Origin of the sequence: Pseudomonas sp. Q12-87 (assembly GCF_001269755.1) — a bacterium.
Classification (GTDB): Bacteria; Pseudomonadota; Gammaproteobacteria; order Pseudomonadales; family Pseudomonadaceae; genus Aquipseudomonas; species Aquipseudomonas fluorescens_S.
In genome coordinates this window covers 170,586-221,008 of sequence record NZ_LHVI01000024.1, presented here as the reverse complement: position 1 = coordinate 221,008, position 50,423 = coordinate 170,586, and the positions used below count along the sequence as shown (strand labels likewise).

The 50,423-nt window shown below is 60.2% G+C and carries 50 protein-coding genes (1 of these 50 only partly in view); 48 read left to right on the top strand and 2 right to left on the bottom strand.

The features are described 5' to 3' along the window. The first annotated feature begins 204 nt into the window (after nt 1–204). The 42 genes from AD663_RS29390 to AD663_RS19130 all read left to right on the top strand — a co-directional run bounded on the left by AD663_RS29390 (nt 205) and on the right by AD663_RS19130 (nt 45,287). Entirely contained in the window at nt 205–5,058 is a 4,854-nt protein-coding gene (locus AD663_RS29390; RefSeq protein ID WP_305728866.1) for a calcium-binding protein, read from the top strand. Between the two features lie 328 nt (nt 5,059–5,386). Further along, a complete protein-coding gene (locus AD663_RS19330) occupies nt 5,387–6,316 on the top strand; it encodes a ketoacyl-ACP synthase III (RefSeq protein ID WP_003184062.1) in 930 nt (309 codons plus the stop codon). A gap of 249 nt (nt 6,317–6,565) precedes the next feature. Then, a complete protein-coding gene (locus tag AD663_RS19325; protein ID WP_003184060.1) occupies nt 6,566–8,011 on the top strand; it encodes a flagellin in 1,446 nt (481 codons plus the stop codon). A gap of 74 nt (nt 8,012–8,085) precedes the next feature. Beyond that, nucleotides 8,086–8,436 (top strand): flagellar protein FlaG, encoded by a 351-nt coding sequence (locus AD663_RS19320; protein ID WP_053214363.1) that lies wholly within the window; start codon nt 8,086–8,088, stop codon nt 8,434–8,436. Between the two features lie 81 nt (nt 8,437–8,517). Then, nucleotides 8,518–9,906 carry a flagellar filament capping protein FliD gene (gene fliD / locus AD663_RS19315; RefSeq protein ID WP_053214362.1) on the top strand — a complete coding sequence of 463 codons (1,389 nt, stop codon included), beginning with the start codon at nt 8,518–8,520 and terminating at the stop codon, nt 9,904–9,906. A 153-nt stretch (nt 9,907–10,059) separates the two neighbouring features. Further along, the gene (fliS, locus tag AD663_RS19310; RefSeq protein ID WP_003184053.1) at nt 10,060–10,464 is read left to right on the top strand and encodes a flagellar export chaperone FliS; all 405 of its coding nucleotides are present in this window, start codon (nt 10,060–10,062) and stop codon (nt 10,462–10,464) included. Nucleotides 10,465–10,488: 24 nt separating this feature from the next. Continuing rightward, entirely contained in the window at nt 10,489–10,785 is a 297-nt protein-coding gene (locus AD663_RS19305; protein ID WP_003184051.1) for a hypothetical protein, read from the top strand. 169 nt (nt 10,786–10,954) lie between these two features. Next, the gene (locus AD663_RS19300; RefSeq protein ID WP_003184049.1) at nt 10,955–12,430 is read left to right on the top strand and encodes a sigma-54 dependent transcriptional regulator; all 1,476 of its coding nucleotides are present in this window, start codon (nt 10,955–10,957) and stop codon (nt 12,428–12,430) included. Nucleotides 12,431–12,540: 110 nt separating this feature from the next. Further along, entirely contained in the window at nt 12,541–13,749 is a 1,209-nt protein-coding gene (locus AD663_RS19295) for an ATP-binding protein (RefSeq protein ID WP_053214361.1), read from the top strand. 5 nt (nt 13,750–13,754) lie between these two features. After that, nucleotides 13,755–15,146, top strand: coding sequence for a sigma-54 dependent transcriptional regulator (locus tag AD663_RS19290; protein ID WP_053214360.1), 1,392 nt, complete (start codon nt 13,755–13,757; stop codon nt 15,144–15,146). Nucleotides 15,147–15,359: 213 nt separating this feature from the next. Continuing rightward, on the top strand, nt 15,360–15,686 hold the full coding sequence (fliE, locus tag AD663_RS19285; protein WP_003184044.1) for a flagellar hook-basal body complex protein FliE: 327 nt from the start codon (nt 15,360–15,362) through the stop codon (nt 15,684–15,686). A gap of 15 nt (nt 15,687–15,701) precedes the next feature. Then, nucleotides 15,702–17,486: a flagellar basal-body MS-ring/collar protein FliF gene (gene fliF, locus AD663_RS19280; protein WP_003184043.1), complete on the top strand. Its 1,785-nt coding sequence runs from the start codon at nt 15,702–15,704 to the stop codon at nt 17,484–17,486. Beyond that, a complete protein-coding gene (fliG, locus tag AD663_RS19275) occupies nt 17,479–18,498 on the top strand; it encodes a flagellar motor switch protein FliG (RefSeq protein WP_003184041.1) in 1,020 nt (339 codons plus the stop codon). The genes fliF and fliG overlap by 8 nt, the downstream gene beginning before the upstream one ends. Nucleotides 18,499–18,505: 7 nt before the next feature. Next, nucleotides 18,506–19,336, top strand: a complete 831-nt coding sequence (fliH, locus tag AD663_RS19270; RefSeq protein ID WP_003184038.1) for a flagellar assembly protein FliH — start codon at nt 18,506–18,508, stop codon at nt 19,334–19,336. Continuing rightward, the gene (gene fliI / locus AD663_RS19265) at nt 19,326–20,684 is read left to right on the top strand and encodes a flagellar protein export ATPase FliI (protein WP_003184036.1); all 1,359 of its coding nucleotides are present in this window, start codon (nt 19,326–19,328) and stop codon (nt 20,682–20,684) included. The genes fliH and fliI overlap by 11 nt, the downstream gene beginning before the upstream one ends. A gap of 6 nt (nt 20,685–20,690) precedes the next feature. Continuing rightward, nucleotides 20,691–21,140, top strand: coding sequence for a flagellar export protein FliJ (gene fliJ / locus AD663_RS19260; protein WP_003184033.1), 450 nt, complete (start codon nt 20,691–20,693; stop codon nt 21,138–21,140). Between the two features lie 103 nt (nt 21,141–21,243). After that, the gene (locus AD663_RS19255; RefSeq protein WP_003184031.1) at nt 21,244–21,549 is read left to right on the top strand and encodes an STAS domain-containing protein; all 306 of its coding nucleotides are present in this window, start codon (nt 21,244–21,246) and stop codon (nt 21,547–21,549) included. A 5-nt stretch (nt 21,550–21,554) separates the two neighbouring features. Next, nucleotides 21,555–23,261, top strand: coding sequence for a fused response regulator/phosphatase (locus AD663_RS19250; RefSeq protein WP_053214367.1), 1,707 nt, complete (start codon nt 21,555–21,557; stop codon nt 23,259–23,261). Between the two features lie 31 nt (nt 23,262–23,292). Continuing rightward, nucleotides 23,293–23,637 carry an Hpt domain-containing protein gene (locus tag AD663_RS19245; protein ID WP_003184026.1) on the top strand — a complete coding sequence of 115 codons (345 nt, stop codon included), beginning with the start codon at nt 23,293–23,295 and terminating at the stop codon, nt 23,635–23,637. Nucleotides 23,638–23,725: 88 nt separating this feature from the next. Then, nucleotides 23,726–25,099 (top strand): flagellar hook-length control protein FliK, encoded by a 1,374-nt coding sequence (locus AD663_RS19240; RefSeq protein ID WP_053214359.1) that lies wholly within the window; start codon nt 23,726–23,728, stop codon nt 25,097–25,099. Between the two features lie 230 nt (nt 25,100–25,329). Beyond that, on the top strand, nt 25,330–25,833 hold the full coding sequence (gene fliL, locus AD663_RS19235) for a flagellar basal body-associated protein FliL (RefSeq protein ID WP_053214358.1): 504 nt from the start codon (nt 25,330–25,332) through the stop codon (nt 25,831–25,833). Between the two features lie 9 nt (nt 25,834–25,842). Beyond that, nucleotides 25,843–26,811, top strand: coding sequence for a flagellar motor switch protein FliM (fliM, locus tag AD663_RS19230; protein ID WP_003184019.1), 969 nt, complete (start codon nt 25,843–25,845; stop codon nt 26,809–26,811). Between the two features lie 68 nt (nt 26,812–26,879). Continuing rightward, nucleotides 26,880–27,338, top strand: coding sequence for a flagellar motor switch protein FliN (gene fliN, locus AD663_RS19225; protein WP_003184016.1), 459 nt, complete (start codon nt 26,880–26,882; stop codon nt 27,336–27,338). A gap of 27 nt (nt 27,339–27,365) precedes the next feature. Beyond that, nucleotides 27,366–27,776 carry a flagellar biosynthetic protein FliO gene (gene fliO / locus AD663_RS19220; RefSeq protein WP_172680619.1) on the top strand — a complete coding sequence of 137 codons (411 nt, stop codon included), beginning with the start codon at nt 27,366–27,368 and terminating at the stop codon, nt 27,774–27,776. Further along, nucleotides 27,776–28,525 (top strand): flagellar type III secretion system pore protein FliP, encoded by a 750-nt coding sequence (fliP, locus tag AD663_RS19215; RefSeq protein WP_003184011.1) that lies wholly within the window; start codon nt 27,776–27,778, stop codon nt 28,523–28,525. The genes fliO and fliP overlap by 1 nt, the downstream gene beginning before the upstream one ends. Nucleotides 28,526–28,548: 23 nt before the next feature. Further along, nucleotides 28,549–28,818 (top strand): flagellar biosynthesis protein FliQ, encoded by a 270-nt coding sequence (gene fliQ / locus AD663_RS19210; protein WP_003184009.1) that lies wholly within the window; start codon nt 28,549–28,551, stop codon nt 28,816–28,818. A 4-nt stretch (nt 28,819–28,822) separates the two neighbouring features. Continuing rightward, nucleotides 28,823–29,605: a flagellar biosynthetic protein FliR gene (gene fliR / locus AD663_RS19205; protein WP_003184006.1), complete on the top strand. Its 783-nt coding sequence runs from the start codon at nt 28,823–28,825 to the stop codon at nt 29,603–29,605. Between the two features lie 3 nt (nt 29,606–29,608). Beyond that, on the top strand, nt 29,609–30,745 hold the full coding sequence (gene flhB, locus AD663_RS19200; protein WP_003184004.1) for a flagellar biosynthesis protein FlhB: 1,137 nt from the start codon (nt 29,609–29,611) through the stop codon (nt 30,743–30,745). 148 nt (nt 30,746–30,893) lie between these two features. Continuing rightward, the gene (gene flhA, locus AD663_RS19195; protein WP_053214366.1) at nt 30,894–33,023 is read left to right on the top strand and encodes a flagellar biosynthesis protein FlhA; all 2,130 of its coding nucleotides are present in this window, start codon (nt 30,894–30,896) and stop codon (nt 33,021–33,023) included. A gap of 11 nt (nt 33,024–33,034) precedes the next feature. Then, a complete protein-coding gene (gene flhF, locus AD663_RS19190; protein WP_003184002.1) occupies nt 33,035–34,381 on the top strand; it encodes a flagellar biosynthesis protein FlhF in 1,347 nt (448 codons plus the stop codon). Between the two features lie 116 nt (nt 34,382–34,497). After that, a complete protein-coding gene (gene fleN / locus AD663_RS19185; protein ID WP_003184001.1) occupies nt 34,498–35,328 on the top strand; it encodes a flagellar synthesis regulator FleN in 831 nt (276 codons plus the stop codon). Next, nucleotides 35,325–36,068 carry an RNA polymerase sigma factor FliA gene (gene fliA / locus AD663_RS19180; RefSeq protein ID WP_003184000.1) on the top strand — a complete coding sequence of 248 codons (744 nt, stop codon included), beginning with the start codon at nt 35,325–35,327 and terminating at the stop codon, nt 36,066–36,068. The genes fleN and fliA overlap by 4 nt, the downstream gene beginning before the upstream one ends. Before the next feature lie 163 nt (nt 36,069–36,231). Next, nucleotides 36,232–36,603: a chemotaxis response regulator CheY gene (locus AD663_RS19175; RefSeq protein ID WP_003183998.1), complete on the top strand. Its 372-nt coding sequence runs from the start codon at nt 36,232–36,234 to the stop codon at nt 36,601–36,603. A gap of 18 nt (nt 36,604–36,621) precedes the next feature. Then, complete coding sequence (locus AD663_RS19170; RefSeq protein ID WP_003183983.1) at nt 36,622–37,407, top strand: protein phosphatase CheZ; 786 nt, start codon at nt 36,622–36,624, stop codon at nt 37,405–37,407. Between the two features lie 30 nt (nt 37,408–37,437). Next, nucleotides 37,438–39,696, top strand: coding sequence for a chemotaxis protein CheA (locus tag AD663_RS19165; protein WP_003183981.1), 2,259 nt, complete (start codon nt 37,438–37,440; stop codon nt 39,694–39,696). Nucleotides 39,697–39,744: 48 nt separating this feature from the next. Continuing rightward, nucleotides 39,745–40,884 (top strand): chemotaxis response regulator protein-glutamate methylesterase, encoded by a 1,140-nt coding sequence (locus AD663_RS19160; protein ID WP_053214357.1) that lies wholly within the window; start codon nt 39,745–39,747, stop codon nt 40,882–40,884. Continuing rightward, nucleotides 40,884–41,624 (top strand): flagellar motor protein, encoded by a 741-nt coding sequence (locus tag AD663_RS19155; protein WP_003183977.1) that lies wholly within the window; start codon nt 40,884–40,886, stop codon nt 41,622–41,624. Before AD663_RS19160 ends, AD663_RS19155 begins: the two co-directional genes overlap by 1 nt. A gap of 15 nt (nt 41,625–41,639) precedes the next feature. Then, a complete protein-coding gene (gene motD, locus AD663_RS19150) occupies nt 41,640–42,524 on the top strand; it encodes a flagellar motor protein MotD (RefSeq protein ID WP_053214356.1) in 885 nt (294 codons plus the stop codon). 49 nt (nt 42,525–42,573) lie between these two features. After that, nucleotides 42,574–43,365, top strand: a complete 792-nt coding sequence (locus AD663_RS19145) for a ParA family protein (RefSeq protein ID WP_003183972.1) — start codon at nt 42,574–42,576, stop codon at nt 43,363–43,365. A gap of 96 nt (nt 43,366–43,461) precedes the next feature. Next, a complete protein-coding gene (locus tag AD663_RS19140) occupies nt 43,462–44,334 on the top strand; it encodes a CheW domain-containing protein (protein ID WP_003183970.1) in 873 nt (290 codons plus the stop codon). Nucleotides 44,335–44,404: 70 nt separating this feature from the next. Further along, on the top strand, nt 44,405–44,890 hold the full coding sequence (locus AD663_RS19135; protein WP_003183968.1) for a chemotaxis protein CheW: 486 nt from the start codon (nt 44,405–44,407) through the stop codon (nt 44,888–44,890). 1 nt (nt 44,891) lies between these two features. Then, on the top strand, nt 44,892–45,287 hold the full coding sequence (locus AD663_RS19130) for a DUF2802 domain-containing protein (protein WP_003183966.1): 396 nt from the start codon (nt 44,892–44,894) through the stop codon (nt 45,285–45,287). Between the two features lie 114 nt (nt 45,288–45,401). Here the strand turns inward: AD663_RS19130 and AD663_RS19125 are convergent, their stop codons facing one another. Together AD663_RS19125 and AD663_RS19120 are read right to left on the bottom strand one after the other, a co-directional pair. Continuing rightward, nucleotides 45,402–45,731, bottom strand: a complete 330-nt coding sequence (locus tag AD663_RS19125) for an EscU/YscU/HrcU family type III secretion system export apparatus switch protein (RefSeq protein ID WP_003183963.1) — start codon at nt 45,729–45,731, stop codon at nt 45,402–45,404. Further along, nucleotides 45,728–47,302 carry a flagellar hook-length control protein FliK gene (locus AD663_RS19120; RefSeq protein ID WP_003183961.1) on the bottom strand — a complete coding sequence of 525 codons (1,575 nt, stop codon included), beginning with the start codon at nt 47,300–47,302 and terminating at the stop codon, nt 45,728–45,730. Before AD663_RS19120 ends, AD663_RS19125 begins: the two co-directional genes overlap by 4 nt. A 197-nt stretch (nt 47,303–47,499) precedes the next feature. On the opposite strand from AD663_RS19120, the gene ccmA reads away from it, so the two are divergent. From ccmA to AD663_RS19090, 6 genes are all read left to right on the top strand, one after another. Then, nucleotides 47,500–48,135, top strand: a complete 636-nt coding sequence (gene ccmA / locus AD663_RS19115; RefSeq protein WP_053214355.1) for a cytochrome c biogenesis heme-transporting ATPase CcmA — start codon at nt 47,500–47,502, stop codon at nt 48,133–48,135. Next, nucleotides 48,132–48,800 (top strand): heme exporter protein CcmB, encoded by a 669-nt coding sequence (gene ccmB / locus AD663_RS19110; RefSeq protein WP_003183957.1) that lies wholly within the window; start codon nt 48,132–48,134, stop codon nt 48,798–48,800. Before ccmA ends, ccmB begins: the two co-directional genes overlap by 4 nt. A gap of 95 nt (nt 48,801–48,895) precedes the next feature. Then, complete coding sequence (locus AD663_RS19105; RefSeq protein ID WP_003183956.1) at nt 48,896–49,651, top strand: heme ABC transporter permease; 756 nt, start codon at nt 48,896–48,898, stop codon at nt 49,649–49,651. Continuing rightward, nucleotides 49,648–49,824: a heme exporter protein CcmD gene (ccmD, locus tag AD663_RS19100; RefSeq protein WP_003183954.1), complete on the top strand. Its 177-nt coding sequence runs from the start codon at nt 49,648–49,650 to the stop codon at nt 49,822–49,824. Before AD663_RS19105 ends, ccmD begins: the two co-directional genes overlap by 4 nt. Continuing rightward, a complete protein-coding gene (ccmE, locus tag AD663_RS19095; protein ID WP_003183952.1) occupies nt 49,821–50,276 on the top strand; it encodes a cytochrome c maturation protein CcmE in 456 nt (151 codons plus the stop codon). The genes ccmD and ccmE overlap by 4 nt, the downstream gene beginning before the upstream one ends. Before the next feature lie 3 nt (nt 50,277–50,279). Next, nucleotides 50,280–50,423: the beginning of a heme lyase CcmF/NrfE family subunit gene (locus tag AD663_RS19090; protein WP_053214354.1), read on the top strand. Its footprint extends 1,845 nt past the window's final position; only the first 144 of its 1,989 coding nucleotides appear in the window; it begins with the start codon at nt 50,280–50,282; its stop codon lies beyond the right edge, outside the window.

The window sequence follows — 50,423 nt, the reverse complement described above, 5'->3', positions numbered from 1 at the left end:
CCAAAGTGAGTTGGCAAAACTCCAAGGGCTTGCCCTGGTGCCGGGGATGCCCGTGGAGTCGATGATCCAGACCGGCTCCAGGAACGTCATGTCTTATTTGCTTAAACCGATCAGCGATCATGCTCAGCGGGCCTTCCGGGAAGGATGAGGCTCTGCTGAATCAGCAGCGCGCAACCGAATCATCAACAGGGCAAGGAAGAAAAAATGGCAGTGATTAATGGGACATCGGGTACGGACACTCTGGTTGGTACTACGAGTGCGGATCAGCTATATGGGTTGGAAGGAAACGACTCGCTGAGCGGTGGAGACGGCAACGATTGGCTAGAGGGCGGGGCGGGGGCTGACGTGCTGAATGGCGGAACCGGCACCGATACGGCGTCCTATTCGAATTCAGCCCTAGGAGTCACTGTAAACCTGATTACCGGGGTTGGCCTGGATGGGGATGCGCAGGGCGATACATTGGCCGGCATCGAAGTCGTGGTGGGCTCGTCTTTCAACGACACGCTGATCTCCCAGACCAATGGACATTCCCTACAGGGGGGGAGCGGTGACGACGTATACCTCGTCAGTGGGATAGGCGTGACTGTCTACGAGATAGCTGGCGGGGGAAACGATGAAGTACGTACGACGCTCGGGGACCTGACGTTGGCGGCCAACGTTGAGCGCCTGACCTACACCGGCACGGGCAACTTCATCGGTCGGGGCAACGCTGCGGACAACGTCATCAGCGGCGGTGCGGGTAACGACCTCCTGATCGGTGGCAATGGTGCGGACCAGTTGAATGGCGGCGCTGGGATTGACATCGTCAGTTACGAAGATTCGGCCGGCGTGACCCTGAACCTGAAAACCGGCGTACACACCGGTTTCGCAGCGGGCGATACATTCAGCGGCGTCGAAACCTTTCGGGGATCGACCGCTGGCGACACGTTCTATGCCAGTGCTGCTGCCGACAACCTGGATGGTTATACGGGGACCGATATTCTTTCCTACGTGCAGTCGGACCAGGGCATCAATATCACGATAACTTCCGCAGCAGTGGGGACCGGTCAGGGGGGAGATGCGCAAGGCGACACGTTCAATAGCTTTGAGAGAATTATCGGTTCGAACTATGACGATGTATTCAATAGCGCAGTAGGCAGTACCGATTTCTGGGGCGGTGGCGGTAATGACCTATACATTATCAACGGCACTGCTAGTCAGTTTGTGCGGGAGTTTGCTGGTGGCGGTGACGATGAAGTGCGAACTAACCAAGCTAACGTGACACTGGCGGCGGAGGTCGAACGCATGACCTATACCGGCGCGAGCAGTTTCACTGGTCGCGGCAACGCTTCGGATAACGTCATCACCGGGGGGGCGGGTAACGATCTTTTGTTCGGTGGTGATGGTGCGGACCAATTGATTGGCGGTGCCGGCGCTGACATCGTCAGCTATGAGGACGCAGGCAGCGTGACCCTAAACCTGAAAACCGGCGTACACACAGGTTTTGCGAAGGGGGATACGTTTACCGGTATTGAAACGTTTAGAGGCTCTACATCTGACGATACTTTTTACGCCAGCGCCGCTGCTGACAACCTGGATGGTTATACGGGTACCGACATGCTCTCCTACACGCAATCGGAACAGGGCGTGAGCATCGCCTTGACCTCTGCTACGACAGGGATCGGGTCTGGGGGCGATGCCCAAGGCGACACGTTCAGTGGCTTCGAGAGAATTACCGGTTCGAACTATGATGATGTATTCAGTACCACGCTTGGCGTTACTGAGTTTTATGGTGGTGGCGGCGACGACGTTTATATCTTCAATGGCGCTGCTAACCACACTGTGCGGGAGTTTGCCGGTGGCGGTGACGATGAGGTACGTAGCAATCAGGCCAACGTGACCCTGACCTCGGAAGTCGAGCGCTTGACCTTTACTGGAACGGGTAATTTTCGTGGAACTGGCAACGCCTCGGATAACATCATCAACGGCGGCACCGGTAACGATACCCTGAACGGTGGTAACGGTGCGGACCAACTGATTGGCGGTGCTGGCGTTGACACCGTCAGTTACGAAGACTCGGGTGGCGTGACGCTGAATCTGAAAACCGGCGTACACACCGGGTTTGCGAAAGGCGACACCTTCAGTGGTATCGAGACTTTTCGAGGCTCGACCATCGACGACACGTTTTATGCTAGTGCCGCGGCTGACACCCTGGACGGTTATTCCGGTACTGACATGCTGTCTTATTCGCAGTCGGAACAGGGCGTGAGCATCACCATGACCTCTGCGACGTCGGGGACTGGGTTGGGTGGCGACGCTCAGGGTGATACGTTCAGTGGCTTTGAAAAAATTACCGGCTCCAGCTATGACGATGTATTCAGCACCACGTTTAACGCGACTGAATTTTATGGCGGTGGCGGTAATGACGTTTACATCATCAATGCTCCCAGCCAAATCGTGCGCGAGTTTGCCGGTGGCGGTGACGATGAGGTGCGCACCAATTATGCCACCGTGGCCTTGGCTACAGAGGTAGAGCGCCTCACCTATACCGGCGCAAGCAACTTTACCGGCCGCGGCAATGCCTCGGACAACATCATCACCGGTGGCGCGGGCAACGACCTTCTGATCGGTGGTAATGGTGCGGACCAACTGATTGGCGGTGCCGGCGTTGACATCGTCAGTTACGAAGACTCGGGTGGCGTGACCCTGAACTTGAAAACCGGCGTACATACCGGGTTTGCGAAAGGCGACACCTTCAGTGGTATCGAGACGTTTCGAGGCTCGACGATCGACGACACGTTTTATGCCAGTGCCGCGGCTGACAACCTGGACGGCTACTCCGGTACAGACATGCTGTCTTATTCGCAGTCGGAACAGGGCGTGAACATCACCATGACCTCTGCTACAGCGGGGGTTGGATTGGGGGGCGATGCTCAGGGCGACACGTTCAATGGCTTTGAGAGGATTACTGGTTCCAACTATGACGATGTATTCAGCACCACTTTTAATACGACTGAGTTTTATGGCGGTGGTGGTAACGATGTTTATGTCATCAATGCTCCCAGTCAACTTGTGCGAGAGTTGGCCGGTGGCGGTGACGATGAGGTGCGCACCAATTATGCCACCGTGGCCCTGGCGACAGAGGTGGAGCGTCTCACCTATACCGGCGCAAGCAACTTTACGGGTCGCGGCAACGCCTCGGACAACGTCATTACCGGTGGTGCGGGTAACGATCTGCTGATTGGTGGTAACGGAGCGGATCAATTGATTGGCGGCGCGGGTATTGACATCGCGAGTTACGAAGATTCAGGTGGCGTAACGCTGAATCTAAAAAACGGCGTACACACCGGGTTTGCAAAGGGCGATACCTTCAGCGGTATCGAAACGTTTCGAGGCTCAACCATCGACGACACGTTTTATGCCAGCGCCGCAGCTGACACCCTGGACGGTTATTCCGGTACTGACATGCTCTCTTACACGCAGTCGGAACAGGGGGTGAGCATCACCATGACCTCTGCTACGGCGGGGACGGGGTCGGGTGGCGATGCCCAAGGCGACACGTTCAGTAGCTTCGAAAGAATTACCGGCTCGAACTATGACGATGTCTTCAGCACCACACTGGGTACGAACGAATTTTACGGTGGTGGCGGTAACGATCTTTACATCATCAATGGCACAGCCAGCCAGTTCGTTCGGGAATCTGCCGGTGGCGGTGACGATGAAGTGCGTACCAACCAGACCAACGTGACTCTGGCTACGGAAGTCGAGCGCTTGACCTTCACCGGCACGGGCAACTTCATCGGGCGCGGCAACGTTTCGGACAACATCATCACCAGCGGTGCGGGGAATGATCTTCTGTTCGGTGGCGCGGGCGCGGATAAATTCATCGGTGGCGAGGGAGCCGATACCGTCAGTTACGCTGACAGCACTGCGGGTGTGACCATCAATATCCAAACCGGCATCCACACCGGCATCGCGGCAGGCGATACCTACGACAGCATCGAATCCATCACCGGTTCCAACTTCAGTGATGTATTTGTCGGTGATGCAGGCATCAACGTTTTCAATGGCGGCACCGGCATGGACATGCTGAGTTTTGCTAGCGAGAGTTCAGGCATCACGCTGGATCTGAGTGCGCCGTTGCTGACGGGAGTCGCGGCGGGTGATAGCTACACCTCCATCGAGATTTTCCAGGGGACTGCTCAGGCTGATACGTTCACTGGAAGTGCTGGGGCTGCGGAAAACTTCATCGGTGGCGGGGGGGCTGACACGCTTAATGGCTCGGGCCTTGGCGACGGTGCCTGGTACCTGACCAGCAGCGCTGGTGTGCAGATCGACCTGCTGGCAGGAACCACGTCGGGCGGTGATGCGCAAGGCGACGTGTTGGCCAATATCGATAATCTGATCGGTTCGCAGTTCAGCGACACCCTGACAGGCAATGCCAACGCCAACAAACTGGAAGGTGGGGCGGGTGACGATTTGCTCTATGGCGGCGATGGCGATGACTTTATCTATGGCGGTACCGTCACGGATACCAGCGCCCTTGCGTTGCCCCCTTCTGGCAACGAGGCCGATACGCTTTTGGGTGGCAATGGCAATGACACCATGCGTAGCAGCAACTACGACACCGGCAGTGTGCTGTACGGCGAGGCCGGCAACGACTCGTTGACAGTCACCTCTGGTATTGCCGATGGCGGCGATGGCAGCGACACCCTGACGGGGAACGGCTACGGTTATCAACTGCGAGGCGGTGCGGGTTTCGATACCTTCAATATGAATGCAACAGGTGAAGCCTATGGCGGGGAGGGTGGTGATACTTATCGGGTGCAATCATTCTCCAGTGTGCTGATCAAGGACGATGGCACTTCTGGCCGTGATTTGATACAGCTCCTGAACATCAAGTCCTACGCGGATGTGATGGTCCAGACGGATGGCACCAACGCTTTCATTTTCAATACTGTGGAATGGAATGCAGGCCATCAGGACAATGCGGTCATTCTGGCCGACTGGTATGCCGGCTCTAACACAATTGAGTCGTTTCAGACCGCCAACGGGGATACATTCACTATTCCCGTTTAACCCTGACTTAAACTGCGGCTGTCAGTGACACTTGGCAGCCAAAACCGCACAAGAAGCCCCTCTCAATGAGGGGCTTCTTTATGGGTTTTGGGAGGTGTGATGAGACCGGGCGGAGCATTGCGCGGGCCACAAAATCAAATAAAGCCCCGCTCCCGGAGTGACCTGTCAGTCAAAACGCGCATCTTCACTGTATCCTGTCTGCGGGCGGTGAAGGTGGTGGGGCCTTTTTAGCCTCCGACGTTGCCTCTTCTGGGGGCCAATCCCTGACTGTAGACGCCCTCGATTCAGCGAGCGGCGGTGTTCAGCTGTTTATTATTGGGAAGCCATAATGATTGGCATAAAAAATATAGCGAGTTACGTGCCGGCGGCCGGGGTTGATAACTACGCCCAAGGTGCAAAGTTCGACAAGGACGAAACCTTCATCCTTGGCAAGATTGGCTCGGCATTTCTGCCGCGCAAGGGCGCTGAGCAGGAAACTTCCGATCTGTGTGTCGAAGCAGTCAACGCACTGTTTGCCGCCAGCCCTGAACTCAAGCGTGAGTCCATCGATTGCCTGATCGTTGTCACCCAGAACGGTGATGAGGAAGGCTTGCCGCACACGGCCGCAATCGTTCAGGACAAGCTGGGCCTGCCAACTCATGTCGCCGCCTTTGACATTTCCCTGGGTTGTTCCGGGTACGTCTATGGCATCTATGCGCTCAAGGGCTTCATGGAGGCGACCGGGCTGAAGAATGGCCTGCTGGTGACCGCCGACCCGTATTCCAAGATCGTCGATCCGGAAGACCGTAACACCACCATGCTGTTCGGCGATGCCGCCACCGCGACCTGGATGGGTGAAAGCGCTGTCTGGCAACTGGGCAAGTCGAAGTTCGGTACCGATGGTTCCGGCGCTCCGCATCTCAAGGTCAGCGATGGCGTGTTCTTCATGAACGGCCGCCAGGTTTTCAACTTCGCCTTGATCAAAGTCCCGGCGCATTTGCATGAATTGCTGGACGAATCCAACTTGCAGGCCGGTGATATCGATGCCTTCTGTATCCATCAGGGCAGCGCAGCCATCGTTGACGCCGTGGCGCGTCGTTTCGATGAGAGTGGTTCGGCCCAGTTCGTCAAGGACATGCTCGAGACCGGCAACACGGTGTCATCGAGCATTCCGCTGTTGCTGCAGAATCACATGTTCGACTCCAAATGGACCCGCGTGGCCATCAGCGGCTTCGGTGTAGGGCTGTCGTGGGGCTCGGCGATTCTCTATCGCGGCTGATCCGACTTCCTCCGCTGCAATGAAAAACGCCCGGGAACGAAAGTTCCCGGGCGTTTTGCGTTTTTCTGGCGCCAATAAATAACGCTAAAGCCTTGAAAATAAAGGGCTGGCACGCTGCCACTAAAAATATCCAAAAATTCCCTCAAGCAAAGCACCTTCACGACGATAACTAGTATGTAGGTTCTCTAGGCCACACCCGACGGATGTCAGGGCCGGAAGCCGCAGTATCCATCCAACGAGGATTTCGTCATGGCTTTAACAGTAAACACCAACATTGCATCGTTGACCGTTCAGAACAACCTGAACAAGGCTTCCGCCGCTCAGCAAACTTCGATGCAACGCCTGTCTTCCGGTCTGCGTATCAACAGCGCAAAAGACGACGCAGCTGGCCTGCAGATCTCCAACCGTCTGACCAGCCAGATCAACGGCCTGGGCACTGCGATCAAGAACGCCGGTGACGGTATCTCCATCGCACAGACTGCTGAAGGTGCGATGCAAGAATCCACCAACATCCTGCAGAAAATGCGTACCCTGGCTCTGGCTTCCGCGAACGGCTCGCCAAGCGCCGATGACCGTAAGTCGAACAACTCCGAATACGCCGCTCTGACCGCTGAGCTGAGCCGTATCGCTACCACCACCACCTTCGGTGGTCGCAAGATCCTCGACGGTTCGTTCGGTACCACCGCTTTCCAAGTGGGCGCCAACGCTAACGAAACCATCAACATGAGCCTGGGCGACGTGTCGGCCAACAACATCGGCTCCCAGCAGTTGAAAAGCGTTGCCATCGCGCCAAGCGCTACCGGTGTTGCCGCTGGTGCGATCGCCATCACTGGTGGTGGCCAGACCGCTAACATCAACGTAGCTGCCGGTCAGTCGGCCAAGGCTACCGCTGCGCAACTGAACGGCGCTATCGGCGGCCTGGCGGCTACCGCCAGCACCGAAGTCAAGTTCGGCGTGAACACCGCAGCCATCACTGGCGCTGTTCCAGGCACTGCAAACTTCAGCATCCAGGTAGGTTCGGGTACTGCGGTCAACCTCGTCGGCGTAACCGACACCGCCGGCCTGGCTGACCAACTGAAGTCCAACGCCGCCAAACTGGGCATCAGCGTTAACTTCAACGCCACCACCAACAACCTGGAAATCAAGTCCGACACCGGTGAGAACATCACCTTCAACTCGGCTGACCTCAGTGCCGCTGCTGGTATCACTGTTGCTGCCAAAGACGGCTCTGGTAACTACGGCGCAGCTGTTGCCGCTACCGCTGGTGCTCTGCAAGTGACTGGTGCTGTTTCCCTGAACTCCACCAACAGCTACTCGATGAACGGCGCTGGTGCTACCGGTCTGTTCGTAGCCGCCGGTACTACCGTCAGCTCGACCAAAACCGTAGTCAGCAACACCGACGTGACCACTGCTGCCAACGCGCAGAACGCTGTAGACGTGATCACCCAGGCCATTGCCAACATCGACTCCCAGCGTGCTGACCTCGGTGCTGTACAAAACCGTTTCGACAGCACCGTAGCTAACCTGCGCAGCATCTCGGACAACTCCACTGCTGCTCGTGGTGTGGTCCAGGACGTCGACTTCGCGTCGGAAACTGCTCAGCTGACCAAGCAACAAACCCTGCAACAGGCTTCCACTGCGATCCTGTCTCAGGCTAACCAGCTGCCATCCGCTGTACTGAAGCTGCTTCAGTAATCCCAGCGCTTGGTGACTGACGGAAGGGCGCGTTTACGTGCCCTTTCGTCTTTTCCGTGATGAGGAGATTTAGCATGGACATGAGCGTAAAGTTGAACCTGTCTTATCCGCCCGTTGCCCCTCAGAATGCAGCGCCGATTGTTGTCGGCAAACCGGACCAGCCGAAGGTTGAGGCCGTTGCGCCATCAGATGCCAAGCCCAAGCGCGAGGATCTGGAAAAGGCCGTGACCGATATTCAGGAGTTCGTCCAGGCTGCCCAGCGCAAGCTGGATTTCTCCATTGATGATTCTTCCGGCCGGGTCGTGGTCAAGGTGATCGCCACCGAAACCGGCGATGTGATTCGCCAGATCCCATCGGAAACCGCGCTGAAACTGGCGCAAAGCCTATCGGACGCCAGTCACTTGTTGTTTGATGACAAGGCCTGAACTGGCATGAATTTTGTTGTTACGACTGTTTAGGGCGCCCTCAGTCAAAAAAGCGGCAGCCACTGGATAAGGAGAAAGATGATGGCGGGTGCAACGATAAGTGGGCCTGGTTCGAACATCGATACCCAGGCGATCGTGGCGTCTCTGGTAGCTGCCGAGAGGGCACCGAAGCAGACGCAGATCAACACCCAGACGTTGAAGGCGACTACCTCACTGTCGTCGCTCGGCAAAATCCAGGCTGCGCTGGATGCTTTTCGTGGCGCGTTGGACAACATGAAAACCGCGTCGAGCTTCAGTGGCCTCAGCGGTTCGTCCTCCGACGAAAAAGTCGCGACCGTGACCACGGGTAATGGCGCGGCGGCCGGAAGTTTCGCCTTGACGGTCACCCAACTGGCGACGGCATCGAAGATCTCGACGAAGGTCTTCGCGGGTGGTGCTTCCTCAGTGGTCAATGCCGGTACTGGGCCGACCTCGCTGAATATCAAGCAAGGCTCCAACACGTTCACCGTTAGCGTCCCTGCCGGCGCGACCTTGCAACAGGTCCGCGATTCGATCAACTCCCAGTACACCAACCAGGGCTTGAGCGCCAACATCGTGACCGATGCCAATGGTTCGCGAATGGTGTTGACGTCGACGACCACCGGGGTCGGTTCGGACCTGACCGTGACGGGAGATTCGGGGCTGGAAACCGGCGTTACAGTGCTGGCTCCGCCACAGAATGCCCTGTACACGCTCGATGGGCTGTCGATGGAGTCCAAGACCAATACCATTGCTGACGCCGTCAGTGGCGTTACCATCAAGCTGATCGGTGCTTCTGTGGTGCCTGCCAGCGGGACCGCAACGCCGACCAGCATCACGGTGGCGGCCAGCGGTGCGAATCTGAAGTCGTCGGTCAAGGGGTTCGTTGACAGCTACAACGCGTTGATCAAGGCCGCTAATGCCGAGACGCAGGTCACGACAGCCGCCGATGGTAAGGTGACGTCTGGTGCACTGACTGGCGATGCTTCCCTGCGGGCGTTGCTGTCGGCGGTGCGTACCGAGCTGAACTCGATGGCGGGCACCGGCCAGCTGAAGGCGCTCTCCCAGTTCGGCGTCCAGACTGACCAGAAAACCGGCACGCTGTCGATCAATGACAAGCTGTTCGATGCCGCTGCATTGACCAATGCGGCCGACATCAATGGCATTTTCTCCGGTGACAACGGCTTGCTGGCGCGAATGAAGACCGCCACAGATAGCTTCGCCTTAAGCAAAACCGGTGTTTTTGCCGCGCGCTCGGCAAGCCTCAGCGATAGCCTGACAGCATTGAAGAAGCAGCAGGATAACCTCGATGAGCGCATGGTCAGCCTGCAAGCGAGTCTCTCCGCCAAATATACAGCGATGGATTCCCTGGTTGCCCGGCTGCGAGCACAGGGTGACAGCGTCATGGCCACACTCAACGCCATCAACAAAGCGTCATCGTCAGATAACTGATTCGTACAGTTGAAGATTGAAGCCCAGGCAAGCCGTTCCGACGGCCCCTGGGTTTTTTATTGGCGTTGGGTTTGCATTAAAGTTATCAGTCGCTCAGTCGACATAAAGACCAGAGCAATCCTTTTCAGTTGTTATCTGTTACGAGGTAGAAACATGAACCCCATGAGAGCCCTTCGCCAGTACCAGAAGGTCAATTCCCATGCTCAGATCTCTGAAGCCAATCCCCATCGCCTGGTGCAAATGCTGATGGAGGGCGGCCTCGATCGCATGGCCCAGGCCAAGGGCGCCTTGGAGCGGGGTGACATTGCACTCAAGGGGTTGATGCTGGGTAAGGCCGTCGACATCATCATCGGCCTGCGAGATGGCTTGAACCCGGAAAAGACCGAGGATCCGGCCTCCCTCCAGCAGCTCGACAACTTGTACGCCTACATGATGACGCGCCTGATGGAAGCCAACCGTAATAACGATGTGGCAATCATCGATGAAGTCTCGGGTTTACTTGAGACGCTAAAAAGTGGTTGGGATGCAATCGCCGATCACGCGACAGTCAATCAATAGGCCGTTGGGCCTGAGGACGACGTAATGAGCCAAGCACTGCTGCGAATCGAACAAACCCGTAATGCCCTGGTCGATGCCTTGGCCGAGCGTAACTGGGATGCCATCAGTGAGTTGGATCTAGCGTGTCGTTCTTGCATGGAAGACGTGCTGAGCGAGTCCCAGGTGGACGAGGCGGCATTGCGCACGAATCTTGAGCAGTTGTTGATGGTGTATCGGCAATTGTTGGAGGCGGCGACAGGAGAGCGCCAGGCGATCGTCGACGAGATGTCGCAGATCCATCAAGCACAGAACGCGGCAAAGGTTTACCATCTGTTCGGTTAATATTCAGTTAATTCGAACCTGATGCGCCATAAATTTGACTGTGCACGGTTTTTTGACTTAACTAGTAGCTGTTTACAGATTTAAGGCGTCTACAGGCATGACAAGTCTGCAAGCGTCTAGCTTGCCCCCTAATTTCGGGCATTGGGTTGACTAGGGAAGTTGCTATTGCATGTGGCGTGAAACCAAAATTCTCCTGATCGATGACGATAGCGTCCGCCGCCGCGACCTGGCGGTGATCCTTAATTTTCTTGGCGAAGAAAATTTACCCTGCGGAAGCCATGATTGGCAGCAGGCTGTCGGCTCTTTGTCATCCAGTCGCGAAGTCATTTGTGTCCTTATCGGGACCGTAAATGCTCCCGCTACACTTTTGGGCTTGCTAAAGACACTCTCCACCTGGGATGAGTTCCTTCCGGTTTTGTTAATGGGCGAAAATTCTTCCCTTGACTTGCCTGAGGACCAACGCCGGCGGGTTCTTTCGACGCTTGAAATGCCGCCGAGCTACAGCAAGCTGCTCGATTCGTTGCATCGCGCCCAGGTTTATCGCGAGATGTACGACCAGGCTCGCGAGCGCGGCAGGCACCGCGAACCCAACCTGTTCCGCAGCCTCGTCGGCACCAGCCGGGCGATCCAGCACGTGCGCCAGATGATGCAGCAGGTCGCCGACACCGACGCCAGCGTGTTGATCCTTGGCGAGTCGGGCACCGGCAAGGAAGTGGTTGCGCGCAACCTGCATTACCACTCCAAGCGTCGCGAAGCGCCATTCGTGCCGGTCAACTGTGGCGCGATTCCGGCCGAGTTGCTGGAGAGCGAGCTGTTCGGTCATGAGAAGGGCGCGTTTACCGGCGCGATTACCAGCCGTGCCGGGCGTTTCGAACTGGCCAACGGCGGCACGCTGTTTCTCGATGAAATCGGCGACATGCCCCTGCCGATGCAGGTCAAGCTGCTGCGGGTCCTCCAGGAGCGCACCTTCGAACGTGTGGGCAGCAACAAGACCCAGAGCGTCGACGTGCGAATCATTGCCGCGACCCACAAGAACCTCGAGAGCATGATCGAGGTCGGCAGTTTCCGCGAAGATCTCTATTACCGCCTCAATGTATTCCCGATCGAAATGGCGCCGCTGCGTGAGCGGGTCGAAGACATCCCGTTGTTGATGAACGAGCTGATTTCGCGCATGGAGCATGAAAAGCGCGGTTCGATCCGCTTCAACTCGGCGGCCATTATGTCCCTGTGCCGTCATGGCTGGCCGGGCAACGTCCGCGAGTTGGCTAACCTGGTGGAGCGCATGGCGATCATGCACCCGTACGGGGTGATCGGCGTGAACGAGCTGCCGAAGAAATTCCGCTACGTCGACGACGAAGACGAGCAGATGGTCGACAGCCTGCGCAGCGACTTGGAAGAGCGCGTCGCCATCAACGGCCACACGCCGGATTTCACCACCAATGCCTTGCTGCCGCCCGAGGGGCTGGACCTCAAGGATTACCTGGGAGGCCTGGAGCAAGGGCTGATCCAGCAGGCGCTGGACGATGCCAACGGTATCGTCGCCCGTGCAGCGGAACGCCTGCGCATCCGTCGTACCACCCTGGTGGAGAAGATGCGCAAGTACGGCATGAGCCGTCGCGAAGGAGATGAACAGGCGGATGATTGACGCCTGTTTTACAACCGCCTGATTTCAAGGCGGTTTTTTTTCGGCACGGCTATTGCTATAGCTCTCGCAACGTTCCGTTTAACTGACGGTCAGCCACGCGAGAGAGCCCGATGACCCAAGTCGCCCAGATGTCTCCTGTCCCCGAGCCGGGGCACATGCCGTCCGCCGAGCAGGCAAGCCGGCTTGGGCTTGAGCAAGCGTTTTCGCTGTTCAATCAGATGTCCAGCCAGTTGACCGATTCCTACAGCCTGCTGGAAGCCCGGGTCACCGAGCTCAAGGGTGAGCTGGCGGTGGTCAGTGCCCAGCGCATGCAGGAACTGGCGGAAAAGGAACGTCTGGCCAATCGTCTGCAAAATCTCCTCGATCTGTTGCCCGGTGGCGTTATCGTCATCGACGCCCACGGCCGCGTGCGTGAAGCCAACCCGGCGGCGTGCGAGCTGCTCGGCCTGCCGCTGGAGGGGGAGCTGTGGCGACATGTCATTGCGCGCTGTTTCGCTCCTCGTGAAGACGATGGTCACGAAGTGTCCCTGAAGGATGGCCGACGCTTGTCGATCTCGACGCGTTCGCTGGATGCCGAGCCTGGTCAGTTGGTGCTGCTCAATGATTTGACTGAAACCCGTCACCTGCAAGACCAATTGGCCCGCCACGAACGCCTGTCTTCGTTGGGGCGAATGGTCGCGTCGCTGGCTCACCAGATTCGTACACCGCTTTCCGCCGCGCTGCTCTACGCCAGTCATCTGACCGAACAGCAATTGCCCATGGAAACCCAGCAACGGTTTGCCGGACGCTTGAAAGAGCGCCTGCACGAGCTGGAGCACCAGGTGCGCGACATGCTGGTTTTCGCCCGTGGTGAGCTGCCGTTGACGGACCGCGTCACGCCCAAGGCCTTACTGCAATCGCTACAGGCCGCAGCGTTGACTCATGTGCAGGATCTGCCGATCCGCTGGCAATGCGACAGCCATGCCGGTGAAGTCTTGTGTAACCGCGACACCTTGGTGGGCGCGGTATTGAATCTCATTGAAAACGCGATCCAGGCCAGCGCCGCTGATGTTCGCCTCAAGGTGCACTTATACACGCGCGGCAATACCCTGCGCCTGTGTGTCAGCGACAGCGGCAGCGGTATCGAGCCGGTCGTGCTGGAGCGCCTGGGCGAGCCATTCTTTACCACCAAGACCACCGGAACCGGCCTGGGCCTGACCGTGGTCAAGGCCGTGGCCCGGGCTCATCAGGGAGAATTGCAGCTGCGTTCACGGCTGGGGCGCGGCACCTGTGCGATGGTGCTTTTGCCGTTGTTTTCCAATGTGCCAGGGGGGGAGTGACGGTCATGGCAATCAAGGTACTACTGGTTGAGGATGACCGGGCCCTGCGCGAAGCGCTGGCCGACACGCTGGTGCTCGCCGGGCATGACTACGCCGCTGTCGGTTCGGCCGAAGAGGCATTGTTGGCTGTGGGTCAGGAAGCGTTCAGCCTGGTGGTCAGCGACGTCAACATGCCGGGCATGGACGGTCACCAGTTGCTCGGCCTGTTGCGTGCCCGTCAACCTCAATTGCCGGTATTGCTGGTGACTGCCCACGGCGCTGTCGAGCGGGCGGTGGACGCCATGCGCCAGGGAGCGGCGGATTACCTGGTCAAGCCGTTCGAGCCCAAGGCACTGCTGGATCTGGTGGCTCGCCATGCTCTGGGTAGCCTCGCTGACGAGGGCGAAGGCCCGGTGGCTGTCGAGCCGGCCAGCGCGCAATTATTGGAGTTGGCCGCGCGAGTGGCGCGCAGCGATTCCACGGTTTTGATTTCCGGCGAGTCCGGCACCGGCAAGGAAGTGTTGGCGCGCTACATTCACCAACAGTCCCGGCGTGCCAGTGAGCCGTTTATCGCGATCAATTGTGCAGCCATTCCCGACAACATGCTCGAGGCGACGCTGTTCGGTCACGAAAAGGGTTCGTTCACCGGCGCCATTGCCGCCCAGGCCGGCAAGTTCGAACAGGCCGACGGTGGCACGATTCTGCTCGACGAAATTTCCGAAATGCCGATGGGCCTGCAAGCCAAGTTACTGCGGGTCCTGCAGGAGCGGGAAGTGGAGCGGGTCGGTGCGCGCAAGCCCATCAGCCTGGATATTCGCGTAGTGGCGACCACCAACCGCGACCTGGCCGCTGAAGTGGCGGCAGGACGTTTTCGCGAAGACCTTTATTATCGCCTGTCGGTATTCCCGTTGGCCTGGCGTCCGTTGCGCGAGCGCACCGCCGATATCCTGCCGCTGGCCGAGCGCCTGCTGAACAAGCACGTCAATAAAATGAAGCATGCGGCCGCCAGGTTTTCGGCGCAGGCCCAGGCTTGCCTGATCGCCTATCCATGGCCGGGCAATGTACGAGAGTTGGACAACGCCATCCAGCGGGCGCTGATTCTGCAGCAGGGCGGTTTGATTCAGCCGGATGATTTCTGCCTGGCCGGGCCGGTGGCCTGTGCGCCGTTGCCTGCATTGGCGTTGACGCCAGTGTCGACCTTTGTGCCTGCGATGGAGGAGGGCGAAGCCGCCGGGGCCCTGGGCGAGGACCTGCGTCGCCGGGAATTCCAGATGATCATCGACACCCTGCGCGCCGAGCGCGGTCGTCGCAAGGAGGCGGCTGAACGTCTCGGCATCAGCCCCCGCACGCTGCGCTATAAATTGGCGCAAATGCGCGACGCGGGCATGGACGTCGAGGCCTATCTGTTCGCCAGCTGAATGATGTGCGCCGAATATTCCTTGTGGGCGCGGATTGCTCGCGAAAGCGATTTGCCAGTCACCGTTGCATTGACTGAACCACCGCCTTCGCGAGCAAGCCGCTCCCACATGCATTTGTTTCCTGTCGCCACGGAGCTGGCACCCTTGTTGCTACTACCTGTGTACCCGCTGAGCAAGTGTCAAAAAAATGCGGGCCGCCAGAGAGAATAGACCATGAGCCAAGGTATTGAATTTAATCGATTGATGTTGGACATGCGATCCATGCAAATGGACGCCATGGCCCAGCCGAAATCGGTCGCGGTCCCCCAGGTGGGTGGCAGCAGCTTTTCCGACATGCTCGGTCAGGCCGTCAATAAAGTGAACGATACCCAGCAGGCGTCGAACCAGTTGGCCAGTGCTTTCGAAATTGGCAAAAGTGGCGTCGACCTGACGGACGTAATGATCTCCTCGCAGAAAGCCAGTGTCTCGTTTCAGGCCTTGACCCAGGTACGTAACAAGCTGGTTCAAGCCTACCAAGACATCATGCAGATGCCGGTTTAAGGAAATTATTGAGTCATGGCAGAAGCAGTCGTTGATAACGTTCCGGCCAAGGCCACTCCGCCCGACGGCAAACCGCCGTTGTTCGGTCTGTCTTTCCTGGAAAACCTCTCCGAGATGACCATGTTGCGTCAGGTTGGCCTGTTGGTCGGCCTGGCTGCCAGCGTGGCGATTGGTTTTGCCGTGGTGCTGTGGTCGCAACAGCCGGACTACCGTCCGCTGTACGGCAGCCTGGCGGGCATGGACGCCAAGCAAGTCATGGAAACCCTGGCTTCTGCCGATATTCCCTATACCGTCGAACCCAATTCTGGCGCCTTGTTGGTCAAGGCCGACGACGTTGCCCGCGCGCGCCTCAAGCTCGCCGGCGCCGGCGTGACGCCTACCGATGGCAACATCGGTTTCGAGATCCTCGACAAGGACCAGGGCCTGGGCACCAGCCAATTCATGGAAGCGACTCGTTATCGTCGCGGCCTGGAAGGTGAGTTGGCGCGGACCATTTCCAGCCTGAACAACGTCAAGGGTGCCCGCGTGCACCTGGCGATTCCGAAAAGCTCGGTGTTTGTGCGCGATGAGCGCAAGCCAAGTGCGTCGGTCCTGGTGGAACTGTATTCGGGTCGCTCCCTGGAGCCGGGCCAGGTGCTTGCCATCATCAACTTGGTGGCAACCAGCGTACCTGAGCTGAGCAAATCCCAGATCACCGTGGTTGACCAGAAAGGCAACCTGCTGTCCGACCAGGCGGAAAATTCCGAACTGACCATGGCCGGCAAGCAATTCGATTACAGCCGTCGCATGGAAGGCATGCTCACCCAGCGGGTGCACAACATCCTGCAACCGGTCCTGGGCAACGATCGCTATAAAGCCGAAGTCTCGGCCGATGTGGATTTCAGTGCGGTCGAATCGACGTCCGAGCAGTTCAACCCGGATCAGCCGGCGTTGCGCAGCGAGCAGTCGGTCAACGAGCAACGTACCGCCAGCAACGGCCCGCAAGGCGTGCCCGGTGCCCTGAGCAACCAGCCGCCATCGCCGGCCAGCGCGCCGCAAACCACCGGTGGGGCTACCGCGGCCGCCGGCATGGTGCAGCCAGGCCAGCCGCTGATCGACGCCAATGGCCAGCAGATCATGGACCCGGCCACTGGCCAACCGATGCTGGCGCCGTACCCGGCCGACAAGCGTCAACAATCGACCAAGAACTTCGAGCTCGACCGTTCCATCAGCCACACCAAGCAACAACAGGGTCGCTTGAATCGCCTGTCGGTCGCGGTGGTGGTGGATGATCAAGTCAAGATCAACCCGGCCAACGGCGAAACTAGCCGTGCGCCATGGAGCGCCGACGAATTGGCGCGTTTTACCCGCCTGGTGCAGGACGCCGTTGGTTTCGACGCCAGCCGTGGCGACAGCGTCAGCGTGATCAACGTGCCGTTCTCCCTGGAGCGCGGCGAGGTGGTCGCCGATATTCCGTTTTATTCGCAACCCTGGTTCTGGGATGTGGTCAAGCAAGTATTGGGTGTGCTGTTTATCCTGATCCTGGTGTTTGGCGTGCTGCGTCCGGTGCTCAACAACATCACCGGTGGTGGCAAGAACAAGCAGTTGGCTGGCTTGGGTGATGTCGAGCTCGGTGGCATGGGCGGCCTGGATGGCGAATTGGCCAATGATCGCGTCAGCCTGGGCGGACCGCAGAGCATTCTGCTGCCAAGCCCGAGCGAAGGCTATGACGCTCAGTTGAACGCCATCAAGAGTCTGGTGGCAGAAGATCCGGGTCGTGTGGCCCAGGTCGTGAAAGAGTGGATTAACGCAGATGAGTGATAATCGAGCCGCTGTTGCCAAATTGTCCCGGGTCGACAAAGCCGCGATTCTGCTGCTGTCCCTGGGTTCGACCGATGCTGCCCAGGTGCTGCGCCACATGGGGCCCAAGGAGGTCCAGCGTGTGGGCGTGGCCATGGCGCAAATGGGTAATGTGCACCGTGAGCAGGTCGAGCAGGTGATGAGCGAGTTCGTCGACATCGTCGGCGATCAAACCAGCCTTGGCGTCGGTTCCGATGACTATGTGCGCAAGATGCTGACCCAGGCCCTGGGCGAGGACAAGGCCAACGGCCTCATCGACCGCATCCTGCTGGGCGGCAATACCAGCGGCCTGGACAGCCTCAAGTGGATGGAGCCGCGCGCTGTTGCCGACGTGATCCGTTACGAACACCCGCAGATCCAGGCAATCGTGGTGGCTTACCTCGACCCGGACCAGGCTGGTGAGGTGCTGGGCAACTTCGACCATAAAGTGCGCCTGGACATCATCCTGCGGGTTTCGTCGCTCAACACCGTGCAGCCGGCGGCCCTGAAAGAATTGAATCAGATTCTCGAGAAGCAATTCTCGGGCAACTCCAATGCTTCGCGCACCACCCTGGGTGGCATCAAGCGCGCAGCGGACATCATGAACTTCCTCGACAGCTCGATCGAAGGTCAGTTGATGGACTCGATCCGCGAAGTCGACGAAGACCTGTCCGGTCAGATCGAAGACCTCATGTTCGTGTTCAACAACCTGTCCGATGTCGACGACCGCGGTATCCAGGCACTGTTGCGCGAAGTGTCCTCCGACGTGCTGGTCCTGGCCCTCAAAGGTTCGGACGAAGGCGTCAAGGAAAAGATCTTCAAGAACATGTCCAAACGAGCGGCCGAACTGTTGCGCGACGACCTCGAGGCCAAAGGCCCGGTGCGTGTCAGCGACGTGGAAACCGCACAGAAGGAAATCCTCACCATCGCCCGCCGCATGGCCGAAGCCGGAGAGATCGTTCTCGGTGGCAAGGGCGGCGAAGAGATGATTTAAGGTCGTTATGTCTGCCAAGAGTGATGATGCACCCAGCGACCTGATTCGCGGCCGGGACGTCGGTGGTTTCGACGTCTGGTCGTTGCCCAGCTTCGACCCCCACGTACCTGAGCCTGAGCCTGCACCGGTAGAAGAACTGCCGGAAATGGAAGAAGTGCCGCTGGAAGAAGTCCAGCCACTGACCCTCGAGGAAGTCGAGAGCATCCGTCAGGAGGCCTATAACGAAGGTTTTGCCGTCGGTGAAAAGGAAGGCTTCCACAGCACCACGCTCAAGGTCCGCCAGGAAGCCGACGTGGCGCTCACCGCCAAGCTGCGAGCCCTGGAATCGCTGATGTTGAACCTGTTCGAGCCCATCGCCGAGCAGGACACCCAGATCGAGAAGTCTTTGGTCGGGCTGGTACAGCACATCGCCAAACAGGTTATCCAGCGCGAGCTGGCCATCGATTCGAGCCAGATCGAACACGTTATGCGCGAAGCCCTCAAGCTATTGCCGTTGGGCGTGGGCAACGTGCGCTTGTACATCAACCCGCAAGACTTCGAGCTGGTCAAGGCGCTGCGCGAACGCCATGAGGAAACCTGGCGCATTGTCGAGGATGAAACTCTGCTGCCGGGTGGTTGCCGGGTCGAAACCGAGCACAGCCGCATCGATGCAACGGTAGAAACCCGCATCGGCCAGATCATGGCCAAGCTGTTTGACCAACTGCATGAACAGGCCCTGCATCCGGCCCCTGCCGACCTCAATCTCCAATTGCCGGATGAGCCCGAGGCCGCCCTCATTGTCGAGCCGGACGGTGCCGAGCTGATTGCCCCTGAAGTGGATGGTCGCGATGCGCCTTGAGCGAACCAGTTTCGGCAAACGCCTGGGCAGTTATGCCGAGGCCACCGAATTGGCTGGCCAACCGATCCTGGAAGGCCGCCTGCTGCGCATGGTCGGCTTGACCCTGGAAGCCGAGGGCCTGCGGGCCGCCATGGGCAGCCGCTGCATGGTCATCAACGACGACAGCTATCACCCGGTGCAGGTCGAAGCTGAAGTCATGGGTTTTTCCGGCAGTAAAGTATTCCTGATGCCGGTGGGCAGTGTCGCCGGCATCGCTCCTGGCGCCCGCGTGGTTCCGCTGGCCGATACCGGCCGGTTGCCCATGGGCATGAGCATGTTGGGGCGGGTGCTGGACGGCGCCGGGCGTGCCCTGGATGGCAAGGGCGGCATGAAGGCCGAGGATTGGGTGCCGATGGACGGCCCAACCATCAACCCCCTCAAGCGTGACCCGATCAGCGTGCCGCTGGACGTGGGTATTCGCTGCATCAATGGTTTATTGACGGTCGGTCGCGGCCAGCGCCTGGGCCTGTTCGCCGGTACAGGGGTGGGCAAGAGTGTGCTGCTGGGCATGATGACCCGCTTCACGGAGGCCGACATCATCGTGGTGGGGCTGATCGGCGAGCGGGGTCGCGAGGTGAAGGAATTCATCGAGCACATCCTCGGCGAGGAAGGCCTCAAGCGTTCGGTCGTCGTCGCGTCCCCGGCGGATGATGCGCCGTTGATGCGTCTGCGAGCGGCCATGTATTGCACACGCATTGCCGAGTATTTTCGCGACAAGGGCAAGAACGTCCTGTTGCTGATGGATTCGCTCACCCGCTTCGCCCAGGCCCAGCGGGAAATCGCCCTGGCCATCGGAGAACCGCCGGCCACCAAGGGCTATCCGCCGTCGGTGTTCGCCAAGCTGCCCAAGCTGGTGGAGCGTGCCGGTAATGCGGAGAAGGGTGGCGGCTCGATCACCGCGTTCTATACCGTGCTGTCCGAAGGCGACGACCAGCAAGACCCCATCGCCGACTCGGCCCGGGGCGTGCTTGACGGTCACATCGTTTTGTCCCGGCGCCTGGCCGAAGAAGGGCATTATCCGGCCATCGACATCGAGGCTTCCATCAGCCGGGTCATGCCGTCAGTCATCAGTGCCGAGCACATGAAGCGTGCCCAGCAATTCAAGCAGTATTGGTCACGCTACCAGCAAAGCCGCGACCTGATCAGTGTCGGCGCCTATGTGCCCGGCGGGGATCGCGAGACCGACACGGCGATCAATCTGTACCCGGCAATGGCGGTCTACCTGCGCCAGAGCCTGAACGACAACATCGGCATGGGTGCCAGCGAAGCGCATCTGCAAAGTATTTTCGCTCCGGTCGCAGGCACTTAACCGGCCATGGCCACGAGTCGCGCGGCGCGCCTGGCGCCAGTGGTGGACATGGCGGAAAAGGCTGAGAAAACCGCTGTCCAGCGCTTGGCCTATTTCCAAGGGCAAGTGGCGGTGGCCGAAAGCAAGCTGGCCGACCTGGAGAATTTCCGGCTCGAATATCAGGAGCAGTGGATTGCCCGAGGCAGTCATGGGGTCTCCGGCCAGTGGCTCTTGGGTTACCAGGGTTTTCTTGCGCAACTGGGCACGGCCATCGACCAGCAGCGCCAGAGCCTGGTCTGGCACCAGAACAACCTGGAAAAGGCCCGCCAGAGCTGGCAAGAGGCTTTTGCCCGGGTCGAAGGGCTGCGCAAACTGGTGCAGCGCTACATCGATGAAGCGCGACAACTGGAGGACAAGCGCGAGCAAAAGCTGTTGGACGAATTGTCCCAGCGCCTGCCACGCCAGGATCCCTATTGACCATCAAGCCAGGAGTTTGTCGGATGAATGATCCTAAACCTTGCTCAGACCTTTACCAGATGCTACACCTTGTACACGTATGTTCATGACAAGGAAGCCAGCTATGTCAGTCATCACCGAAGTGTCCGACGATGGGAAGAAGCTGACGATTTCGATCAAGGGGCGATTCGATTTCGGGACGCATCAGGAATTTCGCGAGTCTTACGAAAAGCTCGATACGACCCCCGACGCCTATATCGTCGATCTCAAAGAAACAGCCTACCTCGACAGCTCTGCCTTGGGCATGCTCTTGCTGCTGCGCGATCATGCAGGGGGCGATAGCTCCGATGTTCGGGTTGTCAACGGCAATAGCGATGTCAAGAAAATCCTTGCGATCTCCAACTTCGACAAGCTGTTCGATATCAGTTGATCGCCATGCAATCGTCATCGGAGCCGCTGACGGTCCTGATCGCCGAAGACAGTGCCGCTGACCGGTTGCTGCTGTCGACCATCGTCCGCCGTCAGGGGCATCACGTGCTCACCGCAGCCGATGGCGCCGAGGCGGTCGAGGTCTACCTGCAGCAGCGCCCGCACCTGGTATTGATGGACGCGATGATGCCGGTGATGGATGGCTTCGAAGCGGCGCAGAAGATCAAGCAGTTGGCCGGGGACCAGTTGGTCCCAATCATTTTCCTCACCTCACTGACCGAGAGCGAAGCCCTGGCCCGCTGTCTTGAAGCCGGCGGTGACGATTTCCTGGCCAAGCCTTACAACCAGGTCATCCTGGCCGCCAAGATCAAGGCCATGGACCGCTTGCGTCGGTTGCAGGCCACGGTGGTCGAACAGCGTGACCAGATTGCCCGGCACCATGACTATCTGCTCAACGAGCAACGGGTCGCCAAGGCAGTGTTCGACAAGATTGCCCACTCCGGCTGCTTGAGCGCGCCAAACATCCGCTACATGCAATCGCCTTATGCCTTGTTCAACGGCGACCTGCTGCTGGCTGCGTTCAACCCGGCCGGCGACATGCACGTATTGCTGGGCGATTTCACCGGCCATGGTTTGCCGGCGGCGGTCGGCGCGATGCCGCTGGCGGAAGTGTTCTATGGCATGACGGCCAAGGGGTATGGCTTGGCGCAGATCCTGCGGGAGATGAATGCCAAGCTCAAGCGCATCCTGCCGGTGGACATGTTCTGCTGTGCGACGCTGTTGTGCCTGAGTTTTCAGCGCTGCACGGTGGAAGTCTGGAACGGCGGCATGCCCGATGGCTATTTGCATGACAGCCTCAGCGGCGTCCGTACGCCATTGCCGGCCCGGCACCTGCCGTTGGGCGTGCTCACCCCGCAATTGTTCGACGACCGCACCGAAGTCCACCCCATGCTGCTGGGTGACCGGGTATTTCTGTTGTCCGACGGCGTAATCGATACCACCGACGACAGCGAGCAACTGTTTGGCGTGGAGCGGTTGCAACAGGTATTTGCAGCCAACCGTGAACCCGACTTGTTGTTTGAAGACATCCAGCAGGCCCTGCGGGATTTTCGCGGTGAGGCCCGGGACGATTTCAGCATGGTCGAGGTGCGATTGGTCGCCCCGACGCAACTCAATCCGCCGCCGCCGGTCTATTCCGACAGTGGCCAGTCGAGTCCGCTGGACTGGTCGGTGAGCTTCGAGTTTCGGGCGCAGACGCTCAAGCGGTTCAACCCCATGCCGTACCTGCTGCAGTTGCTGCTTGAGGTTCATGGGCTCAGGGCTCAGAGTGGCGCCCTTTACAGCGTTATGTCGGAGCTCTATTCCAACGCGCTGGATCACGGTGTGCTGGGACTGGATTCGAGCCTTAAGCGCGATGCGTCGGGATTTGCCCGCTATTATCGGGAGCGTAATTTGCGCCTGGACGAATTGAGCGACGGTTACGTGCGGGTACACTTGCACGTCACGCCAAACAGCGAAGGCGGGCGACTGCTCATTGAAGTTGAGGACAGCGGTGAAGGTTTCGATGTTGCGCGCGTGCTGGCACAGCCTCAGGACAGTGACCGGTTATCAGGGCGGGGCGTGAGCCTGGTACGCCAGCTGAGCCAGCAGGCCAGTTGGTCAGACGATGGTCGAAGTGTGCGCGTGGAGTTTTTCTGGGAGGCTCTGGCATAATCAGGGCCATTCTTGATCAGGGAGCGAACAAGTGAGTGAAGTTCATCTGGACCGCGACGTGCTCAGCACGTTGAAGGAAGTCATGGAAGAAGGGTATCCGGAATTATTGGACACCTTCCTCAACGATTCCGAAGCTCGCCTGCGCGTGCTGCATGAGGCCCGGGACGCAGAAAAGCTGAGCGCCACTGCCCATAGCTTCAAAGGCAGCAGCAGCAACATGGGCGCGCTGCGTTTGGCCGAGCTGTGCGGCGAGCTTGAGCAGCGAGCCAAGCAGCCATCGTTGGGCGGCATCGAAAAGCTGGTCAATGAAATCGAAAGCGAATTTGCGCATGTCCGGACACTTTGCCGGGAAGAGCGCGAAGGTTTCCATTGCTGAGATTTTACGGCTGAGGCTGCGTTGGCCCGCCCCTTGCATTCTCTTCTTCCGACTGTACCTATGATTCCAGTGCAGCGGAGACCTTGTTATGCCCGTCACCCCTAATACACTGCTTCAGGCCACTGCCCAGGCCAAGCCCCAGGCCGCCGTCAATTCACCGGCAGCGGCCCCGGACCTCGGCGATAAAGCCTCCAGCTTCGCTCAGGTCTTCGCCACGCAGGCACCTGCCAAATCGTCAGCGGCCGCCGATCCAGCGGTAAAACCGATGCGCGACAAGGGGCCGGACACCACCGTCAAAAAGACTGACGACAATGAAACCGCTGCCACCCGGGAACCGGCGGTTGCCGATAGCGGCAATCCCTTGCCTGCGGACAAACCGGTCAGCGACGACGACAAGTCCGCCAGTGACGATAGCGCCGACTCGACTGAAACGCCCATCGCGCAGCAAACGCCTGTCGATCCAACACTCGATCCAGCCCTGCTGCCGGACATGCTCGTGCCGGTCGTTATCGCTGCGCCGGAACCTGCGCCTGTGGCGGTCACCACTGAAGTCCAGGTCACGGCAGCGGTGGCGGCTCCGCTCGCTACGCCGGTCCAGGCAGCCCCGATAACGACCCCGGTGGCCGATCCTGCCTTCGATCCCACGGTCGACCCGCTCGACGCCATGCCGGCGTTGCGCCTGGCGATGGAGCAGGGCGGCCATGTTTCCGCCGCCAGCCAGGCGCAGCCCAAGGTACCGGCCCCAGCGTCGCTCGATGGTGAGCCGACGTCAGCGCAGACCTTCGCCGCAGGCATGGCGAGCATGCTCACTGTGCAAGCCGATCAGAACAGTACCGAGCCAGGCAGCCAGGGCGGTGACAAGGCATTTGGCGGCTTGATCAGCGAGGGGCTCAAGGATCTCACAGCCGCTTCCAGCGATACCCGCGTTGACGATTTCGCCAACCGTCTGGCGGCGCTGACCCAGGCCGCCACGCCGAAGACCGCCAATGCGGTGCCAGTCAACCAGCCCATCGCCATGAACCAGGGCGGCTGGACCGAAGAGGTGGTCAACCGCGTGATGTACCTGTCGAGCGCCAATCTCAAGGCGGCCGATATTCAACTGCAGCCGGCCGAACTCGGACGCTTGGACATCCGCGTGAATATGGTTCCAGACCAGCAGACCCAGATTTCCTTCATGAGCGCCCATCCCGGCGTTCGCGAGGCCCTGGAAGGCCAGTTGCATCGCCTTCGCGACGGTTTTGCCCAACAGGGCATGGGCCAGGTCGATGTCAGCGTGTCCGACCAGTCCAGCGGCTCGCAGAACCCGGGCCAGCAGGCGCAGCAGCAGGCCCAGGCCGGTCGCACCACATCTTCCGGCGGCCGAGTGGACTCGGTGGATGAGGGCCTGCCGGCCAGTGTCGCTGAAGTGGCGACCGCTACCACCAGCGTGATCGGCAGCAGCGCGGTCGATTATTACGCTTGATCCAAAGAAGTCCCCTGTGGGAGCGGGCTTGCTCGCGAAAGCGGTTTTTCAGTCAATGCGATGTTGATTGATACCCAGCATTCGCGGGCAAGCCCGCTCCCACATTTGGTTTATGGCGCCCTGAAGATCAGGCCGGCCCCTAATCCTCGTTTCCTGACACTTCTGGCATAACACTTGCTCCAGCCTAGCCAAGCAACAATGAAAACCCCGATTAGTGACGGATTATTGGCATGGCGAAGAGTGAAGCGGCAGCTGTAAAAGACCCTGCAACCAAAGGCAAGCTCAAGCTGATCATCGTGATCGTAGTGGGCTTGCTCCTGGCCATCGGTGTGTCCGTGGGGGCAACCTGGTATTTCATGCACAGCGCTCAAAGCAAGCCTGCGGCGGCGGCCGAAGCCGCGCCGGTGGGCAAGCAGCCGGCGGTTTTCGAGCCCATGGCGCCTGCCTTCGTGGCCAACTACACGCAGAACGGTCGCCAACGCTACATGCAGGTCAGCATTACTTTGGTGGGCCGTAACCAGGCCGACCTGGAGGCCTTGCGAGTGCACATGCCGCTGATCCGCAATAACCTGGTAATGCTGTTTTCCGGGCAGAACTTCGACACCCTCGCCACGCCCGTCGGCCAGGAAATGCTGCGTCAGAAAGCCACGGCCAGCGTGCAGGAAGTGGCTCAGAAAGAGCTGGGCAAAGTGGTGATCGAACAGTTGCTCTTCACTAACTTCGTATTGCAGTAGGAACACGACATGGCCGTGCAGGACCTGTTGTCCCAGGACGAAATCGACGCGCTATTGCACGGTGTCGACGACGGCCTGGTGCAAACCGAAAACGCTGCTGAACCGGGCAGCGTCAAAAGCTACGACCTGACCAGCCAGGATCGCATCGTTCGCGGACGCATGCCGACCCTGGAAATGATCAACGAGCGTTTCGCCCGCTACACCCGCATCAGCATGTTCAACATGCTGCGCCGCTCCGCCGACGTGGCCGTTGGTGGCGTGCAGGTGATGAAGTTCGGTGAATACGTGCACTCGCTGTACGTACCCACCAGCCTCAACCTGGTGAAGATCAAACCGTTGCGCGGCACGGCACTGTTCATCCTTGACGCCAAGCTGGTGTTCAAGCTGGTGGACAACTTTTTTGGTGGTGATGGTCGCCACGCCAAGATCGAAGGCCGTGAATTCACCCCAACCGAGTTGCGGGTAGTGCGCATGGTGCTGGAGCAGGCTTTCGTCGACCTGAAAGAAGCCTGGCAGGCGATCATGGAAGTGAACTTCGAGTACATCAACTCGGAAGTGAACCCGGCCATGGCCAACATCGTCGGGCCGAGCGAAGCCATTGTGGTCTCGACCTTCCACATCGAACTCGATGGCGGTGGCGGCGACCTGCATGTGACCATGCCGTACTCGATGATCGAGCCAGTACGTGAAATGCTCGACGCCGGTTTCCAGTCGGACCTCGACGACCAGGACGAGCGCTGGATCAACGCGCTGCGCCAGGACGTGCTGGATGTCGACGTGCCGATCGGTGCGACGGTCGCTCGTCGTCAATTGCGCCTGCGGGACATCCTGCACATGCAGCCGGGGGACATCATCCCCGTCGAGATGCCCGAAGACATGATCATGCGCGCCAATGGCGTACCGGCCTTCAAGGTCAAGATGGGCTCTCACAAAGGCAACCTGGCGTTGCAGGTGATCGAGCCGATCGAACGCCGCTGAGCGGTGTCGTACTCCTAAGTTTGAAGAATTTACGTTTTTAACTGATTTTTGCCCGCCGAGGACAAATGATGGCTGACGATATGAATACCCAGGATGACCAGGCGCTGGCCGACGAGTGGGCTGCGGCCCTGGAAGAAACCGGCGACGCCGGGCAGTCCGACATCGATGCCTTGCTGGCAGCCGACACCGGCGCCCACGGGTCCAACCGCCTGCCGATGGAAGAGTTTGGCAGCGTGCCCAAGAGCCATGAGCCGGTGACGCTGGACGGTCCGAACCTGGATGTGATCCTCGACATCCCGGTGTCCATTTCAATGGAAGTGGGCAGTACCGACATCAACATCCGCAACCTGCTGCAGCTCAACCAGGGCTCGGTGATCGAGCTGGACCGCCTGGCGGGCGAGCCGCTGGATGTGCTGGTCAACGGCACGCTGATCGCCCATGGCGAAGTGGTGGTGGTCAACGAGAAGTTCGGCATTCGCCTGACGGACGTGATCAGCCCGAGCGAACGCATCAAGAAGTTGCGCTGAGTGAAAGCTTTCTTCGCAGCCGCATTGATGCTGCCGTTCAGTGTGCTGGCGGCCGAACCGGTGGCCAGTGTGGCCGCTGCGCCGGCGACGGGCAGCGGCGTGGCCGGGCAACTGGCGCAGTTGGTGCTCGGTTTGCTGCTGGTGCTGGGGTTGATTTTCTTCCTCGCCTGGATGCTGCGGCGTGTGCAACAGGCCGGGCCGGCCGGCAAGGGGCAGGTCATCGACATCGTCGGTTCCCGCGCGCTCGGTCCCCGGGATCGGCTGGTGTTGGTGCAAGTGGGTAACGAGCAGATTCTGCTGGGCCTGAGCCCGGGCACGATTACCGCATTGCACGTGCTCAAGGAGCCGGTGCAGGTGCCCTCCACCGAGCAGGCCAGCCCCGAATTTGCCCAGCGCCTCATGGAGTTGCTGGGGAAAGACCAGAAGGATAAAAAGTAATGCCGTTGCGCATTCTGTTGGCGCTGGCCCTGATGCTGGCCGCGCCGTTGGTGTTCGCCGCCGATCCGCTGTCGATCCCGGCGATTACCCTGGGCACCAACGCCCAGGGTGCTCAGGAATACTCGGTCAGCCTGCAGATCCTGCTGATCATGACCGCGCTGAGTTTCATCCCGGCGTTCGTCATGCTGATGACCAGCTTCACCCGGATCATCATCGTCTTTTCGATCCTGCGCCAGGCCCTCGGCTTGCAACAGACGCCGTCGAACCAGATCCTCACCGGCATGGCGCTGTTCCTGACCATGTTCATCATGGCCCCGGTGTTCGACCGGGTGAACCAGGATGCGCTGCAACCGTATCTGGCGGAAAAGCTCAGTGCCCAGGATGCGGTAGCCAAGGCTGAGGTCCCGATCAAGGATTTCATGCTGGCCCAGACCCGCAGCAGTGACCTGGAACTGTTCATGCGCCTGTCCAAGCGTACCGACATCGCCAGTCCCGACCAGGCGCCACTGACCATCCTGGTGCCGGCGTTCGTGACCTCCGAGCTGAAAACCGCGTTCCAGATCGGCTTCATGATCTTCATTCCGTTCCTGATCATCGACCTGGTGGTTGCCAGTGTGTTGATGGCCATGGGGATGATGATGCTATCGCCGTTGATCATTTCCTTACCGTTCAAGATCATGCTGTTTGTGCTGGTGGACGGCTGGGCGTTGATCATTGGCACCCTGGCGGGCAGTTTCGGCGGTGTTTAAGCCTTTTGTGCGGGTAGCAAGATATGACGCCTGAAGTAGCGGTTGACCTGTTTCGCGAAGCGCTCTGGCTGACCACCATGATGGTCGCCATCCTGGTGATCCCCAGCCTGCTGGTGGGGTTGCTGGTGGCAATGTTCCAGGCCGCGACCCAGATCAATGAACAGACCCTGAGCTTCCTGCCACGCCTGTTGGTCATGCTGGTGACGTTGATCGTCGCCGGGCCTTGGCTGGTGCAAACTTTCATGGAATACATCCTGCAGTTGTACGGCAGTATTCCGCAGTTGATCGGCTGACCCGATGTCGATGCTCGCGTTGACGGACACCCAGATCAGTTCCTGGGTGGCGGCGTTCGTGCTGCCGCTGTTTCGCGTCACCGCCGTGCTGATGAGCATGCCGGTCTTCGGCACCACCCTGGTACCGAGGCGCGTACGCCTGTATTTCGCCCTGGCAATCACCGTGGTTATCGCGCCTGGGCTGCCACCGATGCCACAGATCCATGCCCTGGATCTGAGTGCATTGATGCTGGTGGCCGAGCAAATTCTCATCGGTGCCTTGATGGGCTTTTCGCTGCAGCTGTTTTTCCAGGCGTTCGTGGTCGCCGGACAAATCATCTCGGTCCAGATGGGCATGGCCTTCGCGTCCATGGTCGACCCCACCAACGGCGTCAATACCGCGGTGATCGGCCAGTTCCTGACAATGCTGGTGACCTTGCTGTTTCTCGCCATGAACGGGCATCTGGTGGTGTTCGAAGTCCTCACCGAGAGCTTCACCACCATGCCGGTGGGCAGTGCCTTGCTGGTCAACCATTTCTGGGAGATCGCCGGCAAGCTCGGCTGGGTCTTGGGCGCAGCGATGGTGCTGGTATTGCCTGCGATCACGGCGTTGCTGGTGGTCAACATTGCCTTTGGCGTGATGACCAGGGCGGCTCCGCAGTTGAACATCTTCTCCATCGGTTTTCCGCTGACGCTGGTGTTGGGCATGGTGATTTTCTGGATCAGCATGGGCGACATCCTCAATCAATATCAGCCCTTGGCCACCGAGGCCTTGCAGCTGCTACGCGACATGGCACAGGCGCGCTGAACCATGGCTGAGAGCGAGAGTGGCCAGGACAAGACAGAAGACCCCACGGATAAGCGCAAGCGCGAATCCCGTGAGAAGGGCGAGATCGCTCGTTCCAAGGAGCTCAATACCCTGGCGGTGATGCTCGCCGGGGCGGGCGGTCTGTTGATCTATGGCGGTGGGTTGGCCATGGATCTGCTGGAAATCATGCGTCTGAACTTTTCCCTGCCTCGCGAAGTGCTGCTCACCCCGGGGGCCATGGCGCAATACCTGCTGCATTCAGGCAAGATCGCGATCCTGGCGGTGCAGCCGGTGTTGCTTTTATTGTTGCTGGCTGCTGTTGTCGGTCCGATTTCCCTGGGTGGCTGGCTGTTCGCCGCCGGAAGCATGGCCCCCAAGTTCAGTCGGATGAACCCGGCTGCCGGCATCAAGCGCATGTTCTCCACCACGGCTTTGATGGAGCTGCTCAAGGCTCTTGGCAAGTTTTTCCTGGTTCTGTTCGTGGCGTTGACGGTTTTGCAGTCCGATATTGACGACTTGCTGCGTATTGCTCACGAGCCGCTGGAACAGGCCATCATCCACAGCGTCCAGTTGGTGGGTTGGAGCACCCTGTGGATGGCCTGTGGCTTGATATTGATCGCCGCCATCGACGTGCCGATCCAGCTTTATCAGAGCAAGCAGAAGCTGATGATGACCAAGCAGGAGATTCGCGACGAGTACAAGGACCAGGAGGGCAAGCCAGAGGTCAAGCAACGGATCCGCCAGTTGCAGCGCGAGGTCTCCCAGCGCCGGATGATGGCGGCTATCCCGGACGCCGATGTGGTCATCACCAACCCGACCCACTATGCCGTAGCGCTCAAATACGACCCCGAAAAAGGCAACGCGCCGGTATTGCTCGCCAAGGGCAGCGATTTCCTGGCGCTGAAGATCCGCGAAATTGCCGTGGCCAACGAAGTGATGCTGCTCGAATCCCCAGCCCTGGCGCGGTCGATCTACTACTCCACGGAACTGGACCAGGAAATTCCCGGTGGCCTGTACCTGGCCGTGGCCCAGGTATTGGCCTACGTCTACCAGATCCGCCAGCACCGCGCCGGCAAGGGCAAGCGTCCCGAACCGCTCAAGGATTTGCCGATTCCGCCGGATCTGCGGCGCGATTCCTGAAGCGAACGCTAAACCCTGTGGGAGCGGGCTTGCCTGGTGTTGAGACCTCTATCTCAGCCTCCGGCCAAAGTTGGAAGGCTTCTTGCAATACCCCGTCTGCGCCCCCTCCGGGCGTCAAAAGTTTGCTTCACAGGAACGGGGATTATTGGTGGATCGCTCTCAGTTACTCAGCGCCGCGCGCAGCAACGTCGTAGACCTCAGTCGGGGTAACCTGGGCGTGCCGTTGTTGCTGCTGGTCATGCTTGCCATGATGATGCTGCCGGTGCCGCCGTTCCTGCTGGACGTGTTCTTCACGTTCAACATCGCCTTGTCCATTGTCGTCCTGCTGGTGTGCGTCTACGCTTTGCGGCCGCTGGACTTTGCCGTATTCCCGACCATCCTGCTGGTGGCCACGCTGTTGCGCCTGGCGCTGAACGTGGCGTCCACCCGTGTGGTCATGCTCCACGGCCAGGACGGTCACGCCGCCGCCGGTAAGGTCATCCAGGCCTTCGGTGAGGTGGTGATCGGCGGCAACTACGTGGTCGGTATCGTGGTTTTCGCCATTTTGATGATCATCAACTTCGTTGTGGTGACCAAGGGCGCCGGGCGGATCTCCGAGGTGAGCGCACGGTTCACCCTCGATGCGATGCCCGGCAAGCAGATGGCGATCGACGCCGACCTCAACGCCGGCCTGATCGATCAGAACCAGGCCAAGCTGCGACGCCTGGAAGTGGCCCAGGAAGCCGAGTTCTACGGTTCCATGGACGGTGCCAGTAAGTTCGTGCGCGGTGACGCCATCGCCGGCCTGCTGATTCTGTTCATCAACCTGATCGGTGGCATGGCGGTCGGTATCTTCCAGCACAACATGTCGTTCGGTGATGCTGGCAAGGTTTACGCCTTGCTGACCATTGGTGACGGTTTGGTGGCGCAATTGCCATCACTGTTGTTATCCACAGCGGCGGCGATCATGGTGACCCGTGCTTCGGGCTCCGAAGACATGGGCAAGCAGATCGGTCGGCAGATGTTCGCCTCGCCCAAGGCCCTGGCCGTTGCGGCCGGCCTGATGGCGGTGATGGGCCTGGTGCCGGGCATGCCACACGTTTCCTTCCTGACCATGGCCGCCGTTGCGGCGGGCGGCGCCTACCTGTTCTGGAAGAAGCAGAACATGCAGAAGCTCCAGGCCCTGCAAGAGGTCAAGCGTCAGCAGGAATTGTTGCCTTCGCCGGCTCGCGCCATGGAAACCAAGGAACTGGGCTGGGACGACGTGACGCCGATCGACATGATTGGCCTGGAAGTCGGCTACCGCCTGATTCCTTTGGTCGACCGCAACCAGGGCGGCCAGTTGCTGGCGCGGATCAAGGGCGTGCGCAAGAAGCTGTCCCAGGATCTGGGGTTCCTGATGCCCACGGTCCATATCCGCGACAACCTCGACCTGGCGCCGAGCGCCTATCGCCTGACGCTGATGGGGGTGATCCTGGCCGAGGCCGAGATCTACCCGGACCGCGAGCTGGCGATCAACCCGGGGCAGGTCTACGGCACGCTCAACGGCATCACCGCCAAGGATCCGGCTTTCGGCCTGGAAGCGGTGTGGATCGAAATCAGCCAGCGGGCCCAGGCCCAGTCCCTCGGCTATACCGTAGTGGACGCCAGTACCGTGGTGGCAACCCATTTGAACCAGATCCTCTACAAGCACTCCAGCGAGCTGATTGGCCACGAAGAAGTCCAGCAATTGCTGCAAGTACTGGCCAAGGGCTCGCCGAAACTGGCCGAAGAATTGGTGCCGGGTGTGCTTTCGCTGTCGCAACTGCTCAAGATTCTTCAGGCGCTGCTGGCCGAGCAAGTGCCGGTGCGCGACATCCGCAGCATCGCCGAAGCCATCGCCAACAACGCTTCCAAGAGTCAAGATACCGCCGCTATGGTGGCGGCGGTGCGCGTCGGCGTCTCCCGCGCAATCGTCCAAAGCATTGTAGGCACTGAGTCCGAGCTGCCTGTGATCACTCTGGAACCAAGGTTGGAACAGATATTGCTCAATAGTCTTCAGAAGGCAGGACAAGGCTCGGAAGAGGGTGTCCTGCTGGAGCCAAGCATGGCCGAGAAGCTGCAGCGTTCGCTGATCGACGCAGCCCAACGGCAAGAGATGCAAGGCCAACCGGTGATCCTGCTGGTGGCCGGTCCGATTCGCGCGATGCTCTCGCGATTCGGGCGCCTCGCGGTCCCGGGGCTGCACGTGCTGGCGTACCAGGAAATACCGGACAACAAGCAAGTGACCATCGTTGCGACAGTAGGGCCCAACGGCTGAGGTAGTGGTTTATGCAAGTGAAGCGTTTTTTCGCCGCCGATATGCGTCAGGCCATGAAGCTGGTTCGTGACGAGCTGGGCGCTGAAGCAGCCATCATCGGCAATCGCCGGATCGCTGGCGGTGTCGAGCTGACGGCGGCTCTGGATTACAAATTGTCGGCGCTGGCCCCGCGGGTTCCGAACATGGAACTCGAGGACGAGCTGCGCAAGACCCAGTCGCGCATCGCCAGCGCCCAGGCCGAATTGAGCCTGCGCAGCAGTGAAGGCGAGGCTGCCGGCACCAATCGTCAATTGTTCGCTGGCCAGCCGCTCACCGCCGGCCTGCCGCTGACCGCAGCTGAACCACTCATCGAACCGGCCCCGGCCGAACCGCGTCGCGCTGCACCGGCCCAGGCCGCGCCAGCCCGTGGTGTCGACCCGCGTGCCCTGGACTCGATGCGCTTCGAACTCAACAGCCTGCGTGAACTGATGGAAGTTCAATTGGGCTCCCTGGCCTGGAACCAGCTGCAAGGCAGCCGTCCGGCCCAGGCCAACCTGTGGCGTCGCCTGCAACGCATCGGCCTGTCCGGCCCGTTGTCCCGGGACCTGCTGGCGCTGATCAACGGCATCGAAGAGCCTCGCCAGGCCTGGCGCATGTTGCTGGCGCACCTGGCACGCATGATTGCCACACCGGAAGTCGAGCCGCTGGAAGAGGGCGGTGTGATTGCCATGGTCGGTCCTGCCGGCATGGGCAAGACCACCACCTTGGCCAAGCTCGCCGCCCGTTATGTTCTCAAGTACGGCGCCCAGAGCATCGCCCTGGTGAGCATGGACAGTTTCCGCATCGGTGCCCAGGAGCAACTCAAGACCCTGGGCCGGATCCTCAATGTGTCGGTGACCCATGTGGATCCGGGCCAATCCCTGGCCCAGGCGCTGGAGCCATTGCTGCGCAAGCGCGTCGTGCTGATCGATACCGCCGGCCTGCAAGCCAGCGATCCGGCCCTGCGCATGCAGCTTGAAAGCCTGGCCGGGCGTGGTATCAAGTCGAAAAATTATCTCGTGTTGGCAACCACCAGCCAGAAACAGGTTCTAACCGCCGCATACCACAGCTACAAGCGCTGCGGGCTGGCCGGCTGCATCCTGACTAAGCTGGATGAAACGGCAAGCCTGGGCGAGGTGTTGAGCCTGGCGATCGGCCATGAACTGCCGGTGGCTTACCTGACCGACGGGCCGCGGATCCCGGATGATTTGCATCTGCCGCGCCGTCATCAACTGGTCAGCCGTGCCGTGAGTGTGCAAATGCAGGAAGAACCCAGCGAAGAAGCCATGGCTGACATGTTCGCTGATATCTACCACAGCCCGACCAAGCAGGTCGGCTGAGGTAATCATGAATATTTTTTGTACCTACATCGATGGTCTGCCATGCATTGTTCCGTATGTGAACGCGCAGCCAGTAATGTGGCCTCCGTCTAAGTAAGACAAGGTAAAGAACGAACATGGGCAGCATGCATCCCGTACAGGTGATCGCGGTGACCGGCGGCAAAGGTGGCGTCGGGAAGACTAACGTGTCAGTGAACTTGTCCCTGGCTCTGGCAGAGCTTGGCCGACGGGTCATGCTGCTGGACGCCGACCTGGGCCTGGCGAACGTCGACGTGCTGCTGGGGCTCACACCCAAGCGCACCCTGGCGGACGTCATCGAAGGCCGTTGCGAACTTCGCGATGTGCTCTTGCAAGGGCCCGGCGGGATTCGCATCGTGCCGGCAGCCTCCGGCACCCAGAGCATGGTTCACCTGACCCCGGCCCAGCACGCGGGCCTGATCCAGGCCTTCAGCGACATCGGGGACAACCTCGATGTGCTGGTGATCGACACCGCAGCCGGCATCGGCGACTCGGTCGTCAGTTTCGTCCGCGCCGCCCAGGAGGTATTGCTGGTGGTCTGCGACGAGCCGACGTCCATCACCGACGCCTATGCCCTGATCAAGTTATTGAACCGCGACTACGGCATGAACCGCTTCCGTGTCCTGGCCAACATGGCCCAGAGCCCTCAGGAAGGACGCAACCTGTTCGCCAAGTTGACAAAGGTCACGGATCGCTTCCTGGACGTCGCCCTACAATACGTCGGCGCCGTGCCTTACGACGAAAGCGTACGTAAGGCTGTCCAGAAGCAACGTGCCGTCTATGAAGCCTTTCCACGTTCCAAATGCGCGCTGGCGTTCAAGGCAATCGCCCAGAAGGTCGATACCTGGCCACTGCCGGCCAACCCACGCGGGCATCTGGAATTTTTCGTCGAGCGTCTCGTGCAACAAACAGCAGGGCCCGTGTTATGACAGCCAGCGGTTACAACCATCTCTACAAGAAATCGGCACGGGACGCCCAATACGAACTGATCGAGCGTTACGCGCCCCTGGTCAAGCGCATCGCCTATCACTTGCTGGCCCGGTTGCCGGCCAGTGTCCAGGTCGAGGACTTGATCCAGGCGGGCATGATCGGTTTGCTTGAAGTGTCGAACAAATATGACGCGAGCAAGGGTGCCAGTTTCGAGACCTATGCCGGTATCCGCATTCGCGGCGCAATGCTCGATGAAGTCCGCAAGGGTGATTGGGCACCGCGTTCGGTGCATCGCAATACCCGCATGGTCAGTGATGCCATTCGTGCAATTGAAGCTAAAACCGGGCGTGACGCTAAAGATCACGAGGTTGCGGCCGAACTCCAGTTAAGTCTCGATGATTATTACGGGATTTTGAACGATACCTTGGGCAGTCGCCTGTTCAGTTTCGACGACCTGTTGCAGGACGGCGAACACGAAGGACTGCACGAGGACGGCGCGAGTGCTCACATGGAGCCGTCGCGTGACCTGGAAGATGAGCGTTTCCAGAGCGCGCTGGCGGATGCGATTGCCAATTTGCCGGAGCGTGAGCGACTGGTCTTGGCGCTGTACTACGACGAAGAGCTGAACCTCAAGGAAATCGGTGAAGTCCTGGGGGTCAGCGAATCGCGGGTCAGCCAGTTACACAGCCAGTGCGCGGCCCGTTTGCGGGGGCGTTTGGGGGAGTGGCGAGCGCGCTGACAGGCAGTGTGGAGACATGGCAAGACAGGTATGGCGTGCGCCGTACCAGTCGTCATTCGTTGTGCTCCGTACCGTTGTCGAGTGTTGTGCCGGATTGATTGAAATGGCGCGTTCAGGTGCTGGACGCGTTTAAGACTGCTTGGAGGTCGAATTGGACAAGAACATGAAAATCCTCATCGTTGATGACTTCTCAACGATGCGGCGGATCATTAAGAACCTGTTGCGTGACCTTGGGTTCACCAACACGGTCGAGGCCGACGATGGCACTACTGCCATCCCGGTCCTCAACAGCGGGAGCATCGACTTTCTGGTGACTGACTGGAACATGCCCGGCATGACCGGTATCGACTTGCTGCGCCACGTGCGCGCCGATGAAAAACTCAAGCACCTCCCGGTGCTGATGGTCACCGCCGAAGCCAAGCGCGAGCAGATCATCGAAGCGGCCCAGGCCGGTGTGAACGGCTACGTGGTCAAACCCTTCACGGCCCAGGCGTTGAAAGAGAAGATCGAAAAAATCTTTGAACGCATCGGTTAACGGCGCCACGGGGGAGCTATGGATAACGAATCTTCAATGGGCGATTTCGAATCGACCCTGAAAAAACATGCCCGCGAACTGGTCGACAGCCTTGAAAAGGGCCGCTTCGGTGATGCGGTTCAAATGATTCATGAGCTCAACCAGACCCGCGATCGTGGTCTGTACCAGGAAGTCGGCAAGCTCACCCGTGAACTGCACAGTGCGATCGTCAATTTCCAGATCGACCCGCACATGCCGCAGGCCGAGGAAGTCTCGCAGATCACTGACGCCACCGAGCGCCTGGGTTATGTGGTCAAGCTCACCGAGGCCGCGGCCAACCGCACCATGGACCTGGTGGAAAGCGCTACCCCGTTGGTCAATGGACTGAGCGAAGAAGCCCAGGCCCTGAGCACCGACTGGGGCCGCTTCATGCGCCGCGAAGTGGGTGCCGAGGAGTTTCGCGAACTGGCCCGTCGAGTCGACGGTTTCCTGACGCGCAGCAGCACCGAGAACCGTGCGGTGGCGAGCAACCTCAATGACATTCTGCTGGCCCAGGACTATCAGGACCTGACAGGCCAGGTAATCAAGCGTGTGACCCAACTGGTCACCGAAGTGGAAAGCAATCTGCTCAAACTGGTGTTGATGGCCAGCCAGGTCGACCGCTTTGCAGGCATCGAACACGACCGTGAAGCGATACTTGCTGAAAAAGATCCACAAAAACATCTCTCTCAGGGTGAAGGTCCGCAGATTCATGCCGATAAAAGAGAAGACGTTATGTCCGGTCAGGACGATGTGGACGATTTGCTGTCCAGCCTTGGATTCTGAGTTTTAGCCCTGTTTTAGGAGCAGCCACTAATGAGCTTCGGCGCCGATGAAGAGATCCTTCAGGATTTCCTGGTTGAGGCCGGCGAGATTCTAGAGCAACTGTCTGAGCAACTGGTCGAGCTGGAAAGCCGACCGGATGATGCAGATCTGCTCAATGCAATTTTTCGCGGTTTCCACACTGTAAAAGGAGGCGCCGGCTTCCTCCAGCTCAATGAGCTGGTGGAGTGCTGCCACATTGCCGAAAACGTGTTCGACATCCTGCGCAAGGGTGAGCGACGCGTCGATTCGGAATTGATGGACGTGGTGCTTGAAGCGCTGGATGCGGTCAACAGCATGTTCAGCGAAGTGCGTGAGCGCTCGCCGATTACCCCGGCCACCCCTGAGTTGCTTGCCGCGCTGTCGCGCCTGGCCGAGCCGCAATCGGCTGACGCCGCACCGGTGGTCGAGACGATCGTTGAAGAACCGGTCGCCGAAGCATCGGGTGACATCACCGATAATGAATTCGAACAACTGCTGGACTCGCTGAACGCCGTCAAGGCCGAGGCCGAGGCACCAGCCGCTCCTGTCGCCCCTGCTGCGCCGGCGGCCTCTGCTGCTGGCAGCGATGAAATCACCGACGCTGAGTTCGAGTCACTGCTCGATCAGTTGCATGGCAAGGGCCAGTTCGCGGTCGATGCCGTCGTTCCTGCGGCAGCCCCGGCGACCCCAGCCGCGCCGAAAGCGGCCGGCGACAACTCCGACATCACCGATGATGAATTCGAAGCGCTGCTCGATCAGTTGCACGGCAAGGGCACCTTTGCCGTTGACGCGCTGGATTCGGCCATCGCTTCCGCGCCGACTCCGGCCAAGCCTGCCGCTGCTGCGGCCGGCAGCGACCTGATCAGCGACCACGAATTCGAGTCGCTGCTCGACGAGCTGCACGGCAAAGGCAAGTTCAGCGAAGTCGGTACGGCTTCTGTTGCGCCCGCCGCCACCGTCGCACCCGCGGCCAAGGCAGCGCCTAAACCCGCCGCCAAGGCACCGGAGCCGAAAGCCGAGGCCCCCAAGCCTGCCGCTGCAGCTGCCCCGGCGCCGGCCCGTGCCCCTGCGGCTGCGCCGGCGGAAAAACCCGCCAGCGAAGCCGAGACCACTGTGCGGGTCGACACTGCGCGCCTGGACGAGATCATGAACATGGTCGGCGAACTGGTGCTGGTGCGTAACCGCCTGGTTCGCCTGGGCCTCAACAGCCAGGACGAAGCCATGTCCAAGGCCGTGTCGAACCTCGACGTGGTCACGGCCGACCTGCAGACCGCCGTCATGAAGACGCGGATGCAGCCGATCAAGAAAGTCTTCGGGCGCTTCCCGCGCCTGGTTCGTGACCTGGCTCGCCAGCTCAAGAAAGAAATCAATCTGGAACTGGTGGGCGAAGAGACCGACCTGGACAAGAACCTTGTCGAGGCCCTGGCCGACCCATTGGTCCACTTGGTGCGCAACTCGGTCGACCACGGTATCGAAGAGCCGGCTGACCGCGAAGCGATGGGCAAGCCCCGCAGCGGCAAGGTCATCCTGTCGGCTGAACAGGAAGGCGACCACATCCTGTTGTCCATCTCCGATGACGGCAAGGGCATGGACGCTGATGTCCTGCGCGGTATCGCCGTGAAGAAAGGCCTGATGGACAAGGACGCGGCGGACCGGCTCAGCGAGTCGGATTGCTTTAACCTGATCTTCGCACCAGGCTTCTCGACCAAGACCGAAATTTCCGACGTCTCCGGACGTGGCGTGGGCATGGACGTGGTGAAAACCAAGATCGCCCAGCTCAATGGCACCATCAACATCTACTCGACCAAGGGCAAGGGCTCGAAGATCGTCATCAAGGTCCCGCTGACCCTGGCGATCATGCCAACCCTGATGGTGATGCTGGGCAACCAGGCGTTCGCCTTCCCGCTAGTCAACGTCAACGAGATTTTCCACCTCGACCTGTCGCGCACCAACGTGGTGGACGGCCAGGAAGTGGTGATCGTGCGGGACAAGGCACTGCCGTTGTTCTACCTCAAGCGCTGGCTGGTCAGCTCTGCGGCTCACGTGGAACAGGGCGAAGGCCATGTGGTGATCCTTTCGGTGGGCACCCAGCGGATCGGCTTTGTCGTCGACCAGTTGGTGGGCCAGGAAGAAGTGGTCATCAAGCCGTTGGGCAAGATGCTCCAAGGCACCCCGGGCATGTCCGGCGCCACCATCACCGGCGACGGCCGCATCGCGTTGATTCTCGATGTGCCAAGCATGCTCAAGCGCTACGCCGCACGGCGTATTTGATTCAAGACAGGCGTGGCCCAGAGCCGCGCCTCGTCTAACGGAGTGTTTATGGTAGTTAAAGTCCTGGTGGTGGATGATTCGGGGTTCTTCCGCCGCCGCGTCTCGGAAATTCTTTCGGCTGACACAACGATTCAGGTCGTCGGTACGGCGACCAACGGCAAAGAGGCGATCGATCAGGCGCTGGCCCTCAAGCCAGACGTGATCACCATGGACTACGAGATGCCGATGATGGATGGCATCACGGCAGTGCGACATATCATGCAGCGCTGCCCGACCCCCGTATTGATGTTCTCCTCCCTGACCCATGAAGGCGCCCGGGTGACCCTCGATGCGCTGGACGCCGGGGCGGTGGATTTCCTGCCGAAGAATTTTGAGGACATTTCCCGCAATCCGGACAAGGTCCGGCAATTGTTGTGCGAAAAGGTCCATAGCATTTCCCGCAGCAACCGGCGTGTCTCCGCCTACAGCGCACCGACGCCTGCACCTGCTGCAGCGCCAAGCCCTGTATCGACCCCGGTTTCCTCGAGCAGCTTCAATCCGGCACCGGTGCGCAGCGCTCCGGCCCCCGCGCCTGCTCGCCCGGCGCCGGCACCCGCCAGCACGTCGTCACCGGCACCCAAGCGCAAGGCCTACAAGCTGGTTGCCATCGGTACGTCCACGGGTGGCCCGGTGGCGCTGCAACGGGTCCTGACCCAATTGCCGGCCAATTTCCCGGCCCCCATCGTGCTGATCCAGCACATGCCGGCGGCGTTTACCAAGGCGTTCGCGGAGCGGCTGGACAAGCTGTGCAACATCAGCGTCAAGGAAGCCGAGGATGGCGACATCCTGCGACCGGGCCTGGCGTTGTTGGCGCCGGGTGGCAAGCAGATGATGGTCGACGGCCGCGGCGCGGTGAAAATCCTGCCGGGTGACGAGCGCCTGAACTACAAGCCTTGTGTGGACATCACTTTCGGTTCCGCCGCCAAGTCCTACGGCGACAAGGTTCTGGCGGTGGTGCTCACCGGCATGGGCGCCGACGGTCGCGAAGGCGCGCGCCTGCTCAAGCAGGGCGGCAGCGCGATCTGGGCCCAGGATGAAGCCAGCTGCGTGATCTACGGCATGCCGATGGCTATCGTGAAAGCGGATCTTGCCGACGCGGTGTACGGGTTGGACGATATCGGCAGGCACCTGGTCGAGGCGTGCCTGTAATGGATGTGCTCAGCCTGATTGGCATCATCATGGCGTTCGTCGCCATCATTGGCGGCAACTACCTGGAAGGCGGTCACCTGGGGGCGTTGGCTAACGGCCCGGCCGCCTTGATCGTGCTCGGTGGCACCGTCGGCGCTGCATTGCTGCAGTCGCCGATGAGCGCGTTCAAGCGCGCCATGCAGGTGCTGATCTGGATCCTGTTCCCGCCGCGGGTCGACCTGGCCGGCGGTATCGATCGGGTCGTGAACTGGAGCCTGACCGCTCGCAAGGAAGGCTTGCTGGGCCTGGAAGGGGTGGCCGATGCCGAACCCGACAATTACTCGCGCAAAGGCCTGCAATTGCTGGTGGACGGCGCCGAGCCGGAAGCCATCCGCAGCATCCTGGAGGTGGATTTCTACACCCAGGAGAGCCGTGACATCGAAGCGGCCAAGGTATTCGAAAGCATGGGCGGCTACGCGCCGACCATCGGCATCATCGGTGCGGTGATGGGCCTGATCCATGTCATGGGCAACCTGGCCGATCCGTCGCAACTGGGCAGCGGCATCGCGGTTGCGTTCGTGGCCACGATCTATGGTGTGGCAAGTGCCAACCTGGTGCTGCTGCCGATTGCCGCCAAGCTCAAGTCCATCGCGTTGCGCCAGTCGCGCTATCGCGAAATGCTGCTGGAGGGGATCCTGTCGATCGCCGAAGGCGAGAACCCGCGTTCCATTGAGTTGAAGCTCCAGGGCTTCATGGACTGATGGGGGAGATGGCACATGGCACGTCGCAGGCACACTGAAGAACACGTCAATCATGAACGTTGGCTGGTTTCCTACGCCGACTTCATCACGCTGCTGTTTGCCTTTTTCGTGGTCATGTATTCGATCTCGTCGGTCAACGAAGGCAAGTACAAGGTTATTTCCGAGGCGCTGATCGGCGTCTTCACCGACTCCGATCATGCCCTCAAGCCCATTCCCATCGGCGATGAGCGGCCCAAGAGCACGACCCCGGCCAAGCCGCTGGTCAAGGACACCGATCAGGTCGATGCCGGTATCGCCGGCGGCAGCGATCCGTTGAAAAGCATTGCCGATGACATCAGCGCCGCGTTCGGTGACCTGATCAGCTCCAACCAGATGACGGTACGCGGCAACGAACTGTGGGTCGAGATCGAACTCAATTCCAGCCTGTTGTTCGGCAGTGGTGACGCCATGCCCAGCGACCTGGCCTTCAACATCGTCGACAAAGTGGCGGCGATCCTGAAGCCATTCGACAACCCGATCCATGTCGAAGGCTTTACCGACGACCAGCCGATCCGTACCGCGCAGTATCCGACCAACTGGGAGCTGTCTTCGGCCCGTTCGGCGAGCATCGTCCGCATGCTCGCCATGCAGGGCGTGAACCCCGGTCGCCTGGCCTCGGTAGGCTATGGCGAGTTCCAGCCGGTGGCCAACAACGCTACGGTCGAGGGGCGCGCGCGCAACCGGCGAGTGGTGCTGGTGGTGTCGCGCAACCTCGACGTCCGCCGCAGCCTGACGGGTACCGGTACGGCCAATGCAAAACCCGATGCGGCATTGAAGCGTGCTGGCACACAAACTGCACCGGCCCCGGTCAAGTCGCCGGGAAGACAGAGTGCCGTCAATTCTCCGTCACCCGCTTTATAACCGAGCTATTTCTCGGTCGAGCCTGTTTCGGCCGGGAGGAACGATCCGAATGAGAGTCTGGGCAGTCGCCAATCAAAAAGGTGGTGTGGGCAAAACCACATCTTCCATCGCTTTAGCCGGATTGCTGGCCGAGGCGGGCAAGCGCGTGGTCATCGTCGATCTGGACCCCCACGGCTCCATGACCAGTTACTTTGGCTACGATCCCGATACCCTGGAACACAGCAATTACGACCTGTTCCTGCATAAGGGCACCGTGCCCGAAGGCTTGCCGGGGCAATTGCTGCTGTCCACCAGCGACGAGCGGATTTCCCTGCTGCCGTCGAGCACCGCCCTGGCCACCCTGGAGCGTCAGTCGCCAGGACAGAGCGGCCTCGGCTTGGTGATCGCCAAGACTCTGGCACAACTGTGGCAGGATTTCGATTACGCGATTATCGACAGCCCGCCGCTGCTGGGGCTGCTCATGGTCAACGCCCTGGCAGCCAGCCAGCAATTGGTGATTCCGGTGCAGACCGAACACTTGGCGGTGAAAGGCCTGGAGCGCATGGTCAATACCCTGGCGATGGTCAACCGTTCGCGCAAGCAAACCCTGGCCTTCAATATCGTGCCGACCCTGTTCGACCGCCGCACCCAGGCGTCCCTGGGGACCCTGCGCGTATTGCGGGACATGTACCCGGACGACATCTGGCAGGGCTACATACCGGTCGATACCCGCCTGCGCGATGCCAGTCGTGCCGGCGTGACCCCTTCACAATTTGATGGCAAGAGCCGTGGTGTGCTGGCCTACCGCGCGCTGCTCAAGCACCTGCTGGCCCAACAACTCGTTCCCCAGCAGGTGGCTTAAGGTGACCAGGCTCTCCACAGGCATCGCGTTCGCTTGCGAGCGCTCAAGTCCTGGCGCATTCATGCCGATAACCTTTTCAAGTGGCGCACTGTTCCCATGAACCGGCCGATAAAGACGACCTCGCGTCCGCAAATGGCCCTGCAGTCCTATCTGGACGGGCTGTTGCAGGAAGCGACCGAAGAATTGCCACCTGAGCCGAGCGTGATCGAGGCATTGCCCGAAACCGTTCAGGCCCCGGGTGAGTTGGATGAATTTCAAGCCGCCGTGCTCGAAGAGCAGGCCCGTGACGCGCAGGTGACTGTGTTGACCGCGGCGGTCGAGGCAGCGTTCGTCAAGCCGCCAGTGGCGGTAATGGACGCGCCAGCGCCGATCCTGGCGCCGGTCTCGACCGTTGCACCGTTACTGCAGGGGCTGGTGACGCCGGTGGTGGAAATCCACCTGCCGCCGAGCACTCCGCCGCCGCCGGTGCCGGGCGATGACCGTCCGGCCTGGGCCGCCGAGCCGTTCGAGTGCCTGTTGTTCGATGTGGCCGGGTTGACCCTGGCGGTGCCGCTGGTATGCCTGGGATCGATTTATTCCCTGGCCGGGCAAGAACTGACGCCGTTGTTCGGCCAGCCGGAATGGTTCCTCGGAATCCTGCCGAGCCAGGCCGGCAACCTGAAGGTGCTGGATACCGCGCGATGGGTGATGCCGGACCGTTATCGCGATGATTTTCGCCAGGGCCTGCAATACGTGATTTCGGTACAGGGTTACGAGTGGGGGCTAGCGGTGCATCAGGTCAGCCGCTCGCTGCGCCTGGACCCGAACGAGATCAAGTGGCGCAGCCATCGAGGGCAGCGGCCATGGTTGGCCGGTACGGTGATCGAACACATGTGCGCCTTGCTGGACGTTTCCGAGTTGGCCGAGTTGATCGCCAGCGGCGGGGCAAAACACCTGGGCGGCACCAAGCCGGTCCAGAAACCGAAATAAGACAACCGGTGGCGCACAGTCGCCGGACAGAACACACGCCGCCACAGGCGGTTTTTCGAGGGGTCAGGGTATGAATGATAAGGCGTCGTCTCTCAAGGGTTCCGAAGATCCGATTTTGCAATGGGTAACCTTCAAGCTCGATAACGAAACCTACGGCATCAATGTGATGCGCGTACAGGAAGTGCTGCGCTATACCGAGATCGCCCCGGTTCCAGGTGCACCAAGCTATGTGCTGGGCATCATCAACCTGCGTGGCAACGTGGTAACGGTGATCGATACTCGCCAGCGTTTCGGCCTGAGCTCTACCGAGGTCAACGACAACACCCGTATCGTGATCATCGAGGCGGACAAGCAAGTGGTCGGTATCCTCGTCGACAGCGTCGCCGAAGTGGTTTACTTGCGTCAGTCGGAAATCGAAACCGCGCCTAACGTCGGTAACGAGGAATCGGCCAAGTTCATCCAGGGCGTTTGCAACAAGAACAACGAGTTGCTGATCCTGGTCGAGCTTGAAAAAATGATGAGCGAAGAAGAGTGGTCGGAACTGGAGAGTATCTGATTTGATTCTTGAGGTTGCAGTCATTGTCCTGTTCCTTTTCTGGGCAGGCACGCTGGCGATGTTTTTGGCGTACATACGCGGCCAGCGTCAAATAGCCGCTCAGCAGGCCCAGGGCGATGCGCTGCGCGATCAGCGCATCAAGGACCTGGCCAAGCGCGTCGACGATTACCAGAACGGCACCGTGCGCATGGGCGAAGCACTCCATGAGCTGCGTGCCGTGGTCGCGCCGTTGCCCGACAAACTCGCCCAACTGGAACAGCGCGACCCCTCCAGCCTGTCCTTCGCCCAGGCAGCCCGCCTGGTGGGCATGGGCGCCAGCGTCGACGAACTGACCCAGGCCTGTGGCTTGACCCAGGCCGAAGCGGAATTGATGAGCAAGTTGCACAAGGGCGGCTAAGTGCGTGGCGAGGGAGCCCGCTCCCGCTGGGCCGCGAAGCGGCCCCTCTTTCTGCGGCTGCTGCGCAACCGAACGGGAGCAAGCTCCCTAGCCACAGGAGCAACGTTGCCGTAGTCAGTAATCATCCCCACGCTCGGTCACGTCTTTCTCAACGCTCGGCGCATTCGGGTCATGACCCTGGGGGAATTTGCCCTTCAGGTTCCAGGCAAACGCGATGATCTCGGCGATTGTGCGGTACAGCTCTTCCGGGATGCTATCGCCCAGTTCCATGCGAGCCAGCAATTTCACCAACTCGGCATTTTCATAAATCGGTACTTCGCTGTCCCGGGCGATCCGCAGGATTTCCTCGGCCAGGGCTTCGTCGCCCTTGGCGGTGAGCGTCGGGGCATGGTGGCCGTCGTACTTGAGGGCGATGGCCTGGCGGGGTTCGGTATGGGTCGTCATGCGGTTTCATCCACCCAGCGTTGTTCCAGGCGAGTCTTGGGGCCTTGCGGCGGAGTGCCGAGGTGGCAATCCAGGTCGCCAACGTTCAGGCCGCACGTCACGAGGCGCTCGCGCAGTGCGGTCAGGTTGCTTTCGATCAGGCTCGCGGTATATGGCCGTTGTGCCCATAACTGGCTCGACAGGCTGCCGCTCAGTAGCTGGACCTGAACCTGCAACGGCCCAAGCGGTTCCATGTCGAACGCCAGCTCGACGCGCCAGAGTTGCTGTTTCGTTTCGCGTTCTTCCCGGCGCTCGTTTGGCTGCTGCTCTCTGGGCGGCGTTTCCTCGCGCTGGAACTTGACCTGCAAAGGCACGATGTCCTGCAGGTTGCGCATCGGGATTTCCAATTGCCAAGTGCTCATCAGCCGACCGTCGTCAGTCAGGCCGGTCTGCTCCAGGCTCGACAGTTGATGACTTTGCAAGCGCGATACGGCGGCGGCGGCCAGGCGCAGCAGATGCTGCAAATCGCCTTCCTCGTCCTGCTCCTTCAATTGACGCGAGGGCAGGGGGAAGCTGGTGGGTTGCGGCTTGGCGCTGACCTGGCCGAGCATTCCCAAGGCGCTGCGCACGAAACTGGGCAACACCTGGGCCATTGTATTGGCGGCGATGATTGCAGTGAGGTTGGTGGAAGCAGGCGGGGCCGGGGTCAACTGCGCGATCAATTTCAGCAGGTCGCCTTTCATGTCCGGTGCCAGGCTTGGCGGCTGTCCAGCCAGTAATTTGCTTTCCAGAAACGCGCCGCTGGCGATCATGGCTTGGGCCAGTCCCTTGGGCGTGCTCAATTGCTGGATATCCGGCAGGCCGGCCAGCAGTCGTGTGACCGCAGCGCGCAGTTCGGTGCCGGTGTCGTCGGTGGTAGGCAGGTTCTGCAATACGGTGATCAGGCTGTCCAGCGAGCCCTGGCGGCTCACTTGGTTGACCAGTTGCTGGCTCACTGCCAATTGTTCCTGGCGGTTGCTCAAGGGCACGAACTTGAGCGTCTGGGCATCCTGCACCTGGGCGCTCAACAGCGTGCCGATGCGCAATGGCTGGGGGCTGTCGATGTCCAGGGTCGCGCCGGCCTGGGCGGTATTGAGCAGGCTCACCAATGACCGATACACCGCCGGTTGCCCGGGTAATTGAGGCAATGGCTGGCTGGTGAGCACCTTGCCTTGCAACAAGGTGCCGACCGGCAATTGCGCTGTGTCGATGCGGGTCAGGGTGGCGACACTGGAAGCGACGGCCTGCTGCACCGCGATCGCCAGGTTGCTGGCGGACGGTTGGGTCACGGCCAGGCTGGTGCCCTGCGGCAGCGGTTGGGTGCTGGTGGCTTGCACCGTGGTCTGGCGGCCGCTCTCCAGGGTGACCTTGAGCAGCAGCTGGAAAGTCTGGTCGGCCTGCTTGAGCGACAGCACTTCGGCCTGGGCGGTCTGGCCGGAGCCGATCAGGCCTTCGGCCGGCGTCAGCAGCTTGAGCAGCTCGCCACTGACCGCCGGCATACGCGTCGTTGCCGTGGCCTGAGGCAGCGGCAGGATGTTCATGTCGCCTGTCATCTGCAGTCTTACCCTGGGAAAATAGCCCTCAATAGAGTAGGGCATGACATGTATAATGCCGCCCGTCTTTCAGGCAGTGGCGAAAACCATGCAATTGTTTGACGCAGCTCTGTGGAACAGGCCGTCAATGCATCTATGCTGCATCTCTTTAACGGCTGCTGCACCGCCGACTTGAACCGTATAAGGCCCTCGATCCCTTGACCAGTCCTCTTTTGCAAACCGTCGGCCTCGCCTGTGAGCGAGACTTGCGGCTGCTTTTCGAAAATCTCGAATTGAGACTCTCCCAAGGCGATATGGTGCAAGTCAGTGGCCCCAACGGCAGCGGCAAGACCAGCCTGTTGCGCCTGTTGGCCGGGTTGATGCAACCGACCGCCGGCCAGGTATTGCTCAATGGCCAGCCCTTGCAGGACCAGCGCAGCGAATTGGCGCGCAACCTGCTCTGGATTGGCCACGCCGCAGGGATCAAGGACCTGCTGACGCCCGAGGAAAACCTCAGCTGGCTCTGCGCGCTGCACCGGCCGGTCGGCCGCGAAGCCATCTGGCAGGCGTTGGCGATGGTCGGATTGCGCGGTTTCGAAGACGTGCCGTGCCACACCCTTTCCGCCGGCCAGCAGCGCCGCGTGGCGCTGGCCCGTCTGTACCTGGACAGCCCGCCGCTGTGGATTCTCGACGAGCCTTTCACCGCCCTGGATAAACAGGGCGTGGCGCAGTTGGAGGAGCACTTGGCGCGGCACTGCGAAACGGGCGGCATGGTGCTCTTGACCACTCACCACACCTTGTCGCGGATGCCATCCGGCTATCGCAGCATCGATCTGGGAACCCGGGCCTTATGAGTGTGTTTGGCTTGTTACTGGCCCGCGAGGCGCGCCTGCTGTTCCGTCGTCCGGCGGAACTGGCCAACCCCTTGGTGTTCTTTGCGATCGTTATCGCACTGTTCCCATTGGCGGTCGGCCCGGAGACTCAATTGTTGCAAACCTTGTCTCCAGGACTGGTCTGGGTGGCAGCGCTTTTGTCGGTCCTGCTCTCGCTGGACGGGCTTTTCCGCAGTGATTTCGAAGACGGTTCCCTGGAGCAGTGGGTCCTTTCGTCGCACCCCCTGGCCCTTCTGGTTTTAGCCAAGGTACTGGCACACTGGGTTTTTTCCGGCCTGGCGCTGGTACTGCTTTCGCCGTTGCTGGCGATGATGCTGGGCTTGCCTGCCGCCTGCATGCCAGTGCTGCTGGTGTCGCTGCTGCTGGGCACGCCGGTACTGAGCTTGCTCGGCGCGGTGGGCGCGGCATTGACGGTGGGATTGAAGCGTGGCGGTCTGTTGCTGGCCTTGCTGATCCTGCCGCTGTATATCCCGGTATTGATCCTGGGCAGCGGTGCCTTGCAGGCGGCGTTGCAGGGCATGCCGGCGACCGGTTATCTGCTGTGGCTCGGGAGCCTGACCGCCCTGGCGATAACCCTGACACCCTTTGCAATAGCCGCTGGCCTGAAGATCAGCGTCGGCGAATAATAACGAGGCCTGGTCAAAAATTGACCGCTTCCCTTGAAGTAAAGGCCACCCCGGCGGTTCGTGATGGCGAGCCGCAACCGTGATTGGAAACAGCAATGAACTGGACCTGGTTTCATAAGCTCGGCTCACCCAAGTGGTTCTACGGCATCAGCGGCAAGTTGTTGCCTTGGTTGAGCGTCGCTGCTCTGCTGCTGATTGGCTCCGGCGTGGTCTGGGGCCTGGCGTTCGCGCCGCCGGATTACCAGCAAGGCAACAGCTTTCGCATCATTTATATCCACGTTCCCACCGCGATGCTGGCCCAGTCTATCTACGTGATGCTGGCGGTGTGCGGCGTGGTCGGGCTGGTGTGGAAAATGAAACTGGCCGACGTCGCCCTGCAATGCGCCGCGCCCATTGGCGCCTGGATGACGGCGGTGGCGCTGGTCACTGGCGCGATCTGGGGCAAGCCGACCTGGGGTTCATGGTGGGTCTGGGATGCCCGACTGACGTCGATGCTTATCCTGCTGTTCCTGTACTTCGGTCTTATTGCGTTGGGCAACGCCATCAGCAATCGTGACAGCGCCGCCAAGGCGTGTGCGGTGCTGGCGATTGTCGGGGTGATCAACATCCCGATCATCAAGTATTCGGTGGAGTGGTGGAACACCCTGCACCAGGGCGCGACCTTCACCCTCACGGAAAAACCGGCGATGCCCGTCGAAATGTGGCTGCCGCTGTTGCTCACGGTGCTGGGTTTCTATTGTTTCTTCGGCGCGGTGCTGCTGCTGCGCATGCGCCTGGAAGTGCTCAAGCGTGAATCCCGCGCCAGTTGGGTGAAGGCCGAAGTACAAAACAGCCTGGAGGCCGCTCGATGAGTTTCGCTTCATTCGGCGATTTCCTCGCCATGGGCCATCATGGCCTGTATGTCTGGTCAGCCTACGGCATCTGCCTGGCGGTCGTGGCCCTCAACGTGGCGGTGCCGATCCTGGCCCGCAAGCGGTATCTGCAACAAGAGGCGCGTCGTCTGCGCCGGGAGAACGGTCAGTGAATCCGCTGCGCAAAAAACGTCTTGTCATCATCCTGGCGATCCTGGTGGGTGTCGGTGCCGCGGTCGGCTTGGCCTTGAGCGCCCTGCAGCAGAACATCAACCTGTTCTACACCCCGACCCAGATCGCCAATGGCGAAGCCCCCAAGGACACGCGTATCCGCGCGGGCGGCATGGTGGAGAAGGGCTCCCTGGTGCGCTCCGGGGATTCGCTGGACGTGAAATTCAACGTCACCGATTTCAGCAAGACCGTGACCATCACCTATCGCGGCATCCTCCCGGACCTGTTTCGCGAAGGACAGGGCATCGTCGCCCTCGGCAAGCTCAACGCCGACGGCGTGGTGGTGGCCGATGAAGTGCTGGCCAAGCACGATGAAAAATACATGCCGCCGGAAGTGACCAAGGCATTGAAAGACAGCGGCCAGTCGGCGCCCGCTCCCGCGAAGGAGGGTTGATCGATGACCACCGGTATTTTTATTCCAGAACTTGGCCATCTGGCGATGATCCTGGCCTTGTGCTTTTCCCTGGTACAAGCCGTGGTGCCGTTGCTCGGTGCCTGGCGCGGCGACCGTTTGTGGATGAGCCTGGCCCAGCCAGCAGCG

Coding starts and splice junctions, on each gene's coding strand:
- fliJ (WP_003184033.1), top strand. CDS start 20,691: ATGGCCACGAGTCGCGCGGCGCGCCTGGCGCCAGTGGTGGACATGGCG.
- fliO (WP_172680619.1), top strand. CDS start 27,366: ATGCTGCCGTTCAGTGTGCTGGCGGCCGAACCGGTGGCCAGTGTGGCC.
- AD663_RS19125 (WP_003183963.1), bottom strand. CDS start 45,731: ATGACGACCCATACCGAACCCCGCCAGGCCATCGCCCTCAAGTACGAC.
- fleN (WP_003184001.1), top strand. CDS start 34,498: ATGGGCAGCATGCATCCCGTACAGGTGATCGCGGTGACCGGCGGCAAA.
- AD663_RS19240 (WP_053214359.1), top strand. CDS start 23,726: ATGCCCGTCACCCCTAATACACTGCTTCAGGCCACTGCCCAGGCCAAG.
- fliF (WP_003184043.1), top strand. CDS start 15,702: ATGGCAGAAGCAGTCGTTGATAACGTTCCGGCCAAGGCCACTCCGCCC.
- AD663_RS19120 (WP_003183961.1), bottom strand. CDS start 47,302: ATGACAGGCGACATGAACATCCTGCCGCTGCCTCAGGCCACGGCAACG.
- fliL (WP_053214358.1), top strand. CDS start 25,330: ATGGCGAAGAGTGAAGCGGCAGCTGTAAAAGACCCTGCAACCAAAGGC.
- AD663_RS19145 (WP_003183972.1), top strand. CDS start 42,574: ATGAGAGTCTGGGCAGTCGCCAATCAAAAAGGTGGTGTGGGCAAAACC.
- AD663_RS19175 (WP_003183998.1), top strand. CDS start 36,232: ATGAAAATCCTCATCGTTGATGACTTCTCAACGATGCGGCGGATCATT.
- fliS (WP_003184053.1), top strand. CDS start 10,060: ATGAACCCCATGAGAGCCCTTCGCCAGTACCAGAAGGTCAATTCCCAT.
- fliI (WP_003184036.1), top strand. CDS start 19,326: ATGCGCCTTGAGCGAACCAGTTTCGGCAAACGCCTGGGCAGTTATGCC.
- flhB (WP_003184004.1), top strand. CDS start 29,609: ATGGCTGAGAGCGAGAGTGGCCAGGACAAGACAGAAGACCCCACGGAT.
- fliR (WP_003184006.1), top strand. CDS start 28,823: ATGTCGATGCTCGCGTTGACGGACACCCAGATCAGTTCCTGGGTGGCG.
- AD663_RS19255 (WP_003184031.1), top strand. CDS start 21,244: ATGTCAGTCATCACCGAAGTGTCCGACGATGGGAAGAAGCTGACGATT.
- ccmD (WP_003183954.1), top strand. CDS start 49,648: ATGAGTTTCGCTTCATTCGGCGATTTCCTCGCCATGGGCCATCATGGC.
- motD (WP_053214356.1), top strand. CDS start 41,640: ATGGCACGTCGCAGGCACACTGAAGAACACGTCAATCATGAACGTTGG.
- fliH (WP_003184038.1), top strand. CDS start 18,506: ATGTCTGCCAAGAGTGATGATGCACCCAGCGACCTGATTCGCGGCCGG.
- AD663_RS19140 (WP_003183970.1), top strand. CDS start 43,462: ATGAACCGGCCGATAAAGACGACCTCGCGTCCGCAAATGGCCCTGCAG.
- fliM (WP_003184019.1), top strand. CDS start 25,843: ATGGCCGTGCAGGACCTGTTGTCCCAGGACGAAATCGACGCGCTATTG.
- AD663_RS19135 (WP_003183968.1), top strand. CDS start 44,405: ATGAATGATAAGGCGTCGTCTCTCAAGGGTTCCGAAGATCCGATTTTG.
- AD663_RS19330 (WP_003184062.1), top strand. CDS start 5,387: ATGATTGGCATAAAAAATATAGCGAGTTACGTGCCGGCGGCCGGGGTT.
- fliP (WP_003184011.1), top strand. CDS start 27,776: ATGCCGTTGCGCATTCTGTTGGCGCTGGCCCTGATGCTGGCCGCGCCG.
- AD663_RS19290 (WP_053214360.1), top strand. CDS start 13,755: ATGGCAATCAAGGTACTACTGGTTGAGGATGACCGGGCCCTGCGCGAA.
- AD663_RS19155 (WP_003183977.1), top strand. CDS start 40,884: ATGGATGTGCTCAGCCTGATTGGCATCATCATGGCGTTCGTCGCCATC.
- fliN (WP_003184016.1), top strand. CDS start 26,880: ATGGCTGACGATATGAATACCCAGGATGACCAGGCGCTGGCCGACGAG.
- fliQ (WP_003184009.1), top strand. CDS start 28,549: ATGACGCCTGAAGTAGCGGTTGACCTGTTTCGCGAAGCGCTCTGGCTG.
- AD663_RS29390 (WP_305728866.1), top strand. CDS start 205: ATGGCAGTGATTAATGGGACATCGGGTACGGACACTCTGGTTGGTACT.
- ccmB (WP_003183957.1), top strand. CDS start 48,132: ATGAGTGTGTTTGGCTTGTTACTGGCCCGCGAGGCGCGCCTGCTGTTC.
- AD663_RS19160 (WP_053214357.1), top strand. CDS start 39,745: ATGGTAGTTAAAGTCCTGGTGGTGGATGATTCGGGGTTCTTCCGCCGC.
- AD663_RS19250 (WP_053214367.1), top strand. CDS start 21,555: ATGCAATCGTCATCGGAGCCGCTGACGGTCCTGATCGCCGAAGACAGT.
- flhF (WP_003184002.1), top strand. CDS start 33,035: ATGCAAGTGAAGCGTTTTTTCGCCGCCGATATGCGTCAGGCCATGAAG.
- AD663_RS19105 (WP_003183956.1), top strand. CDS start 48,896: ATGAACTGGACCTGGTTTCATAAGCTCGGCTCACCCAAGTGGTTCTAC.
- fliA (WP_003184000.1), top strand. CDS start 35,325: ATGACAGCCAGCGGTTACAACCATCTCTACAAGAAATCGGCACGGGAC.
- AD663_RS19300 (WP_003184049.1), top strand. CDS start 10,955: ATGTGGCGTGAAACCAAAATTCTCCTGATCGATGACGATAGCGTCCGC.
- AD663_RS19320 (WP_053214363.1), top strand. CDS start 8,086: ATGGACATGAGCGTAAAGTTGAACCTGTCTTATCCGCCCGTTGCCCCT.
- fliD (WP_053214362.1), top strand. CDS start 8,518: ATGGCGGGTGCAACGATAAGTGGGCCTGGTTCGAACATCGATACCCAG.
- AD663_RS19165 (WP_003183981.1), top strand. CDS start 37,438: ATGAGCTTCGGCGCCGATGAAGAGATCCTTCAGGATTTCCTGGTTGAG.
- AD663_RS19295 (WP_053214361.1), top strand. CDS start 12,541: ATGACCCAAGTCGCCCAGATGTCTCCTGTCCCCGAGCCGGGGCACATG.
- AD663_RS19305 (WP_003184051.1), top strand. CDS start 10,489: ATGAGCCAAGCACTGCTGCGAATCGAACAAACCCGTAATGCCCTGGTC.
- fliG (WP_003184041.1), top strand. CDS start 17,479: ATGAGTGATAATCGAGCCGCTGTTGCCAAATTGTCCCGGGTCGACAAA.
- AD663_RS19170 (WP_003183983.1), top strand. CDS start 36,622: ATGGATAACGAATCTTCAATGGGCGATTTCGAATCGACCCTGAAAAAA.
- AD663_RS19325 (WP_003184060.1), top strand. CDS start 6,566: ATGGCTTTAACAGTAAACACCAACATTGCATCGTTGACCGTTCAGAAC.
- fliE (WP_003184044.1), top strand. CDS start 15,360: ATGAGCCAAGGTATTGAATTTAATCGATTGATGTTGGACATGCGATCC.